Source organism: Acinetobacter sp. MB5, from assembly GCF_003261585.1.
In the GTDB taxonomy this organism is placed as follows: domain Bacteria; phylum Pseudomonadota; class Gammaproteobacteria; order Pseudomonadales; family Moraxellaceae; genus Acinetobacter.
In genome coordinates, this window is record NZ_POVU01000015.1 from 1 (window position 1) to 57671 (window position 57671).

58 protein-coding genes and 2 tRNA genes (1 of these 60 running past the window's edge) are annotated in these 57671 nt (G+C 41.2%); 23 read left to right on the forward strand and 37 right to left on the reverse strand.

What is annotated here, in order from left to right:
• Positions 1–80 precede the first annotated feature (80 nt).
• The 4 genes from C1A47_RS13895 to C1A47_RS13910 form a co-directional block, all read right to left on the reverse strand.
• Positions 81–157, reverse strand: a tRNA-Asp gene (locus C1A47_RS13895).
• 23 nt (positions 158–180) lie between these two features.
• Positions 181–256, reverse strand: a tRNA-Val gene (locus C1A47_RS13900).
• Positions 257–415: 159 nt separating this feature from the next.
• Positions 416–949: a cell wall-recycling L,D-carboxypeptidase ElsL gene (gene elsL, locus C1A47_RS13905; RefSeq protein ID WP_111895623.1), complete on the reverse strand. Its 534-nt coding sequence runs from the start codon at positions 947–949 to the stop codon at positions 416–418.
• Positions 949–1326 carry a YbaN family protein gene (locus tag C1A47_RS13910; protein WP_111895624.1) on the reverse strand — a complete coding sequence of 126 codons (378 nt, stop codon included), beginning with the start codon at positions 1324–1326 and terminating at the stop codon, positions 949–951. The genes elsL and C1A47_RS13910 overlap by 1 nt, the downstream gene beginning before the upstream one ends.
• Positions 1327–1391: 65 nt before the next feature.
• Here C1A47_RS13910 and C1A47_RS13915 point away from each other — a divergent pair, with 65 nt between their 5' ends.
• The 3 genes from C1A47_RS13915 to dapE all read left to right on the forward strand — a co-directional run bounded on the left by C1A47_RS13915 (position 1392) and on the right by dapE (position 3771).
• Positions 1392–2294: a DUF1853 family protein gene (locus tag C1A47_RS13915; protein WP_111895625.1), complete on the forward strand. Its 903-nt coding sequence runs from the start codon at positions 1392–1394 to the stop codon at positions 2292–2294.
• A gap of 85 nt (positions 2295–2379) precedes the next feature.
• On the forward strand, positions 2380–2520 hold the full coding sequence (locus tag C1A47_RS13920; protein ID WP_111895626.1) for an entericidin A/B family lipoprotein: 141 nt from the start codon (positions 2380–2382) through the stop codon (positions 2518–2520).
• Positions 2521–2637: 117 nt separating this feature from the next.
• Positions 2638–3771, forward strand: a complete 1134-nt coding sequence (dapE, locus tag C1A47_RS13925; protein WP_111895627.1) for a succinyl-diaminopimelate desuccinylase — start codon at positions 2638–2640, stop codon at positions 3769–3771.
• A gap of 60 nt (positions 3772–3831) precedes the next feature.
• Here the strand turns inward: dapE and C1A47_RS13930 are convergent, their stop codons facing one another.
• The 6 genes from C1A47_RS13930 to pilG form a co-directional block, all read right to left on the reverse strand.
• Positions 3832–4281, reverse strand: coding sequence for a hypothetical protein (locus tag C1A47_RS13930; protein WP_111895628.1), 450 nt, complete (start codon positions 4279–4281; stop codon positions 3832–3834).
• Between the two features lie 12 nt (positions 4282–4293).
• A complete protein-coding gene (locus C1A47_RS13935; protein WP_111895629.1) occupies positions 4294–9198 on the reverse strand; it encodes an Hpt domain-containing protein in 4905 nt (1634 codons plus the stop codon).
• 124 nt (positions 9199–9322) lie between these two features.
• Entirely contained in the window at positions 9323–11392 is a 2070-nt protein-coding gene (locus C1A47_RS13940) for a methyl-accepting chemotaxis protein (RefSeq protein WP_111895630.1), read from the reverse strand.
• Positions 11393–11438: 46 nt separating this feature from the next.
• Positions 11439–11963 carry a chemotaxis protein CheW gene (locus C1A47_RS13945; protein ID WP_111895631.1) on the reverse strand — a complete coding sequence of 175 codons (525 nt, stop codon included), beginning with the start codon at positions 11961–11963 and terminating at the stop codon, positions 11439–11441.
• A gap of 13 nt (positions 11964–11976) precedes the next feature.
• Positions 11977–12339 carry a response regulator gene (locus C1A47_RS13950; protein WP_111895632.1) on the reverse strand — a complete coding sequence of 121 codons (363 nt, stop codon included), beginning with the start codon at positions 12337–12339 and terminating at the stop codon, positions 11977–11979.
• Between the two features lie 21 nt (positions 12340–12360).
• On the reverse strand, positions 12361–12744 hold the full coding sequence (gene pilG / locus C1A47_RS13955) for a twitching motility response regulator PilG (protein ID WP_004901860.1): 384 nt from the start codon (positions 12742–12744) through the stop codon (positions 12361–12363).
• Positions 12745–13031: 287 nt separating this feature from the next.
• On the opposite strand from pilG, the gene C1A47_RS13960 reads away from it, so the two are divergent.
• Together C1A47_RS13960 and C1A47_RS13965 are read left to right on the forward strand one after the other, a co-directional pair.
• On the forward strand, positions 13032–13643 hold the full coding sequence (locus tag C1A47_RS13960; protein ID WP_111895633.1) for a hypothetical protein: 612 nt from the start codon (positions 13032–13034) through the stop codon (positions 13641–13643).
• A 105-nt stretch (positions 13644–13748) separates the two neighbouring features.
• A complete protein-coding gene (locus tag C1A47_RS13965; protein ID WP_111895634.1) occupies positions 13749–15464 on the forward strand; it encodes a proline--tRNA ligase in 1716 nt (571 codons plus the stop codon).
• A gap of 65 nt (positions 15465–15529) precedes the next feature.
• Here the strand turns inward: C1A47_RS13965 and dcd are convergent, their stop codons facing one another.
• On the reverse strand, positions 15530–16099 hold the full coding sequence (gene dcd / locus C1A47_RS13970) for a dCTP deaminase (protein WP_111895635.1): 570 nt from the start codon (positions 16097–16099) through the stop codon (positions 15530–15532).
• A 79-nt stretch (positions 16100–16178) separates the two neighbouring features.
• Positions 16179–16775, reverse strand: a complete 597-nt coding sequence (locus tag C1A47_RS13975; protein WP_111895636.1) for a LysE family translocator — start codon at positions 16773–16775, stop codon at positions 16179–16181.
• A gap of 343 nt (positions 16776–17118) precedes the next feature.
• Here C1A47_RS13975 and C1A47_RS13980 point away from each other — a divergent pair, with 343 nt between their 5' ends.
• Complete coding sequence (locus C1A47_RS13980; protein WP_111895637.1) at positions 17119–17667, forward strand: DUF2062 domain-containing protein; 549 nt, start codon at positions 17119–17121, stop codon at positions 17665–17667.
• A 6-nt stretch (positions 17668–17673) separates the two neighbouring features.
• Here the strand turns inward: C1A47_RS13980 and C1A47_RS13985 are convergent, their stop codons facing one another.
• Together C1A47_RS13985 and apbC are read right to left on the reverse strand one after the other, a co-directional pair.
• A complete protein-coding gene (locus C1A47_RS13985; protein WP_111895638.1) occupies positions 17674–18426 on the reverse strand; it encodes a 5'-methylthioadenosine/S-adenosylhomocysteine nucleosidase in 753 nt (250 codons plus the stop codon).
• Between the two features lie 49 nt (positions 18427–18475).
• Positions 18476–19744, reverse strand: coding sequence for an iron-sulfur cluster carrier protein ApbC (apbC, locus tag C1A47_RS13990; protein WP_111895639.1), 1269 nt, complete (start codon positions 19742–19744; stop codon positions 18476–18478).
• 292 nt (positions 19745–20036) lie between these two features.
• On the opposite strand from apbC, the gene metG reads away from it, so the two are divergent.
• Positions 20037–22097, forward strand: coding sequence for a methionine--tRNA ligase (gene metG, locus C1A47_RS13995; RefSeq protein WP_111895640.1), 2061 nt, complete (start codon positions 20037–20039; stop codon positions 22095–22097).
• A gap of 62 nt (positions 22098–22159) precedes the next feature.
• Here metG and C1A47_RS14000 read toward each other — a convergent pair whose 3' ends face one another.
• The gene (locus tag C1A47_RS14000) at positions 22160–22957 is read right to left on the reverse strand and encodes a hypothetical protein (RefSeq protein ID WP_111895682.1); all 798 of its coding nucleotides are present in this window, start codon (positions 22955–22957) and stop codon (positions 22160–22162) included.
• Positions 22958–23362: 405 nt separating this feature from the next.
• Here C1A47_RS14000 and C1A47_RS14005 point away from each other — a divergent pair, with 405 nt between their 5' ends.
• Positions 23363–24331 carry an MBL fold metallo-hydrolase gene (locus tag C1A47_RS14005; protein WP_111895641.1) on the forward strand — a complete coding sequence of 323 codons (969 nt, stop codon included), beginning with the start codon at positions 23363–23365 and terminating at the stop codon, positions 24329–24331.
• A 173-nt stretch (positions 24332–24504) separates the two neighbouring features.
• Here C1A47_RS14005 and C1A47_RS17750 read toward each other — a convergent pair whose 3' ends face one another.
• The 3 genes from C1A47_RS17750 to C1A47_RS14015 all read right to left on the reverse strand — a co-directional run bounded on the left by C1A47_RS17750 (position 24505) and on the right by C1A47_RS14015 (position 26282).
• Positions 24505–24669: an NF038215 family lipoprotein gene (locus C1A47_RS17750; RefSeq protein WP_171294394.1), complete on the reverse strand. Its 165-nt coding sequence runs from the start codon at positions 24667–24669 to the stop codon at positions 24505–24507.
• 176 nt (positions 24670–24845) lie between these two features.
• The gene (locus C1A47_RS14010; RefSeq protein ID WP_171294395.1) at positions 24846–25427 is read right to left on the reverse strand and encodes a LysE family translocator; all 582 of its coding nucleotides are present in this window, start codon (positions 25425–25427) and stop codon (positions 24846–24848) included.
• A gap of 90 nt (positions 25428–25517) precedes the next feature.
• A complete protein-coding gene (locus C1A47_RS14015; protein ID WP_111895643.1) occupies positions 25518–26282 on the reverse strand; it encodes a class I SAM-dependent methyltransferase in 765 nt (254 codons plus the stop codon).
• Between the two features lie 193 nt (positions 26283–26475).
• Here C1A47_RS14015 and C1A47_RS14020 point away from each other — a divergent pair, with 193 nt between their 5' ends.
• From C1A47_RS14020 to C1A47_RS14040, 5 genes are read left to right on the forward strand one after another with little or no spacing between them, the layout of a single operon-like run.
• Entirely contained in the window at positions 26476–27045 is a 570-nt protein-coding gene (locus C1A47_RS14020; RefSeq protein WP_111895644.1) for a TetR/AcrR family transcriptional regulator, read from the forward strand.
• Positions 27038–28681: an MFS transporter gene (locus tag C1A47_RS14025; protein ID WP_111895645.1), complete on the forward strand. Its 1644-nt coding sequence runs from the start codon at positions 27038–27040 to the stop codon at positions 28679–28681. Before C1A47_RS14020 ends, C1A47_RS14025 begins: the two co-directional genes overlap by 8 nt.
• 15 nt (positions 28682–28696) lie before the next feature.
• Positions 28697–29848, forward strand: coding sequence for an HlyD family secretion protein (locus tag C1A47_RS14030; RefSeq protein WP_111895646.1), 1152 nt, complete (start codon positions 28697–28699; stop codon positions 29846–29848).
• A complete protein-coding gene (locus C1A47_RS14035) occupies positions 29848–30747 on the forward strand; it encodes a 1-aminocyclopropane-1-carboxylate deaminase/D-cysteine desulfhydrase (protein WP_111895647.1) in 900 nt (299 codons plus the stop codon). The genes C1A47_RS14030 and C1A47_RS14035 overlap by 1 nt, the downstream gene beginning before the upstream one ends.
• A gap of 30 nt (positions 30748–30777) precedes the next feature.
• Positions 30778–31977 carry an NAD(P)/FAD-dependent oxidoreductase gene (locus tag C1A47_RS14040; RefSeq protein ID WP_111895648.1) on the forward strand — a complete coding sequence of 400 codons (1200 nt, stop codon included), beginning with the start codon at positions 30778–30780 and terminating at the stop codon, positions 31975–31977.
• A gap of 35 nt (positions 31978–32012) precedes the next feature.
• Here the strand turns inward: C1A47_RS14040 and C1A47_RS14045 are convergent, their stop codons facing one another.
• Positions 32013–32204, reverse strand: coding sequence for a hypothetical protein (locus C1A47_RS14045; RefSeq protein ID WP_111895649.1), 192 nt, complete (start codon positions 32202–32204; stop codon positions 32013–32015).
• 163 nt (positions 32205–32367) lie between these two features.
• Between C1A47_RS14045 and C1A47_RS14050 the strand changes: the two genes are divergently transcribed.
• Complete coding sequence (locus C1A47_RS14050) at positions 32368–32790, forward strand: hypothetical protein (RefSeq protein WP_111895650.1); 423 nt, start codon at positions 32368–32370, stop codon at positions 32788–32790.
• 27 nt (positions 32791–32817) lie between these two features.
• On the opposite strand, the gene C1A47_RS14055 is transcribed toward C1A47_RS14050, so the two are convergent.
• The gene (locus C1A47_RS14055; protein WP_111895651.1) at positions 32818–33579 is read right to left on the reverse strand and encodes a ferredoxin--NADP reductase; all 762 of its coding nucleotides are present in this window, start codon (positions 33577–33579) and stop codon (positions 32818–32820) included.
• An 82-nt stretch (positions 33580–33661) separates the two neighbouring features.
• Between C1A47_RS14055 and gigC the strand changes: the two genes are divergently transcribed.
• The gene (gene gigC, locus C1A47_RS14060; protein WP_111895652.1) at positions 33662–34546 is read left to right on the forward strand and encodes a LysR family transcriptional regulator GigC; all 885 of its coding nucleotides are present in this window, start codon (positions 33662–33664) and stop codon (positions 34544–34546) included.
• Between the two features lie 5 nt (positions 34547–34551).
• Here the strand turns inward: gigC and C1A47_RS14065 are convergent, their stop codons facing one another.
• The 15 genes from C1A47_RS14065 to ndhC form a co-directional block, all read right to left on the reverse strand.
• The gene (locus C1A47_RS14065) at positions 34552–34986 is read right to left on the reverse strand and encodes an excalibur calcium-binding domain-containing protein (RefSeq protein ID WP_111895683.1); all 435 of its coding nucleotides are present in this window, start codon (positions 34984–34986) and stop codon (positions 34552–34554) included.
• A gap of 57 nt (positions 34987–35043) precedes the next feature.
• On the reverse strand, positions 35044–35679 hold the full coding sequence (gene upp, locus C1A47_RS14070) for a uracil phosphoribosyltransferase (protein ID WP_111895653.1): 636 nt from the start codon (positions 35677–35679) through the stop codon (positions 35044–35046).
• 105 nt (positions 35680–35784) lie between these two features.
• Complete coding sequence (gene nuoN, locus C1A47_RS14075) at positions 35785–37281, reverse strand: NADH-quinone oxidoreductase subunit NuoN (RefSeq protein ID WP_111895654.1); 1497 nt, start codon at positions 37279–37281, stop codon at positions 35785–35787.
• Between the two features lie 3 nt (positions 37282–37284).
• Positions 37285–38886 carry an NADH-quinone oxidoreductase subunit M gene (nuoM, locus tag C1A47_RS14080; RefSeq protein WP_111895655.1) on the reverse strand — a complete coding sequence of 534 codons (1602 nt, stop codon included), beginning with the start codon at positions 38884–38886 and terminating at the stop codon, positions 37285–37287.
• A 1-nt stretch (position 38887) separates the two neighbouring features.
• A complete protein-coding gene (gene nuoL, locus C1A47_RS14085; RefSeq protein ID WP_111895656.1) occupies positions 38888–40783 on the reverse strand; it encodes an NADH-quinone oxidoreductase subunit L in 1896 nt (631 codons plus the stop codon).
• On the reverse strand, positions 40780–41088 hold the full coding sequence (nuoK, locus tag C1A47_RS14090; protein WP_004750668.1) for an NADH-quinone oxidoreductase subunit NuoK: 309 nt from the start codon (positions 41086–41088) through the stop codon (positions 40780–40782). Before nuoK ends, nuoL begins: the two co-directional genes overlap by 4 nt.
• 5 nt (positions 41089–41093) lie before the next feature.
• Positions 41094–41603, reverse strand: a complete 510-nt coding sequence (gene nuoJ, locus C1A47_RS14095) for an NADH-quinone oxidoreductase subunit J (protein WP_171294396.1) — start codon at positions 41601–41603, stop codon at positions 41094–41096.
• On the reverse strand, positions 41603–42145 hold the full coding sequence (gene nuoI, locus C1A47_RS14100) for an NADH-quinone oxidoreductase subunit NuoI (protein ID WP_111895658.1): 543 nt from the start codon (positions 42143–42145) through the stop codon (positions 41603–41605). Before nuoI ends, nuoJ begins: the two co-directional genes overlap by 1 nt.
• Before the next feature lie 18 nt (positions 42146–42163).
• Positions 42164–43180 (reverse strand): NADH-quinone oxidoreductase subunit NuoH, encoded by a 1017-nt coding sequence (gene nuoH / locus C1A47_RS14105; protein WP_111895659.1) that lies wholly within the window; start codon positions 43178–43180, stop codon positions 42164–42166.
• 2 nt (positions 43181–43182) lie between these two features.
• Entirely contained in the window at positions 43183–45867 is a 2685-nt protein-coding gene (gene nuoG / locus C1A47_RS14110; protein WP_111895660.1) for an NADH-quinone oxidoreductase subunit NuoG, read from the reverse strand.
• 12 nt (positions 45868–45879) lie between these two features.
• Positions 45880–47208 carry an NADH-quinone oxidoreductase subunit NuoF gene (gene nuoF / locus C1A47_RS14115; protein WP_111895661.1) on the reverse strand — a complete coding sequence of 443 codons (1329 nt, stop codon included), beginning with the start codon at positions 47206–47208 and terminating at the stop codon, positions 45880–45882.
• A complete protein-coding gene (gene nuoE, locus C1A47_RS14120) occupies positions 47205–47714 on the reverse strand; it encodes an NADH-quinone oxidoreductase subunit NuoE (RefSeq protein ID WP_111895662.1) in 510 nt (169 codons plus the stop codon). The genes nuoF and nuoE overlap by 4 nt, the downstream gene beginning before the upstream one ends.
• A gap of 13 nt (positions 47715–47727) precedes the next feature.
• Positions 47728–49518, reverse strand: a complete 1791-nt coding sequence (gene nuoC / locus C1A47_RS14125; RefSeq protein ID WP_111895663.1) for an NADH-quinone oxidoreductase subunit C/D — start codon at positions 49516–49518, stop codon at positions 47728–47730.
• A gap of 88 nt (positions 49519–49606) precedes the next feature.
• Positions 49607–50284 (reverse strand): NuoB/complex I 20 kDa subunit family protein, encoded by a 678-nt coding sequence (locus C1A47_RS14130; RefSeq protein WP_111895664.1) that lies wholly within the window; start codon positions 50282–50284, stop codon positions 49607–49609.
• Positions 50285–50290: 6 nt separating this feature from the next.
• Entirely contained in the window at positions 50291–50827 is a 537-nt protein-coding gene (ndhC, locus tag C1A47_RS14135) for an NADH-quinone oxidoreductase subunit A (RefSeq protein WP_111895665.1), read from the reverse strand.
• A 635-nt stretch (positions 50828–51462) separates the two neighbouring features.
• Here ndhC and C1A47_RS14140 point away from each other — a divergent pair.
• Positions 51463–51816 (forward strand): hypothetical protein, encoded by a 354-nt coding sequence (locus C1A47_RS14140; RefSeq protein WP_111895666.1) that lies wholly within the window; start codon positions 51463–51465, stop codon positions 51814–51816.
• A gap of 64 nt (positions 51817–51880) precedes the next feature.
• Here C1A47_RS14140 and C1A47_RS14145 read toward each other — a convergent pair whose 3' ends face one another.
• Entirely contained in the window at positions 51881–52546 is a 666-nt protein-coding gene (locus C1A47_RS14145) for an OmpA family protein (protein ID WP_111895667.1), read from the reverse strand.
• Between the two features lie 239 nt (positions 52547–52785).
• Between C1A47_RS14145 and C1A47_RS14150 the strand changes: the two genes are divergently transcribed.
• The 6 genes from C1A47_RS14150 to C1A47_RS14175 all read left to right on the forward strand — a co-directional run bounded on the left by C1A47_RS14150 (position 52786) and on the right by C1A47_RS14175 (position 57165).
• Positions 52786–53703 carry an acyltransferase gene (locus C1A47_RS14150; RefSeq protein WP_111895668.1) on the forward strand — a complete coding sequence of 306 codons (918 nt, stop codon included), beginning with the start codon at positions 52786–52788 and terminating at the stop codon, positions 53701–53703.
• Between the two features lie 16 nt (positions 53704–53719).
• Entirely contained in the window at positions 53720–54781 is a 1062-nt protein-coding gene (locus tag C1A47_RS14155) for a preprotein translocase subunit SecA (RefSeq protein WP_413772968.1), read from the forward strand.
• Between the two features lie 135 nt (positions 54782–54916).
• Positions 54917–55630 carry a septum site-determining protein MinC gene (minC, locus tag C1A47_RS14160; protein WP_111895670.1) on the forward strand — a complete coding sequence of 238 codons (714 nt, stop codon included), beginning with the start codon at positions 54917–54919 and terminating at the stop codon, positions 55628–55630.
• 72 nt (positions 55631–55702) lie between these two features.
• On the forward strand, positions 55703–56515 hold the full coding sequence (gene minD / locus C1A47_RS14165; RefSeq protein ID WP_111895671.1) for a septum site-determining protein MinD: 813 nt from the start codon (positions 55703–55705) through the stop codon (positions 56513–56515).
• A 2-nt stretch (positions 56516–56517) separates the two neighbouring features.
• Entirely contained in the window at positions 56518–56790 is a 273-nt protein-coding gene (minE, locus tag C1A47_RS14170; RefSeq protein ID WP_111895672.1) for a cell division topological specificity factor MinE, read from the forward strand.
• A gap of 87 nt (positions 56791–56877) precedes the next feature.
• Positions 56878–57165 carry a PA4642 family protein gene (locus C1A47_RS14175; protein WP_111895673.1) on the forward strand — a complete coding sequence of 96 codons (288 nt, stop codon included), beginning with the start codon at positions 56878–56880 and terminating at the stop codon, positions 57163–57165.
• Positions 57166–57199: 34 nt separating this feature from the next.
• Here the strand turns inward: C1A47_RS14175 and C1A47_RS14180 are convergent, their stop codons facing one another.
• Positions 57200–57517, reverse strand: coding sequence for a hypothetical protein (locus C1A47_RS14180; protein ID WP_111895674.1), 318 nt, complete (start codon positions 57515–57517; stop codon positions 57200–57202).
• Positions 57518–57613: 96 nt separating this feature from the next.
• Here C1A47_RS14180 and C1A47_RS14185 point away from each other — a divergent pair, with 96 nt between their 5' ends.
• A protein-coding gene (locus C1A47_RS14185) for a PLP-dependent aminotransferase family protein (protein WP_111895675.1) crosses the window boundary here: on the forward strand, positions 57614–57671 show its start. It continues 1373 nt past the right edge of the window; the window shows 58 of its 1431 coding nt (coding positions 1–58); its start codon is at positions 57614–57616; its stop codon lies off the right edge, out of view.

A 57671-nucleotide genomic window follows, 5' to 3' on the forward strand; every position in this document is an offset into this window, starting at 1 on the left:
GGCCGGTATTCTAACCAACTGAACTACCGCTGCACTTACGCATATCGCATTTGGGTACAAACAATAATTAAGATCTGAAGTGGCGCAGCGGACGGGGCTCGAACCCGCGACCCCCGGCGTGACAGGCCGGTATTCTAACCAACTGAACTACCGCTGCACTGAGATCTTAACGTAAAGGCTTGGTGGGCGCTGACGGGATCGAACCGCCGACATTCTGCTTGTAAGGCAGACGCTCTACCAACTGAGCTAAGCGCCCTTAACGTCTTTATCGTTTGTGAGGTGCATTATAGAGAATCTTCATCTAGTGTCAAACGCTTTTCGATGCATTTCGCACTTTTTGTATCTGAATGATTAAAAAATAAGTTATTTTTCGTAAAATCAGGCAAATTCGAATAAATTCTATGCATCTATATTGTTAAATTTTAAGGGAATCATAAATTTGTTGATCAAGTTGATGTTCTGATAAATACACCAGAGCTCCCTCATCCAGCAGATCAAACACCTCCACGACATCCTGATTTCGCATCCGAATACAGCCATGTGATACCGCAACACCCATAGGCTGATCATCAGGAGTTCCATGAATATAGATATAACGGCGATACGTATCACAGCCCTCACCCAGATTAAATCCAGCTTCTAAACCTTTAAGCCATAAAATTCGAGATAAAATCCAGTCACGCTGAGGAAACTGCTGTGCATATTCGGTTGAAAAAATCTCGCCCGTTGCTTGACGTGCAATAAAAACGCTATTAATCGGTAAATTATGTCCAATTTTTTCAGCAATTTGATGCCAACCACGAGGGGTTTTACCACTGTTTTCGGCTTCGCCAATACCATTTAAACCAGATGAAATTTGGTATTTCTTTTTATGTTTAGGCAAAACCAAAATTTGTGCTGCGAGATCAATTAAAATATCGGCATCGTGTAATGCAGTAGGCAGTATCATTATTTTCTCAGAGAATTTTCGGTGGGTTCGGGTCTTTGCCACAACCAAATCGCCACGATCAGCATAGTGACATCCGTAAATACTTTAACCAACAGCGGTGCTCTGGTAAATAACATGATAATACCACTCAGTAACATCATCCCCGATGCCCAATATTTCGCCTTACGTGGCACAGTCCCAAATTCACGCCAGTTTCGTAGAGTTGGGCCATATTTGGGGTGATTAAGTAGCCATGCATCCATTTGCGGCCAGCCTTTTGATGCAGCCCACGCAGCTAGAATCAAAAAAATCGTTGTGGGCATTCCTGGTAAAATGGCACCGATCATTGCCAATATGACAAAAATAATCACCAAAAAGCGCCAAAACAATGTTTTCATTCAACTACCCGCCTCCATGAACAATGGTAGTATAAAGTTTTCATTTGCCACTGGTGTAATTTTTAATGCTTGAATACACAGCATCTTTACAACAAGCACATTACTTTGAACCATGGCTCAATTTTGTTCACCCCTGCGTCAGGCAACTGGCTTTTGCTATTGCCAGTCCAAACCTGATTCAGCATTTACCTTCAGAGCTGCAAATTCAACATACATTTGAGTTCCATTCATCAGCACTCTGGCAAAAATATTACACACAATACCAAACTCGCTTAGAAGAATTAGACCAAAATCCTGATCCATTATTACAATTCCTCGCACAACTTAAAAGTACACGGCTCGGTTTACGTTTTGAAATGCTGCTCTGGTTCTGGTTACAAGATAATCCCCAGCAGCGCTATCATCCTTATGAGCTCTTAGGTCATAGCCTGCAACAAATTGATGGCGCAAGAACTTTGGGTGAGTTAGATTTTGTAGTGTTTAACCATCAGACTCAGCAAGTTGAACACTGGGAAGTTGCATTAAAGTACTATTTAGCTGAGTGTGATTATCGCTTGCCACACTGGTATGGCTTAAACCGTGATGATACTTTTCTAAAGAAATTAAATCACTTTACTCAACGTCAGTTCCAATTTGAACACGTCCTTGAAACAAACATTCAAAAAAAATTTGCCGTTCTAAAAGGTCAATTATTTCTTCCTGTAAAAACAATTCAGTCTGTAACAGCACCCACATGGATCAATCCTGCCCGACGCTTAGGATTATGGGGAAGTTTTATTCCTCAACAGCAGATCTATCGCCTTTCGCGGCATGAATGGATTTGCCCTGACCGACAACCTACATCATCTCCTGCACAGTGGTGGTGTAATGGCCTATATTATGATACTCGCCAAAATCTATCCTATATGTACCGCCAACCAGCACTAATTGATTCAGTATACAAATGCTACAATTTGGTTACATTTTAAACAATAAACATCAATACTTTTTTTTATGAAGCTTGGTTATTCTTAATTGCACAGTAACAAAAAAATGACGTACTGGAGATTCTTAATGAAAAAAATTCTATTTGTTTCTATTGCATTAGCTGTTGTTCTTACTGGTTGTAATACCATACGCGGCATGGGTCAGGATGTATCAACAGCAGGTCACGCTGTATCAGATACCGCAACAAAAACCCAAGATAAAATGTAATCAATTTAGTCTTCAAATCATTTCAACAAAACCTTATCTTTGCGATAAGGTTTTTTTATTTACGCGTTTCCCCTATCATAATCAACAAATTTTTAGCCTGTTACTTTCGTGCTGCTTATGTCTACCTCCGAAACTCTCGATCTTAGTTTACAACTCTTACGTCAACCCTCTGTTACCCCTGTTGATCATAATTGCCAAACCATTATGGCTGAACGGCTTGAAAAGGTTGGTTTCAATATTGAGCCAATGCGTTTTGGAGATGTTGACAATCTTTGGGCACGTCGTGGCACAACAGAACCAGTATTCTGTTTTGCAGGACATACTGATGTTGTACCTACAGGAAATTTGGATGACTGGAAAACCCAGCCATTTCAACCTGAAATTAAAGATGGAAAACTTTACGGACGCGGTAGTGCAGACATGAAAACAGCTTTGGCTGCGATGGTGGTCGCAACTGAACGCTTTGTCAGCAAACATCCTGACCATAAAGGTTCAATTGCCTATTTGATTACCTCTGATGAAGAAGGCCCTGCAATTAATGGTACGGTGAAAGTCATTGAAACTTTAGAAGCACGCCAAGAAAAACTCAAATGGTGTCTGGTGGGTGAGCCATCAAGTACGCATCGCCTTGGAGACATCGTTAAAAATGGTCGTCGTGGCTCACTGAATGCCGTGCTCACCATTCAAGGTAAACAAGGTCATGTTGCCTACCCTCACCTTGCCAATAATCCAATTCACCAAGCTTCTGCTGCCATCAATGAGCTATGCACGACTGTTTGGGATAATGGTAATGAATACTTCCCTGCCACTTCATTCCAGATTTCTAATATTCATGCGGGTACTGGTGCAACCAATGTAATTCCTGGCACATTGACTGTGACCTTCAATTTCCGCTATTGCACTGAAGTCACTGCTGAACAGTTACAGGCGCGTGTAATTGAAATCCTCAATAAGCATGGTTTAACCTTTGATATTCAATGGACACTCTCAGGCCTACCATTCCTTACGCCTGTTGGCGAACTGGTTAAAGCCACTCAACATGCTATTCGGGACGTCTGTGGAATTGAAACAGAACTTTCAACCAGCGGCGGTACATCAGATGGTCGTTTCATTGCCCCTACAGGTGCACAGGTTCTTGAACTAGGTGTTTTGAATGCCACGATTCATCAGGTGAATGAGCATGTCAATGTCGATGAACTTGAACCTCTAGCACGCATCTATGAAGAAATTTTAGTGCAACTTCTTGCCTAAAAATCTGAACATAAAAAAAAGCCTTCTTAACGAAGGCTTTTTTGTTGAACTTAATGAAACTTAAACCGCGATACCAATTTGGCGCTGAATTTCTACCAAATTTGGAATCTGATACTGCTTCCCTTCTGTTACCACATATTGAAACACTTTGGCATCATCAACAGGGCGTTCATCGTCAATAACCTCAGAGATACGTAAGCGTACGCCCTGTGGCATTTCACTACATAACAGTACAAACCGTTGAGTGATTTCATCACCCTCGATCACCAATGCAATACCCTCTTTGGTATTTGGATTATTAATTGCATAAACCGGCAAATTAACATCATGCCAAGAAAGTGTCTTGACTTGTGTATCACTGTTTTGGGCAGACAAAACAATATTCTGAGGAATCAGCATCGGCACTTGGTTGTAACACTCAATAATGTACGCATCGATGAAACCTGTAGATACCGAAATTAAGTGTTGCAGCTCTTGCTGATCAATTGCATGTACGCGTTCAGTATTCATTTGCTATCCCTCTTAAGCTTCTGCCAAAACTTGCTCAATATGTTGTAGCAAATCTGCTTCTTGGAACGGTTTACCCATATAGTGTGTTACGCCCAAGCTAAATGCACGTTCACGGTGTTTCTCACCTGTACGTGATGTAATCATGATAATTGGCAAATCACGGTATACGGCATGGTGACGCAATGTATTGGTCACTTCAAAACCATCCATACGAGGCATTTCAATATCGAGCAACATCACATCTGGTTTAATATGTTCGATTTGTTCAATCGCATCCACACCATCTTTCGCAGTAACAACATCATAACCATGACGTTCCAGCAAGCGAGAAGTTACTTTACGTACTGTCACCGAGTCATCGACAATCATGACTAATTGGCGAGCACGTACAGGTTTCACTGCTTCGCGGCGTTGTTCAGTCAATGCTTCTGTACGTTGTGTACTTTGAATACGTCGAGCAATATTATGACCATCAAGAATCAAACAAACCTGACCATCACCAAGAATAGTTGCTCCGCCAATTGCATCAATTTTTGATAATTGCTGCCCAATTGGTTTTACAACAATCTGTGCACGAGAACCAATTAACTGATCGACCAACAAGGCAATTGTTTGGTTATTATGACCTTTGATCATTAATACAGGTAACGAATGTCCCACATTGCTTAGACGTGGTTGAGGTTGATGACCGACAAACTCGGAAACATAACGTAGTTTGTATTTTTGACCATCAATACCAAAAACTTCTTCATCACTTGCAAAGTAATCAATCAAAGCTTGTGGTGAAATTCGGACAATACGCTCAATTTGTGTTAACGGAATTGCAAACTGTTGATCTGCAACTTTCACCATCAAGGCATCACTAACTGCTACTGTCGTTGGAACACGAATAACGAATGTTGTTCCTCGGCCTTGCTCCGATTGAATCGAAACGTGTCCACCCAGTGTTTTAATTTCACTTTGCACGACATCCAGACCAACACCACGACCAGAAATCTGAGTCACCGCTTTAGCAGTAGTAAACCCTGAATGGAAAATATATTGCAGAATTTCTTGCTGACTTAAGTTGTGATCTGGGCTAATCAAGCCTAACTGACGAGCTTTATGTTCGATCTTGCTCGGATCAATTCCTCGACCATCGTCTCGCACTTCTACAACAATGTCTGAACCTTGACGTGTCACTTCAATTTCAATATTACCCGCTTCTGGCTTACGCGCAGCGCGACGCTCTTCAGCAGACTCAATACCATGGTCAATTGCATTACGCATCATATGCTCTAATGGCGTAACCAATCGCTCCAAAATACTGCGGTCAAGCTCAACATCTTGATTGGTAAGATTCAAATTCACCGCACGATTCAAGGTCGATGATGTCTGACGAACCAAACGTTGCAAACGGCTAACAATACGTGAGAATGGAACAAGACGTACACGCATTAAACCATCTTGCATTTCCGCTTGAATACGAGATTGTTGTAATAACAGTGCTTCAGCATCACGAACTTTATCTGCCAAGGTGACTTTAAAGTCAATTAAATCCGATGCAGATTCGGCTAACGATTTTGACAACTGGTTTAAAGATGAATATTGGTCCATCTCTAATGGGTCAAAATCGGTATAGCGCGAATTTTCAATTCCGTGTTTAGCGATAATCTGACTTTCTAGCTCGCCTTCCATTCGACGCAACTGATCCGAAAGACGGAGAATTGCCAACTCCATTTCATTCAGGGTGGTATTGAACTGGCTAATGCCCATTTCAATACGCGAACGGTTAATCGCATTCTCACCTGTCAAGTTGATCATTTGCTCAACCAGACCCGCGGAAATACGAATCATCTCATTGCTTTGATCAGCTGTATTTTCTGTATCCCACTCACCCAACATTGACGGTGGTTCTGTACCATCCCCTTCAACAAATGCAGAGAACTTGGCTTTCACAAAATCAAAATCATTTGCTACTTGCTGTGGCAACTGTGCAGACAAATCAATAAATTCAATCGCTGACAATTGTTGTTGCCATTTTACGAAATCATCATATTGTCCACTTTGAATCGCTTGCTCTAACCATGACATGACATTGAGAAGCAAACTATCATAAACATTTGAACTGAACTGGCGTAATGCAAATTGTTCAAATGTGTTCTCAAGTGATGTTGCTATTTCAATCACAGGCCCAACGTTTGCCATACGCGCAGCACCTTTAATGGTGTGCGTATCACGTTGTAATTGAAGTAACAAACTACGGTTAGTACGTTCATCAAACCAAGCTTGTAAAAGCTGGCGGATTCGCGGAATAAGCTCTTGAGTTTCTTCAACAAAACTTTGTTGAATCATTTCACTCACTTCAGCAGAATCTGAACTTACAACCTCAGTTTCAATAACGGCTTGAACTGGTTCTATCTCTTGTTCAATTTGGGTTGGTTCAATGTTCTGCTCAATTTGAACAGATTGAGATTCACCTAGGACAAGCTCATGTAACACTTGTAAAGTTGTTATTGCAGGGTAGTCGATACCTTTCTGTTGAATAATTTCAACGCGTTCTGCAATTTGGTCTTGTGCTAAGCGTAATACGGCAAGTAAATACTCAGTTGGTTGCAATTGTTTATGAATAAGTTTTTCATAAACAGTCTCCAACTCATGGGCAATTAAACCAATCTGAGTTGCCTGAATCATATTTGCACCACCTTTTAAGGTATGCAAATGACGCATCAAGACATTCAAATATTCAGGCTTATGATTTTCATGCAAATACGCATTGAAATCATGATCCAACTGAACTAGAAGGTCTTCCGCCTCTTCCAAGAAGATTCCATTAAGATCAGCATCAGGCAATATAGTTGCTTCATCACTGTCTACTGCAAGATGATCACTGAATATACGCTGAGCGACGCGACTAATTGGATCACTCATACTCGTCATTGGTGCTGTGACTGCTGGTTCAACCATTTCAGCAGTGACGAGATCAACAGGGACATTGACTTCAGTATTTGTTTCAGGAACTGTTACATCGCTACGTAATAGTTCATCTAAAGTTTGTAATGTTGCTGTCGCAGCAAAATCGCTTTGAGACTCTCGTATAATATCAATACGATCAGCCATAGTATCAAGCACCAAACGCAATACAGTCACCAGTTTCGGTGATGTCCGTAATTGCTGATTAATCAAGCGCTCAAAAATCGTTTCTAATTCATGTGCAATCAAGCCAATATTTTTGGCCTGAATCATATTTGCACCACCTTTTAGGGTATGCAAATATCGCATTAAATGATTCAATGCCTTAATGTGTTCAGGTTCCTGTTGATACACATTAAATGCATGGTCAATTTGTCCTAACAGGTCATCAGCTTCATCAAGAAAGACATCAACCAATTCCTGATCATCAAGTACGACGAGTTCACCTTGAGCCAAGGCTTGTTGATCGAGTGCCAGATGTTGTACATAACGAGTAACATCAAAACCTGTTTCAGCAACAGCTGGTTGTTCTGACTCTTGTGATTGTTGCAACCAGTCAAGTAGATCATTGAGTACATGCTCAGTTTGACTAGATAAATAAACTGTTTGCCCTGTCGCTAATAAGTCAAAATAATGGATGAGTTCTTGATGAGCATAATCAAACAGCTCAAATGTATAGTCAGAATCTAACAACCATGCTTTACCCAGAACAGTTTCATAACAAGCTTTTAATTTATCAGCGAGCTGATGAAGCCCTAGAGTCGAGAATTTTTCAGTATGCTCACTTAAAACAGTAGACTCTTGAATTAAAGCTGCTAAATACGTTGTAGCATCATTTTGTATAGCTTTTTCAAAGTCATGCTCAGCATCCAATAAATGATCAATATTCAATGCCATAATGTCATTGATTAGACCACTAATCGTTAATGCCTCTTTGCTATGTTGCTGAGTTTCTTCGTAGTCATACCAGATTTGGTCAAAGACTTCTACAGCATGTAAACCCTGCTCTGTTGTATCTTGCTTAAGGTCTTCTAAATAAGAAGTAATAAACTGAGAGAAGCTTAAAAGTAGATCTGTTTCAGCATCCGACAAAGATTTTTCTTTTTGCAAATGCGCTTTTAAGGCATGTTCAACATTGGCACTAGCATGGAAAATCGGTTCAATATGCGCCATACCTGAACTACCTTTTAAGGTATGTAACGCACGAATTAATCCTTCTGTCTGTTTTGCTGTTGGTTCAAGAAATTTTAGATACTGATTGATTGTATCTAGATGCTCCAAAGCCTCTTCTAAATAAATCGATAACGTTTCAGATAAGACAACAGTATCTTTCGCTGTTGTCATTTCTGATTGTTCAACTACTTCTTCAACAATTGGCTCTATAGCAGGTTCTGCTAATTCAATTGCAGCATCTAGGAATGCTGGTTGTTCAATATCAATAAACTCAAGTCCAGTAACATCTGACTCGCTATTTAAATTCGCTGTCGCAGTTAAAAGATCTTGCAAAGCAGCATCAAGCGGTTGCTGCTGTTGCAACAACTGACCCAATAAGACTAACGGACGCAAGTCCAACGTAAGTGCTTGCTGAGCTTGCAATAATGGATAAAGTTTATATTGGAAAACTCGAAAACACGCCAAAGTAAATTGCTGCATTTGAGCCGTGAGTTCAACTGTATTTGCCATAACCCTATTTAGCAAATCTTCAGCTGTCCAAGCCAATTCACCCGACTGATACGCCCCAACCATTCGTCCAGATCCTTTTAAAGTATGGAAATGACGACGAATGTCTTTTAAATATTGTTCATTATTCGCATCTGTTAGCCATAAAGGAAATAGATGCTCAAATTCAGCCAAAATATCCTGAAGCTCTTCAACAAAGATATCTAAAATCTCAGCATCTTGTTCTAAATAGCCATCCTCAGGCAACGAGACCGTTGTTACCAAATTTTTTAGTATTTCTTTCATCGCTCAAACTTCTTCTGTTTAGCTTGATATTGTTGAGCGCAAGCTAGGCTAACAAAACCTAACCACTGCGATTTCCTAAAGAGCTTCTCATCCTTAAATAAGAAGCCCTTTCAACAGACAAAAGTTATTCTGGCAACTTAAAGTCTGTTACAGATTCACGTAGTGACTCCGCCATATTCGCCAACTCAGAAACTGATCGCGCTGTATCGAAGGTTGATGTCGTTGTTTGTGATGTAATGTCTTGTACAACGTTCATCGTATTCGCAATATGACTCGCAGATGCAGACTGTAACTGAGCAGCATTGGAAATGTTATCAATCAACTGTGCCAATGCTTTAGATACGTTTTGAATCTCATCCAACGCAACACCCGCATCCTTCGCCAAGTTTGCACCACGTACAACTTCGGCAGTAGTATGTTCCATCGAAATAACAGCTTCGTTGGTATCGGCCTGAATCGTTTTTACCAGGTTTTCAATCTGTTTTGTTGCTGAAGCAGAACGTTCCGCAAGACGCTGGACTTCATCGGCAACCACGGCAAAACCACGACCTGCTTCCCCTGCCATAGATGCCTGAATTGCTGCATTCAATGCCAAGATGTTCGTTTGGTCAGCAATATCCGTAATCAGAGAGACGATGTTACCAATCTCTTGTGAAGACTCACCCAACCGTTTAATACGTTTTGAAGTTTCTTGAATCTGTTCACGAATGTTATCCATACCTTCGATTGAACGGTTTACAACATCCGCACCATTTCCAGCGATAACAACCGAACGTTGCGCAACCTCTGCTGATTCTGTTGCGTTGGCAGATACCTGGTCAATTGACAGTGCCATTTCGTTCATTGCAGCAGATGCACCAGCAATTTCTTGTGCCTGATGTTCAGCAGCTTCCGCTAACTGGTTAGTAATATGCTGCGTACCTTGTGAATAACGTGCTACCTCTTGAGAAGTATCATTGATTCGAGATACCAAGTCACGTAATTGGTCAATCGCAAAGTTAATGGAGTCGGCAATCGCACCCGTGAAGTCTTCAGATACCGTTGCGTAACTACGTAAGTCACCATCTGCCAAATCGGCAATTTCATCCAGTAAACGTAGAATCGCGTTCTGGTTACGGTCATATTCTTCTTGCAAGCTTTCCATACGTACTTTATCGGCCTGACCACGAAGGCTTAACAGACGATATGCACAGTACAAGAAGCCCACAAAACTGATAATTAACAGGAATGCAAAATAAATTGTTGCTGAAGCTGAGCTTGATAATTTATTTAAAGCTGCAAGCAAGTCACCAGACTGGTTAAAGATTTGTGCTGTTGATTTTTGTACAGCCGCAACCTTAGCAGAGTTATTAAATAATGTTGCTGCGCCCGTTTTAATAACTTGATTATATTCAGTTTGAATTTCAGTGAGCTGATCTCTTAAATCTTCATCATTAACACGTGCAACACCGAGTACTGGATTACCATCTAGTTGAGCATTCAAGTACTTACCGAAGGTATCAGAATCAGTTTTAAAGTCATCTGCTGATTCTTTCGCAGTATCAGAAACCGATAGAATGGCATCAATCGAACGTAAAATACGTTCTGCGATCAACACTTGGTTTTTAGCAATAATTACCTGACTACTTGGCATATTGCTATGTACCATCTGATCAACTACAGCATTGTACTCTGCCTGCATACCAGGAACGACCTGACTGATTGCAACATTTGTATCGTATAGTTGGTTCAGAATTTTTTCATTTTGAACAATCGTATCAATGTTCTTTGAAGTTTCTTTCCACTGTGCATCAACTTTCTTTAAGTTATCTACACTACTATGTACAGTTTTTAAACTTGCTAAATTTGCATCAAATTCTTGTTGTAAACTTTTTAATTTCTTAATTGATTCATCTGAACCCGATGCTGTGGCTTCTGTTGCTTGACGGGAAATCATCTGTGATAACAGACGTAAGTTACCTAAACTTTCAGTCAAGGTTTTATTACGCGGTACACTATATGCCAAAACTAATAAAAGCACGAATGAAACAGCCGCACATACCAAGCCCATTTGAATAAATGGTTTTGCACGCTCACGGTCACCAAAGGTTTCCGAAGTTGCATCAAGTGTATTTCTTAATTTACCAACAAACCCTTCTGCGTTTGAATCTATTTGGTCTGTTGTTGCACCTTTAAACTTATCAAAAAAGCCCATCCAGCTTCTCCCCAGAATCGCAATAATTAGGCGATGTAATCATTCATTACTTTATCGCGGCATTCATATATTCATTATCTTTCAGCATTCGGCTGAATAAGAAAATATTCCAATCTTGTTGGTGTTGACTAAAATAGCCTTGGCAGTATTTTTGTAGTCGTTGGTCTAAAGATCGGTTACTTGAAAAAAAACTTCTTTTATTGAAATGTTGAATACCAAGCACCCGATCTACAGCCAAGCCTAGATATTGATCTTGATGACTAATACATAATACTTTTTGTTGGCTTGGATTGTGACTTGGCTCACCCGATAGATACTCAGGCAAATCAGTAATCGAAAGCAGTCGACCACGAATATTCGCCAATCCCTTTAGCCATAACTGGCTATTTGGGATGGCTGTATAATGTGGATAATAAATGACTTCAGATACTTCACCTAATGGGGCAACAAAAAACTGCCCCAACATTTCAAACGCAATTCCTGACCATCGATTTACTTCATTATCATTCGAGGCATTTTTATTTCCCCTTTTCGCTAAACGAAGTAATTCGATAAAACCATTTGCTGCCATAGTTTATCTCGCATTAAGAAAGATATTGTTTTATCACATCAATTAATGCTTCTTCTTCAACAGGTTTTGTTAAATAATCGCGTGCACCTTGACGTTTACCCCAAACGCGGTCAGTTGCCTGATCTTTGGTACTCACAATAATAATTGGAATGTGTTTCGTTTTTTCTGCACGAGTAATTTGTCGTGTTGCCTGAAAACCATTTACGCCTGGCATCACCACATCCATAAGAATAAGGTCTGGTAGTTCTGCTTCGGCCAAGGTAACACCATCTGCACCATTGCTTGCATCTAATACTTCATAACCATGCTTGGTCAGAATTTCTTTGAAGCGAAATGTTTCTGTAGGAGAGTCATCTACAATTAAAATACGTGCCATTCTTTAAATTTCCCAAAACACTTATGCAACATGTGTACGAATTGCGTCAATCAATTCATCTTTACTAAAAGGTTTGGTCAGATACTGATCTGAACCAACAATACGACCTTTTGCCTGATCGAACAGGCTATCTTTACTGGACAACATGATAATTGGAATATTTTGATATTGTTGTGAATTTTTGATTAAAGCACAGGTCTGATAACCATCTAGACGAGGCATCATAATATCAACGAATACAATATCTGGATTTGTTTCAGCAATTTTTGAAAGCGCTTCAAATCCATCTACTGCAGTCACAACTTCATATCCTTCACGTTGTAAAAGTGTTTCAGCAGTACGGCGAATGGTTTTTGAATCATCAATTACCATAACTTTTAAATTTTTTGGGTTATCTTCTTGCATTTAATGATTCCTTCCCCTTGAAACAATGAAATTCAGCGTTATGTAGATGGATTTTGACAGTTATTTACAGATATTAAACATCTATTTAAGTGCTTTTTCAACGAAGCATTTCTGCCACTTTGCTCATTTTTAGTGACACAGACAACAAAGTATTAACTTTTAATCGATTAGTCCACTTTTTTCTCATGAAAAACTTAAATTAGTCTTGAGTCGAGCAAAACGCTTAGCAGATAATATAAGCTGAATTCATAAAAATCAGATTATTTTTTTCATTTTTTGGGGATCACATGAATTTTAAGCAACAAAAATTGATAAAAATAATCGCTTGTATATTAATATCCTATATCCCACCTTCATTATTGTATGCAGAAAGCCCTTCCCCCGTCTGGTACCGCTATTATGATACCAATGGTGTTGCAACAATTAGTTCTTCTATTTCCCAAAACCATATTCGTCGCGGATATGATGTCTTGGATCGTCGAATGCAAATCCTTCGACACGTTCCAGCATTTAATGCTAAAAAATCTCAATACAATGCCCAATACAACATCGTTCAATCAAAACAAAAAGAAGCGGATCAAAGACTGAAACAAGCATATACATCAAGCAAAACCGCTGAACTAAAAAAGCAAGAAGCCCTACAAACTATCAAAGCTCAAATCAACTATCAGCAATATCAAGCCAAAGACATCTATCAAGATCAACTCAGCTTAGGACGGGAGGAACAAGAATATATCCGACAAGGCAAATCCGTCCCAGCAACATTAAAAGTACGACTTAAAGAAAATCAGAATAGTATCGACCGCAGTAAAGCATCTATCTTAAATCTCCAAAATGATTATCGAGAAACACAGTTAAAATATGATCGAATCATTTCCCGTCTCAAATTAATGGAATAATTCAGCACAATCCATGTCATAATTTTGCAGCTAAAATGCTTCAATTTTTTGAACTGTTTTTATCGTATAATTTTTTTCAACTTTTAAAGTACTAGGACAACCTCCATGCGCGCGAGTCGCTTTTTATTTGCAACGTTAAGAGAAACCCCAAACGATGCGGAAGTTATTTCGCACCAGCTTATGCTTCGAGCAGGCATGATTCGTAAATTGGCATCAGGTTTATACACTTGGTTGCCCATGGGTAAACGTGTGCTAAATAAGGTTGAAGCGATTGTTCGTGAAGAAATGAATCGCTCTGGTTCTTTAGAAGTGTTTATGCCTGTGACTCAACCCGCAAGCCTATGGGAAGAATCTGGTCGTTATGTGCAATATGGCCCAGAGCTTTTACGTTTTAAAGATCGTCATGACAATCCATTTGTACTAGGCCCAACGCATGAAGAAGTGATTACTGATCTAGCGCGTAATGAACTCAAAAGTTATAAGCAACTACCAATCAACTTCTATCAAATTCAAACCAAATTCCGTGATGAAATTCGCCCACGTTTCGGAGTCATGCGTTCACGTGAATTTATTATGAAAGATGCGTATTCATTCCATGTGGATCAAGCCTCTCTTCAAGAAACTTATGATGTGATGTACGACACTTATTGCCGTATCTTCACACGCCTAGGTTTGAATTTCCGCCCAGTACAAGCCGACACAGGTTCAATCGGTGGTTCAGGTTCACATGAATTCCATGTACTTGCAGACAGCGGTGAAGACGATATCGTATTCTCTACTGAATCAGATTACGCAGCCAATGTCGAAAAAGCGGAAGCCGTATTGGTTGGCGAACGTCAAGCACCCGCTCAAGAACTTCAAGTTGTCGAAACACCAAATACAAAAACCATTGCTGATGTTTGCGCATTCTTAAAATCTGATCCTAAAGACTCTGTGAAAGCACTTTTGGTTCAAGGTATTGCACGAGAAGATGGTAATGTTCCTGTCGTTGCTTTATTCCTTCGTGGCGATCATGAACTCAATGAAATTAAAGCTGAAAAGCATCCACAAATTGCAGCTCCACTGACTTTTGCCACTGAAGCTCAATTACAGCAATATGGTTTAACTGCTGGTTTCACAGGCCCACAAGGCTTAGTTGAAAAAGGATTAACGGTTATTGTTGACCGTGCTGCATCTGTCTTATCTGACTTTGTTGCAGGCGCAAACCAAGTTGATCACCATGCAACTGGCGTAAACTGGGAACGTGATGCTCAAATCAGTGAAGTCTATGACCTTCGTAATGTCGTTGACGGCGATCCATCTCCAGATGGTAAAGGTGTTCTACAAATCAAACGTGGTATTGAAGTGGGTCACATCTTCCAGTTAGGTCAAAAATACTCTGAAGCCTTAGGCTGTAAAGTTCTGGGTGAAGATGGTAAACCATTAACCGTCACCATGGGTTGTTATGGTATTGGTGTAACGCGTGTTGTCGCATCTGCCATTGAACAGAACTACGATGAAAAAGGCATCCTTTGGCCGTCTGCGATTGCACCATTTGAAGTTGCGATTGTGCCAATGAATGCACATAAATCTCCACGCACTTTAGAAGCTGCTGAAGCACTCTATGCTGAATTACAAGCACAAGGTTTTGATGTGTTACTGGATGATCGTAATGAACGCCCAGGTGTAAAATTCTCTGACCTTGAGTTAATGGGTATTCCACATCGTATTGTGATTGGTGAAAAAGGTCTTGAAGCAGGCACTTTTGAATATAAAGGTCGTCGCGATGCTGAATCAGTCAATATCAGCAAAGATGAACTTCTTGCAAAACTAAAAGGCTAATTTGGCCGCATAAAAAATCCCGCAAATTTGCGGGATTTTTTATATTCGACTGTTCGTGCGCGTGATTAAGCCTTCGGCAATGTTACGCCTTGCTGACCTTGGTATTTACCACCACGATCTTTATAAGAGGTTTCACATACTTCATCTGATTCAAAGAACAGCATTTGCGCAACACCTTCACCTGCATAAATACGTGCTGGTAAATTAGTGGTGTTTGAGAATTCCAGAGTCACGTGCCCTTCCCATTCAGGTTCAAGCGGTGTCACATTCACAATAATACCGCAGCGTGCATAGGTTGATTTACCTAGACAGACGGTCAATACATTACGTGGAATACGGAAGTACTCAACAGTACGTGCCAATGCAAAAGAATTTGGCGGAATGATACAAACATCAGATTCAATATCGATAAAACTTTTTTCATCAAAGTTCTTAGGATCAACAATGGCTGAATGGACATTGGTAAAGACTTTAAATTCAGGTGCACAGCGAACGTCATAACCGTAACTAGAGACACCGTAAGAAATTAATTTCTCACCTTGTTCATTAAAGCGAACCTGATTAGGGGCAAACGGTTCAATCATACCGTGTTGCTCACTCATTTCGCGAATCCAACGATCAGACTTAATGGCCATGTAGCTATTCCAAAATCATAAATCAATCTTTAATTGGGCTGTACTTTAACTGAAATTCAGCTTTTTGACCATGATCAATTCAATATAAGCGAATCAGTGCCGAATAACTCAGTGGTACAGAAAAAGAGACCAAAACCACCGAAGCTGTACGCTGCAAGTTGCATGGATTGAGCCATGCTATTTTATTTTGAGCTAAATAGCGTCCCAATAAAATCCAGCACAATGCAATCGGCACGATCAACAATATAAATATGCCAATATAAAACAGATAAAGTGACAGACTATGCCAAACCATTTTCGGAAAAATTACGGAAGAAAAAACCAGACCTTTAGGGTTAAACAATGTTGCAATAAACAGTTCTCTTGGCAAAACCAATGGTTGCTGAATATCTAATTCTTGCTTGGCTGCTTTCCACAGCTTGATCGCCAAAAAAAACATATAACTTGCACTAAACAGTTGTAATACTTTAGGAAGTACAGGTAAATGCTGTTCTACATAACCGATCATGATTCCCCAAGCAGTAATCGCAATGAGGTAACCCAAAGTTTCAGCAGGGATGAGTTGTAATGAAGTTTTTAAACCCGAGCGAACGCCAGAAGAAGCCAAAAGCATGTTGGTTGGACCAGGTGTAAATAGAATAGTCACGACTAAACCAATAAATAACCAAGACATCATCCACTGACTTCCAATATTGATCGCTGCAAAATTATGGTATTTTGCCAATCAAGGCAAAAAAGCAATTGTAACCATTAAAAAACGTAAAATTTATATTTATATTTATTAATAACTTAAAAAAATAAAATTAGACTATTGGCGACTATATACATAAATCAAAGCGATCAGAATAGCCAATATCAGCCGATTTTATGCTATTTTATAATGTATAGTGCATATCGTTTTGGCAGCGAAATGTAAAAAATGTAGGCAATTAAGCTTTTGCTAAGTTTGTTTGCATAACGTGATATTGACCCAATATCTATATATTGAGTTATGTTGAATCAATTAAATTTGAGAATTTATGGTTAAACAACTGTTGCAGTCTTGGTTGCCATCGCCTGAGCGAGTTTCGTCTATGAAAATGATGAAACTGTTTGGCACGCATACGGCCAACCCGTTGCTGTGGTATGTCAATCGTAAATCGATTTGTAAAGCGATTTTTATCGGTACATTTTTCGGTTTGTTGCCTATCCCTTTCCATAGCATTTTTATTATTCTTGCGGTATTAATGCTTGAAATTAATCTGCCTGTTAGTCTTGCTCTCGCTTGGCTAAGCAACCCTTTTACACTCGTCCCGATTTTATATATTGGTTTTTGGTTTGGAACCAAAATTTACCATGTTCATATGATCGACCAAGCTATGCTGATGGGTGTCATGCACCAGATCGTGAATTGGATCGAACATTTTGGTCATGGACATATTGATTTTAGTCTTGCCAAAATTTTACTGACAGGGCTCATTGTTGAAGCGTTAATCGTTGCCGTGGTTTTATACATTACTACGCGACTTGTTTGGCGCTGGAGCGTTATTCGCAGCTGGCATAAACGTCATCAAAAGTGCCCGCTTTAATATGATCTAAAGTTGCATAAGATATTGATATGCAACTTTAAACACAAAATCCTGACAGGCTTGTCCTGTTGCAGCATCATAACCTTGTTGATTTGTCAGATTATTCGAAACCACCCTTAAGGCAAGAAAAGGGACATTAAACTGCGTTGCGACCTGTGCAACCGAAGCCCCTTCCATTTCTTCTGTGACTGTTCCATAAGTCTCTCGAAAAAAAGCGATCCGATCCAGTTCATTGTTCCAGACATCGGCTGAACCAATAATGCCTTCAACCACCTTACCTTGCGTATAGCTCGCTTTAATGTACTGTGCGGCACTGAGTAGCCCTTCATCTGCCAGAAAATGACGAATTGCAATCGGTTCGGGGTCTGTTTCATCCTCGGGTAAGACATCGAAGGCTTCCACCCAAGTCAAACTGTCTGAACCTTCCCCTTGTTGGCGTTTTGGTGTTTTAAATGCACCAATATTACAAACTGCCTGCCCCAAGACGATATCAAACACATTCAGTGCTGGGTCGTGTCCACCTGAAGTTCCCTGATTGATAATCGCACATGGCTGATATTTTAAAATCGCAATCGCTGTGGCTGCGGCAGAATTGGTCATACCCATGCGTGTTTTAGAAATAATGATCGGGAAACCCTGATAAAGCCCTTTCCAGAACACCCAACCACCCACTGTTTCCTTTTCGACATCGGTCAATTGACTGGCAAGATGTTCACATTCAACAGGCAGCGCACCTTGAATAATTAACGGTTGTCGCATATCAGAATCCCCCATAAAAAAGCCCGATGTGACACATCGGGCTCAAGCATTAAAAAATACGGTTTTGATCTTTATCTGCTTTTGGCAGCTTTTGAATATATTGTAAAAGCTGATTGGCAATTTGCAAATAGCTATCGGCAGCTTCATCGTTTGCCACGACACTCGGTTCACCTTTATCGGCATTTTCCCGAATTTTGGCATTCAACGGTAAACGGCCTAACAATGGAATATTGTATTGTTCCGCGAGTTGGTCACCACCACCCTGTCCAAAAATCTGTTCTTCAAAGCCACAGTTTGAGCAGATATGGGTTGACATATTTTCCACCACGCCTAGCACTGGAATCTGAACACGGTTAAACAGTTCAATCCCTTTAGTAGCATCAAGTAACGCTACATTTTGCGGCGTCGTCACAATCACCGCGCCCGATACTGGTATACGCTGTGCCAAGGTCAACTGAATATCACCTGTACCTGGTGGCATGTCGATCATGAGTACATCGAGATCTGGCCACAAAGTTTGGTTGAACAATTGCATTAACGCACCTGTTGCTTTTGGCCCACGCCAAGCGACAGGCGTATTGTTATCGCCCGTTAGATGTCCAATCGACAACACAGGCATTCCATACGCTTCTAAAGGGACAAAGTGTTCATTTTCAATCAGTGGGGTTTGTCCTGCATTGCCTAGCATGGTTGGAATACTTGGGCCGTAAATGTCAGCATCAAGCACACCGACTTTTAAGCCCAGTTTTTGCAAGCCCAAAGCCAAATTCACAGTCGTGGTTGATTTTCCAACGCCACCTTTGCCCGAAGACACCAAGATCACATGCTGAATCCGTGGATGTTTAGGTACATCGCGTTGTTGTGGGGCTGCTTTTTGAATCGGTGGATTATTGGGGTCTGTTTCTGCTTGAGCTGCTTTACCTGAAGCATCGACCACAGGGGGTAAATTGCTCGCTTCCGCTTTTGGTTTCGATGAACAGCTATGCCCTGCTTCTCCATGTTGCTGACTGCCACAACCACCCGATGTTGCTTGTCCTGTTTTTTGCTGAATCACATGTAAATTGAGTTCCTGAATGCCACATTTTTCAAGGGCATCGGCAAGCTCATCATGAATTTGCTGTAATTGTTCAGCTTCGCTCGGATGGGTATTGATCGTGAGTTGTAAAATCTGACCCTGTAAATTGAGCTGACTAATGCGGTCTTTGAGTAAATTTTCAGAATTTGGCAAACAGTAACTTTGGAGCACTTTCTGGATTTCTTCTTCTTTGACCTCTTGCGATGGGGCAAATTTTGCTTTTAATGAAGAAAACCAAGACATATGTGACTCCAACAGGAAAGATAATAGGGCTAGTGTAACTGTAATTGCCAATAAGTTTAAGTCAGCTTTTTTGATAGCCATGATCAATATGACTGGTAATCTGAAAAATTAGAGCGATCTTCATGCAAAAGTTTCCTATGCTATTTTTTTTGAAAAGAATTCACCTATCCATCAGCCAAAGTTCGATATACTCAGCGCTGCCCTCGCCAAATGCGCAGACAAAGCGTTGCTTTGTTTTCCTGCGCTCAGGTACAATCTTTTGCTTGTAAATACGAATGAGAGAACAACTTCCGTGCGTAAAATTTTAGTCACCAATGCCCTTCCTTATGCCAATGGTCCAATTCATATGGGTCACTTACTCGGTTATATCCAAGCGGATATTTGGGTTCGTGCCATGCGTGCATTAGGTCATGATGTGACTTATGTCTGTGCGGATGATGCTCACGGTACTGCCATCATGCTACGTGCCGAAGCCAATGGCATTTCCCCAGAACAGCAAATCGCCAATGTACAAAAAGAACATGAACGTGATTTTGCAGGTTTTGGCATTAGCTTTGACCACTATGATTCAACACATAGCGACACCAACAAAGCCCGTTCTCAAGAAATTTATGTCAAAAACCGTGAAGCAGGCAACATCGCAATTCGCCCTGTGACACAATTGTTTGACCCAGAAAAACAAATGTTCTTGTCTGACCGTTTCATTAAAGGCACATGCCCGAAATGTAAAGCCGAAGACCAATACGGCGACTCATGTGAAGTTTGCGGTACAACCTACAACGCCACTGAACTGTTGAATCCGCGTTCCACACTGAGCGGTGCAACGCCTGTTGAGAAATCATCAGACCATTACTTTTTCAAGTTGCCGAACTTCTCAGAATACCTACAAAAGTGGACACGTGACCAAGGTCGTTTACCTGTTTCGATTGCCAACAAACTGGATGAATGGTTCGATGCAGGCTTGGCAGACTGGGATATTTCACGTGATGCACCGTATTTCGGTTTTGAAATTCCGGATGCACCAAACAAATATTTCTATGTGTGGGTCGATGCGCCAATTGGTTATATGTCAAGTTTTGAAAACTTCATTAAAACCAAGCGCCCAGATTTGAACTTTGATGACTACTGGAAAAAAGACAGTGAAAATGAAGTCTATCACTTCATTGGTAAAGACATTGTTTACTTCCACGCACTGTTCTGGCCTGCAATGCTTGAAGGTGCAAACTACCGCACGCCAACAGGTTTATTCGTAAATGGTTTCTTGACTGTTAATGGTCAGAAAATGTCGAAATCACGCGGTACATTCATTAAAGCTGAAACTTATTTACAGCATTTGAACCCTGAATATTTGCGTTATTACTTCGCGTCTAAACTTTCCGACAAAGTTGAAGACTCAGACTTGAACTTGGATGATTTCATTCAAAAAGTAAACTCTGACCTTGTGGGTAAAGTGGTGAACATCGCGAGCCGTTGTGCCAAGTTCATTAACACCAAATTTAACGATACCTTATCGAGCGAATGTGCTGAAGCAGAATTGGTTCAAAGCTTTATTGATGCGGGTGATTCGATTGCTCAAGCCTATGAAGATCGTGAATTTTCTGCGGCAATTCGTGAAATCATGGCGTTGGCTGACCGTGCCAACCAATACATTGACGAGAAAAAACCGTGGGCGCTTGCAAAGCAAGAAGGTCAAGAACAGCAAGTGCATGATGTCTGCTCTGTCGGGATTAACCTGTTCCGTCAGTTGGCTGTTTACCTTGCGCCAGTCTTGCCTGAATTGGCAAACCAAGTTCAAGCATTCTTGAAACTTGAGAGCTTCAACTTTGAATCACGTAAAACGATTTTGACGGGTCATGAAATTGCAGCGTTCCAAGCGTTAATGCAACGTGTTGACCCTAAAGCAGTTGCAGCAATGGTGGACGAATCGAAAGAGTCTTTAGGTGCACCTGCAGCTGAACCTGTAAAAGCAGAAAAGAAAAAAGAAAAAGCCAAAGAGAAAAAAGCTGAACCGAAAATTGGTGAAGCTGAAATCATCGGTATTGAAGATTTTATCAAGATCGACCTGCGTGTTGCGAAAGTATTGGAAGCTGCAACCGTTGAAGGTTCGGATAAACTTCTTCAACTGACTTTAGATGCGGGCGAAGCTGAACCACGTAATGTGTTTAGTGGTATTCGTGAGTTTTATGCACCTGAAGACCTGAAAGGTAAGCTTGTTGTGTTGGTGGCTAACCTTGCACCACGCAAAATGCGTTTTGGTATTTCAAACGGGATGGTGCTTGCCGCAGGTAATGGCGAAGGTGTTTGGGTGATTTCACCTGAATCTGGTGCTAAACCAGGTGATAAAGTGTCTTAACTAAATCATTTATTAAAAGCCGAATTAATTTTAATTCGGCTTTTAATTTGAATTATTAATATCTAAAAATAAACTTTATGCTTCTTCTTTGGCAACTCATGAAATTTAATAAGCTCAGCTATAAAAATTTCTTTCTTCCTCTTACTTACTCTATTCATATTAGTTGTAGTATCGAATAAAAAATCAAATAAATTTATAATCATTAGAAGAATATAGCGAACCATATAACCAAATAGAAAGATTATTAATGATATAACAAAAATAGATATAAATGTTTTTAATATATTCAAGGAGTGAAATATTATATATAAATCTTCTATTTTTGCTCCATTTGCAATACTTAATCCTGTAAATAAAGCAATTACCCCCATAAACATTGCTAATACTCTATTTTTTGAATCAGTAGCAAAAATATAATTCATAAACTTTTCTCTAGTTAATAATGGCTTGGAGTATTTTTCTTCTAGAAAATAATATTTATCAAGCTTCTCAGCAAGGCTTGCATATTCAGAAAATGGAATGTTAATCGTATTTTCAAACCATTTTCGCTTAATTTCACGTAAAGTTAATACTTTCTTATACTTATGTTTGTATTTTTCTATCAAATAAATATCCCTTTGCTCCTCCAAAGCTCTAAAGAATATTAAGAAACAAACTTCTGACAACAAAACAATATATGGACTAATATCCTTTAGAAAACTATACTTCTTATATAAATTAAATAAATCAAAAAGATTTAAAATTGCCAAAATAAAGATAACTAAAAAAATTATAGAAAATATTAATATTGGATTATTTAATTTCCAGAACACCCCATATGATTCAAATTCTTTATAATACATATTTATTATTTTATTCAAAACTAGCCTCTCAACCTTATATACAATTACCAAAATTCATCATAATTTTCTTTCTGTTTCAACATATTAAATAAACAGTTACAATATTTTTGTTAGTTAAAACATTGATTAATCAAATAATCTAAGACATGGATACCTGCCGTTCGTTAGGGGCACATGGACGTGCCCTCCAACGAACAACTGGGTTTTGTTACTTTTGCCCAGTCAAAAGTAAGGCGAATCTTCCATTAAAAATTTTACGCCAAACATATTCCCCATCCAAAAAGTAGAAAGAAATCCTCTAATATCTTTTTGAGATAAAAAATACTTGCTTGTCGATTCATTTACACAATCTAAAAAAGATGAAAAATCTTGCCCTACATGCTAAAAAATAAACACCATAAATAAATCAAAAAATACTCTCAAATGAAAAAACTACTCGCTTCCGCCCTACTATGCTCTAGCTTCGTCAGTCTACCCACTTTCGCCACTTCCCCCACTTCCCCAATCGAGCAACAAAAACAAGTGGCGGGTTACTACCAATACCAATCAGGGCAAACCCAAATTACCGCCCTGCTCGACGGCACAAACTTTATCTCACCGAGCTTATTTAAAGGACTTTCAGAACAACAAATCCATGAAAGCCTCAAGAAATACTATGCCGACCAAGCCAAAGGCGTACAAACCTCCATCAATGCCTTTCTGGTCAATACAGGACATTCACTAGTCTTAGTCGACAGTGGTGCTGCAAGTTGCTTGGGTTCACACTTAGGCTCAGTTTTAAGCAACTTAAAAGCATCGGGTTACAAACCTGAACAGGTCGATACCATTTTGCTGACGCATCTGCACCCCGATCATGTCTGCGGTATTAGCAAAAACGGCGTTGCAAACTTCCCCAATGCCACGGTGTATGTGTCCGCTACAGAAGCCAATTACTGGCTAAACCCAGAACAGGTCAACAAAATCCCGAAAGAAAAACAGGCAGGTTTTTTAGCGACAGTGGAGAAAATCAAACAGGCGATAGCCCCTTATCAAGCCAAACAGCACTTTAAAACCTACAAACTTGGAGATCAGATTCAAGGATTTAACGTAATCAACAGCACTGGACATACACTTGGGCATACCAGTTATGAACTCAAAACCACAAATGAAACCATTGTGTTTGTAGGTGATATTGTCCATTCACACAGCATACAGTTCGATCATCCTGAAACTTCAATTGCGTATGATGCTGACCCAAAACAAGCCGTTGCAACGCGTTTAAAACTGTTTGCTGAATTTGCAAAACATGGCGAAACCATCGCCGCGCCACATTTACCCTTCCCAGGCATTGGGCATATTTATTCAGCCGATGGCAAAACTTATCAGTGGATTCCAATTCATTTTAAGGATTAGATTAAGGCATTAAATTTATTTTAATTTTAGGTTTTTTTTCACAACTATTTTTTTTAATAAATCACACTATAAACACACTCATCCAAACCTTCTCCCAAAGGGAGAAGGAAGTTGTAATATCAATTTTATTAAGCATTCATGATTATTTTTCATCTATAAAATAGATCAAATCACTAAGGGTTACGTGCTGTATTTAACTGATAATCTTGTTCATACACGGGCACACCCGCAACGCTTTTGACATAGTAATTGTGTTTGCCTTCCGTTGGTTGCTTTAACTCTATTCCTGTAAAAAAACAGGCATTTAACATGACATAGAGTATGGATATTGTCTTCATGGTCATATCCTCATTGTTATTTTGTTTTAACTTAGCATGTTATTAAAATGATTGTTTAAAAAATATCTCCATTTTTATGATGTTCACTCAGCTTCAGTTTATTGCCTCAGATTTACAGACATAAAAAAAGCTTATTGATCAACAATAAGCTTTTTTCAATTTTGGAACAGAACGAATTATTTCAGTCCAAAAATCAACTTTAAACCCAGCACTGTCATTACGCCACCTGCGGCACGGTCAAAGATCGCTTTAAATCGCAAATAGACTTTACGTGGCTTTTCAGCAGAAAGAGCCAGCGCAACTAGGGAATACCAACCTGCATCAATAAAGAAACACAGGATTGGTAAAACCACGTAGTAATACGTTGGAATTTCTTTAGGTAGCAATGCCGTAAAAATACTCGCCAAGATCACCGCAATTTTAGGATTACTCAACTGAGTAATAATTCCTAAGCGATAAGCTTGTGGATAGCTAATCTGCTTGGCAACGTCTTGCTGGGTATGCATCGGTTCTTTAGCATGACGAATAATTTTAATGGCAATCCAAAGTAAATACAGTCCACCACATATTTTTAAAATTAAATACGCAGATGGCACAGCCAATAAAATTGCTTGCAAGCCCATCACAGCCAATAAACCAAAGAATGCTGCACCTGTGCCAGTACCCAGTGCGGTAAACAAACCGTGCTTACGCGACATCGAGATTGAATTTTTCGCCACATAAATAAACGCTGGCCCAGGGCTAATCGCTCCCAGCATCAATGCAATGGTGATGGAAAATAACGGTAATAAACCTTCCACGCTCAGACCTATTTAGTGACTCATTAAGGTGCGCTATTTTAGCAGAACTTAGCCTGTTTTTCCCAATACTAAATACATCACCTCGGTTTTAAAGGATCCATCGGCCTGAATCTCAAAATACTGACGCACCACATCAGACACTTTATCTTGTAAATAGCGAATGGTTGCTGCACCATTTTCTGGCGTTTTCATACGAGCAACCCAGCTATTGAAATCTAAATGCAAAGCTTGCTTTTCAACCTCCTCGACTTTAAAACCAGCATATTCAGCAAATTTCATCCATTCTTGCAAACTGTAATCCCGCACATGACTCGGATCACGAATCATTTCAATGGTCTGTAAAAAGGTGTCTAAAATCGGCTGACCGCTGCCTAAAATATCTACAAAAATCACTTTACCATGCGGTTTTAACACCCGATGTATCTCTTGCATGGCTTGCCCAACATGCTGCCAGTGATGGGCTGAATAACGACTGATCACGCAATCAAAGGACTGGTCGGCAAAAGGTAACGCTTCGGCTGCCCCTTGTTGTCCTTGAATCTGGGTTAAACCTTTTTCTTTGGCTTGCTGACAAACCAATGCCACCATGTCTGGTGTAACATCATAAGCAATGGTGTGCTCTGTCAATGGTGCAACGTGGTAACTGACATGTCCTGCCCCACAACCCAAGTCTAAAACACGCTTGAATTGGTTCTGCTGAATACACTGCTGCATTTTTGCGAACTCCACGCCTTGAGCATGCACCGAACTACTTAAATAAGCATTTGATTTACCTTGGTATTGATCTTGATTTAATTGCTGTTGTGTATTCATTTTTATCTCGCTTGATCTGAATAAGACTCAGCATAGTCAAAGGTAATCTAAAAAAATAATGATGAATTTTACGATTATTAATAAAATAAAGTTATAAATTAATTCCATTTACAAAACTATAAACATCTAGATCGATACAAACGGACACTTTTGTCCGTAAAATATCGCCTAGAGATTGAAAGACTTGATAGCCATGAGTAAACATGTACAACGTGCGGCGCAAAACCGCGAAGAGCTTTTAAATGCCGCTGCCGAGATGATTAAAACCCATGGTATTCACGTCCCTTTACAACTGATTATTGATTATGCAGGTGTTGGACGGGCAACCTTTTATCGGAACTTTGCAGATCGTAAGCATCTGATTTATGCCTTACTACAGCAGTCGATTGAGAATCTGGAAACACGTGCCAAATATTATGGACAATTTGATGATGGCCTGTTTCTACTGATTTACAGTCATATTGAAACTTTGCCTCAGTTGTCTGCACTCAAAGAATATTGGCGTATTTTAGATGCAGACGATCCTCAATTACAAAAACTGGTTCAACAGCATGAACAGATCATCACACCGCTCATTCAGCGTGCAATTGATGCAGGAATCTGTCGTTCAGATCTGAATTTTGAAGATTACCGAACCATTATTTCTATCTTAACAGCATCGTTTCGTGGACATACTGAACAAGAACAAATGCGCTTAGCCAAACGCGCCATTGAACTTTTATTAACAGGGATTCAAGTATCCAACGAGGCCATTTATGGATAAACAGCCACGTTATTTGGAGACTCCACCTGACTGGACGGCGGATGAGCGCCCCATTCTGCCTGGCTCTCCTCCCTCAATTGCCCACTCACGTGGAAAGCGCTATTTGTATTTTTTTATTGGCATATTTATCGCGCTCTCAGCGGGACTGAGTAATGGTTTTATTACTGCCAATTTGCCTCAACTTCAAGGTGAATATGGTTTAACTCCCCTTGAAAGTGCTTGGCTACCCGCAGCTTATGTGATGGCTAATGTCAGCGCCAATCTGATTTTGTTCAAAGCTCGCCAACAATACGGATTACGATTATTTAGTGAAATTGGGCTTTTGGCATTTATTGCTGTCATGATTATGCATATTTTTGTGCATAGCTATCATTCAGCTTTAGTTGCCCGTTTTATTAGCGGTTTGGCAGCGGCACCACTCAGTTCACTGGGTATGTATTACATCATGCAAGGCTTTACCAAAGAGCACCGCATTAAAGGCCTGTATTTGGGAATTGGCTTTGGACAGCTCGGTGTCCCATTAGCTTGGATCATTTCGCCACTGTTAGTTAACGTCAATAACTGGTCTGTTCTGTATACCTTTGAGCTTGGTTTAAGCCTGTGCTGTTTTGCGATGGTGGTATCACTCAAACTGCCGCGTAGTTTACGTATTGCCGTGTTTGAAAAAGGTGATTTTCTTACCTTTGCCTTACTGGCTCCTGGGTTCGCCTGTCTATGTGCCGTATTAGTTCAAGGGCCATTGCGCTGGTGGTTTGATTCACCATGGGTCGCTTATGTACTCATCTGTGGTTTTAGCCTGTTGGTCTTGGGATTCTTTTACGAACATCAACGCACCAATCCTCTCATAATGACTCGCTGGATTGGGACTTGGCCCACACTCCGATTTATTATTGCTGCGTTTATGTTACGCCTGCTCATGTCAGAGCAAACTTATGCAGCGGTTAACTTCCTTAAAACAGTTGGTATGGGCCCTGACCAGTTTGTTAGTCTCTATACCGTGATCTTCTTTGGCATGCTTGCTGGTGCGATTTTCAGTGCTTTAACCTTTGCCCGAGAACGGATTGTTTTACAACTGGTATTCGCTGAATTTCTGGTACTGGTGGCTTGTAGTCTGGATTTCCACCTGACCAGTGATGTGCGTCCTGCCAACTTTTACCATAGCCAGTTTTTAGTGGCATTTGCAGGTGGGCTATTTATTGGGCCTTTACTACTGGTCGGTTTTGGTCGAGCTTTACAGCAAGGTGCAGGACATATCGTCACCTATCTGGTGCTGTTTTCTGCAACGCAAAGTTTTGGTGGTTTGGTGGGTTCATCCTTTTTTTCAACCTACCAAAAAGAACGGACTCAAGTTTATCAGGTGACCATCAATAATGCGCTGCAAAGCACTGACCCAAATGTCAGCCAGCGTCTCAGCCAGTATCAAAGTAAATATTCTGCCTATATTACCGACAGTGCCAAGGATCAGGTACAAGCCAAATCCAGTCTGTCCCAAATTACAACACGTGAAGCACAGGTACGTGCCTATAACGACGTGATCTATCTCAACGGCATTTTTGCTGTAATTTTGCTGATTTGGGGACTGAGCAATATTGCATGGACCACCTACACAGCTCGCCGTCATCCCCAATCTTCCTAATTTTCGAGTAGCGCTATGAGTGACCAACAACAACCTGATGAGACTTCACCTGAAAAACAGGAAGTATCTTCACCCCAACAACCACATTTAAAGAATGTGCCTCGTGTCAGTAAGTTGATTGAAACTAAAAAATCAACGCTGATTCTGATGTTTTTTATTTTACTCGTCGGGATTAGCGTCATTATGTGGGCATGGCAAATCGGGCCATTTAATACGCCTATTCAACGCACAGATAACAGCTACATTAAGGGAAAAACTACGGTTTTATCTTCTCAAATCAATGGCTATATTCAGGATGTTTTAGTCAGCGACTTTGACCATGTCAAAAAAGGACAGATCCTGATTAAGATTGACCCAACGACGTATAATCAAAAAGTTTCTCAAGCACAGTCTGGTGTTGAACAGGCGGCCAATAATTTTAATAATCAAAAACAAACCATTGCGCAACGTGAAGCCGATGTCAGTGCGGCACAGGCAAAAGTGGCTCAGGTTGAGTCACAATATCAACTCTCCTTGCAACAATTGCAGCGTTATCAAGCTCTAGGCAATAGTGGTGCGATTTCAAAATCAGATCTCGATCAGAGCCGTGCCAGTGTTGCCAATAATTTGGCGTTAGTAAATGAAGCCAAAGCTAATGTCAAAGTGGCGATAGAGTCGTTAAAAACCGCGCAGATCGCGACACGTGGTTTACAGGCACAAGTCAAAAATGCGGCTGCACAGCTCGATCAGGCCAATACCACAAAAGACTACAGCATTATCACAGCACCAATGGATGGACAGCTTGGTGAAGTTTCACCGCGTGTCGGTCAATACGTGGGGGCTGGTTCTCAACTGCTCTATTTGATTCCGCAAACCACATGGGTGATCGCCAACTTTAAGGAAACCCAAATTGCCAATATGCAAATTGGGCAAAAAGCCTCTTTTACGGTCGATGCCTTAAATCACAAGAAATTTACGGGCCATGTTGAGGAAATCTCTCCTGCTGCGGGTTCTGAGTTTAGTGTACTTAAAACCGACAATGCCACAGGCAACTTTACTAAAGTGGTTCAACGTATTTCTGTGAAGATTGCAATTGACCCCAATCAGCCTGAACTCAGTCGCTTAAGACCAGGCATGTCGGTGATTACTTCGGTTGATACTTCAAGTGCAGGAACAGGCACACGCTAATGCAGATTCAAGCACAGTTACCTGAGATTCCAATCCAGTCGCTACGAGTACGAGATGATATTCAGCTCGATATCAAACGACTGGATCTGGTTCATCCACACATTTCAGGCAACAAGTTTTACAAACTCAAATACAATCTGCTAGAGGCACAACAACAGGATAAAACTGCGGTACTGACTTTTGGGGGCGCATATTCCAATCATATTGCAGCGACAGCATATGCGGCTCAAATGTTGGGACTTCGTAGCATCGGCATGATTCGTGGAGAGGAACTGGCTCAGCGCCCGTTAAATCCAACTTTAGAAACAGCCCGTAACATGGGGATGCAGCTTGAATTTATTTCCAGACAGGCCTATCAACAGCGTCATGAACCCGTCTTTTTAGCACAGTTACAACAGCAATTCCCCAATAGTTATCTGATTCCTGAAGGTGGTACCAATGCACTTGCCATACAAGGTTGTCAGGAAATTCTGACGAAAGCAGACTTAAAAAACTACGATGTATTTTGCTGTGCAGTCGGTACAGGTGGCACACTCTCAGGTCTGATTGAAGCCAGTCATACTCATCATCAAGTATTGGGTTTTTCAGCACTCAAAGGTGAATTTCTGACTCAAGAAGTTGAGAAACTGGCCCATAAAAACAACTGGAAAATTCTCGATGCTTATTGTTGCGGTGGCTATGCCAAAACTTCCCCTGAGCTGCTGAAATTTATTCGAAAGTTTGAACAGACTTATCAGATTCCACTCGAACAGGTTTATACAGGCAAAATGCTGATGGGGATTTTTGATTTAATTGAACACGGTTATTTCCAGTCTGGCACTCGAATTCTCGCGATTCACACAGGTGGTTTGCAAGGGCGTACACAACAGTTAGGCGACATGCCAAAAATTTCAGTATAATGCGCGGTTTTTAGCATTCGGAGAACTCACATGGCTGCTCAACAGTATGATGTCATCGTATTAGGTGCAGGTGCATCAGGCTTGATGCTGGCAGCGTGTGCAGCCAAACGCGGCCGCTCGGTTTTGGTTCTCGAAAAAGCCAATAAAGTCGGTAAAAAAATTCTGATGTCAGGCGGTGGTAAATGTAATTTCACCAACCTTGATGTCGAGCCTGAAAATTATATTTGCCACAATCCTCATTTCGTTAAATCAGCACTGTCTCGCTATAACCAGTGGGATTTCATTGGCTTGGTTTGTGAATATGGCATCGCGTATGAAGAGCGTAAACACGGACAACTGTTTACCCTCAACGGCGCAAAAGACATTTTGAATATGCTCTTGTCCGAATGTAGCAAAACAAATTTGGTTGAGATCCAGACTTCTTCTGAAGTTGAAGCTGTTCAGGTTCTTGAAGATGGTCTGTTTAGCGTAAAGACTCAAAATCAAAACTTTAAAGCTGAATCAGTTGCGGTCACAACAGGTGGCTTATCTATTCCGACACTTGGTGGCTCCGATTTTGGTTATAAACTGGCGAAGCAATTTGGTCATAAGATTTATCCTACGCGTGCGGGTCTTGTGCCTTTCACATTCTCCGACCAGTTTAAAGAAGTCACAACACGTTTAAGTGGCAATGCCTTAGATGCAACCTTAAGCAATGCTCAAGCTGCATTTACGGAAGCCCTGCTCTTTACCCACCGTGGTTTGAGCGGCCCAAGCTCCTTGCAACTTTCTAACTATTGGCAAGTGGGTGAAAGTTTTCAGATCAACTTTTTTCCAACACATGATCTCTTCACATGGCTTAAGCAGAAAAAGCAAAGTCATCCCAAAAGCCTGCTACGCACACTACTCACTGAATTAGCTGCAAAATCTGTGATTATTGAACTGCAACACTTGATTTGGCAGGCGGACAGTGAAACAGCGATTGGACAATTGAGTGATCAAAAACTTGAACAGATAGCAACGCAGCTACAAAACTTTCAGGTTAAGCCTTCGGGCACTGAAGGTTATCGAACTGCTGAGGTGACTTTGGGCGGAGTCGATACAGACGAAGTCTCATCTAAAACCATGGAAAGTAAAAAGCAGAAAGGTTTGTTCTTCTTGGGTGAAGTTCTGGATGTGACAGGACACTTAGGTGGTTACAATTTCCAATGGGCTTGGTCATGTTCGTTTGCTGCTGCTGAATATGTTTAGCTGCCGAAAGATTTGCTCTTTCAGCAGCTAGAAAATTAGTTTTTTACGACTTTTGTCACTTGAGGATGCCCAACATAGGCATCTTTGGCACTTGGGTTGCTGTAACTGAACATGTAAGCGACGACAGCTATATAAAATAAGACAATCATGGCGAACATGAAACGCATCAAGCGTTTATCTTCTTTTACATGCATCTCATGAAGTGACCGACTTAGATGGCGTAACATAGTCATCTCCTCCCTTCTATCACGTCAATTCGACTATTTTTTATACTAAACTAAATTTTGATCCAGTTGTGTAAAAATGCATTGCTATCGCGTATACATTGTTTGTCAGCTATAGCGTAAAAATACGTTATACTATGTGCCACTTTTTCAATATGCCACGATGATGTCGTATAGACTAGAATCTACTTCCCTTGAACTCGACACCGATGTCACTCATCAGTGTTATTTACATTACACGCGAGATCAGCACCTGATTGGCGTGATTGAATTCAGCAAGCCGAGTTATGCCTTGAAGTGGGGTGATTTAGAGTATCTACGCCGCCGTACTGAAGAATTTTCAGTGATGCCTTTCCCTGATTGTATCAGTGCAATGGTCATTGACCTGCGTAATGTTGCTGTGTTCCTCGATCAGGAAACACCGATTATTCCATGGCGAATGGTTGAGGAAGAATGTTTAATTCGCCTTGTCGTTCCACAAGAACGTCTTGAATATTATACGGGCTTATTTGAACCGACTTGGCTCACTTCCGATGTCGATACGGCAATCAATGAAATCCGTACATTTATGGATATGTTTGTGCATTAATTCACACAAACATATCTCATCATTCAATTACCAGTAATTTTCAACTGCAATATTCCCTTCACCACGACGGTTCATGGTTAAACCGCGTTGTTTAAGTGCCTCTTTGGTATCTTCCACCATTTCTGGATTACCACACAGCATAATATGGCTGGTTGCTGGGTTAAATTGTTGGCCAGCAAATGCTTCAAGCTGCCCATTTTCAATTAAAACGGGTAAACGCTGATGTAATGCTGCTTGCGGATCACGGGTAATAATCGGTACAAACTGAAAACCTGTATGCCCTTCACCAAAAGTTGTGGCAATCTCCTGAATACGCTCAACATATGCCAATTCTGCTTGTGTGCGTACACTATAGACCAGATTGATTTTTTGGTAATTCTGCCATGTTTCAAAATCTTGGAGCATCGACAAAAATGGTGCGAGTCCTGTTCCTGTCGCCAGCAACCACAAATCTTGTGGCAATGGCTGTTGATAACGCGCCAAAGTTAAAAAGCCATACGGAATTTTTTCCAGATACAACTCATTGCCAATTTGCAAATCTTTTAAGCGTGATGTAAATGCACCATCAGGTACAACGATTGAAAAAAACTCTAGTGTCTCATCATAAGGTGATGAAACTACAGAATATGCCCGTACAATCAGCTCATCATCCACTTTGATTCCGATTCGTGCAAACTGCCCCGCAGTAAATTTAAAGTGAGCTGGTCGTGTCATGGTAAAGCTGAATAAATTATCCGCCCAACGTTGAATAGATAAGACTTTTTCTACAGTAAATTTCTCAGATGTCATGATTTCAAGGTGCAAGAATTCGTCGGCTCATGTTAGCATGGCGGGGCAAATATTGATATTTTTACTCTTTAAGGCTTCAACTATGCGCATGACCTTACGCCAATTGGCTGTTTTTGTAGCCGTCGCTCAGGAAGGAACTGTTACCAAGGCCAGCGATGCAGTCAAATTGACGCAAAGCGCAGCCAGTATGGCACTTGCTGATTTAGAAGATGGATTAGGTGCACCGCTATTTGACCGTTTAGGTAAACGCCTTCAACTCAATGATCTTGGGCGCTTTTTACTTCCTCAGGCATTGGAAATTTTAGGTCGCTGTGAAGCATTTGAACAAGTGGCTAAGGGTGAATTACAAAGTATTGATTTACGCCTTGGCGCAACGCTGACAATTAGTGATTATTTAATGCCAGATCTAATGGCAGGTTTTCTACAATTACAGCCTCAAGCACATCTACAATTGCAAGTGGGTAACACTCGCCAAATGATTGAAGCAGTCAATCAATTCCAGCTAGATTTGGCTTTAATTGAAGGTTCTTGTCATATTCCACAGTTACAGAGCATCCACTGGCGTGATGATGAATTAGCCGTATGCTGTGCGCCAAGTCACCCGCTTGCTCAACTTGACCGTCCACTGACTCCACAAGACTTTGCCGATGTTGAATGGATCTTGCGTGAAGAAGGTTCAGGTACACGTGAAGTATTTGATACCGCGATTTTAAATCATCTAGAAGATGCCCATATCCGCCTGACACTTGGACACAACGAAGCGATTTTAAAAATCATTTCAGGCGGCTTAGGCATTTCCTGTATTTCCAAACTTGCATTGTTACCCATGCTAAATTCAGGTCAACTGGTGATTCTTGAAACGCCATTTTGGGAATTAAAGCGTCCTTTATTTATGCTGGTACATCGTCATAAATATCAAGGTCCTGGTCTAAAAGCCTTTATGAACTTTTGCAACGACCAGACCTAATCGTTTTATTGCCAATTTGGATCAGTTGTTCTGCGAGAGTCTTTTTCACACGGCTCTCCATCAGCATTAACATCCATTTTGGTATTTGGACAATTGTGCACAAACCAGCGCGCTTCAGCCAAAGAATGCATTTGTGAACAATATTGCCGCCCATCGCATTTAAAGTATCCTAGCGGACTTGGCATTGGTTTAGGTGCGGGTGCTGGGCGATTTGGAATCAAAGGTATTTTGGGCTCTTCTATCTTTGGTTTCGGTAATTCATCTGAAACATTGCTGAGTTGGCGGCGTTGCTCATCAATTCTTTGTTTTTGTTCTTGAATCAATTGCTGTGTATGTTGTGCTCGTAGCTCTTGATGTTCTTGTAGTTTTAAATACGCGATATAAATACCGATCCCAGCCAATACTACAACGATAAACAAAAACAGAGTTGCTTTTTTCATCATTTTGGCCTCATAAGAAAATACCCGTTATTAAACAGGTATTTTCACTAACCTACATTAGTCTTTTTGTACACTACCAAAAATTTTATCGCCAGCATCGCCAAGTCCTGGAACGATGTAACCATTTTCATTTAAACCATCATCAATTGATGCTGTAAATATACGGACATCTGGATGCAATTCTTCGACTTTTGCAATTCCTTCTGGTGCAGCAACCAGAACCATCACACGAATATCTTTACAGCCGCTAGCTTTTAATACATCAATCGCGGCAACTAAAGAACTTCCTGTTGCCAACATCGGATCGATAATCATGGCAATACGGTTCGCCACATCTGGAACTAATTTTTTGTAATAGGTGCGTGCCTGAAGCGTTTCTTCATCGCGCTCAAGACCTAGAACACTCACCTTAGCACTTGGAATCAGATTGAGTACGCCATCCAGCATACCAATCCCTGCACGTAGAATTGGTACGATTGTGATTTTCTTACCCGCAATACGCTGAGTAGTGACATCACCTGCCCAACCTTGAATTTCATGATCAACCACTGGCAAATCTTTCGTTGCTTCGTAAGTCAATAACATTGTGACTTCTTGCGCAAGTTCACGGAAATTTTTGGTACTGATCTCGGCACGGCGTAATAAACCAAGTTTATGGCGAATTAGTGGGTGACGAATTTCTTGGATAGGCACGGAAAGAACACCTGACAAATTTAATTGTGCCTAGTATATCCCTTTTCGGTCAGAAATAAAAAAGCCCTCATGAATGAGAGCTTTTTTAAACCGCTAAATTAAAACTTAGTGGTTAAACAATACTTGCTGGATTGGCGCAAGAACTTGAGACATTGCAGAAATTTTAAGTACAGGATCTGGGTAAACACCGATCAACAATACTAATGCTGCTGCACCAAGCACCATGATACCACCCACTTTTTGACCCCAATGCTTTTCAGCGTCAATACGTGGAGTTTCTGGTGGTGTAAGGTACATCACAACCATAACGCGTAAATAGTAGTACAAACCGATACCACTACCCACAATGATCATAGCAGCCAAGAACCAGTGACCTGCATCTACAGCAGCTTTGATCACCATGAACTTACCGATAAAGCCTGCAGTCAATGGAATACCTGCCAAAGACAGTAACATCACAGTTAATGTTGCAGTCAATACAGGACGACGCCAGAACAAACCACGGTAATCAGCAACGCTTTCAGCTTCATCTAGGTTGTTGTATGGGCTAGACATAAGAGTCACAACACCAAACGCACCAATCGTCGTCAATACATACGCAATCACATACATATTCACGCTGTCGAGGCTGAAATAGTTTTTGCTAACGAATGCAACCAATAAGTAACCAAAGTGTGCAATTGATGAATATGCAAGTACACGTTTAAGGTTAACCTGACGCACTGCAAGCAAGTTACCAACAATGATTGAAAGCACCGCAATAATGCTGATGATCAAGCTAATTGATGGAATCAACGCGCCTGCTGCAAGCAAATAACGGACAAACAAACCAATGGTTGCAACTTTAGCCGCTGTTGCCAAGAACGTTGCCATTGGTGCTGGAGCACCTTGGTAAACGTCTGGTGTCCATTTGTGGAATGGCGCCAAAGACAGTTTGAACGAAATTGCGAAAATAATGAGACCAATACCCAAAATAACCATTGGGTTGCCCATTTTCACCATTTGCAACAAAGAGCCAAAGCCAGCATAGAATGACAATGTGCCTGTATAAGCATAAATATATGCCATACCCATCAACAACATTGCAGATGCTGTTGCTGACAACACAAGGTATTTCATCCCTGCTTCCAATGATTTCTCACGCTCGTGGGTATAAGCCAAAAGACCATACACAGGAACCGACATCAACTCCAAGCTAATGAAGAATGATGCATAGTGAGAACTTGCAACCATCAACATTGCGCCAGCAACAGAAGATAGTAAGAGCAAGTACAATTCTTCACGGTTGTCTTTGTACGTTTCAATATACGCATGAGACAACGTGCAGCATGCCAAAGCCGAAACTAGAATCAGCAATTGATAAAGCATGGTAAATGGATCAACCATAAACATGTTCATCACATTCGCTGGTCGGAAGTGACCATTCATCATTTGTAAAATGATATTGAATGCTGCTAGGTTCAAGCCAATCACTGATGTCGTTGCAATCAGATTATGATTACGCTTGATTGCCGTAAAAATCATGACCAGCACGATTGTCAAACCGACAATCATGACTGGTGCAAGTGGCATAATATCTGAAAATTGGGTTGTGAAGTTCATGACTTATTGGATCTCCACATTATCAAGTTGGCTGATTGCTTGTTGCATCACATCTACGCCATTATGAACAGGAATATAGCTATTCGCTAACCACTGCATACTTGAGTTAGACACATCAAGGAAGGTTTGTGGGAACACACCAAGCCACACTAGACCAATCACACAGATCATTAGAATCACAAGCTCACGTGCAGATAAATCTTTCAGTGGGTTTGCATAATGCTGTTTGTGTTCTTCGTTTGGAGTACCAAACAATGCACGATGAATCAAAATCAAGCCGTAAAGACCAGCAAATACCAAGCTGATCGCAGCAATGATCGTAAATGTTGGATACTTACCAAATGCACCCATCATGATCAGGAATTCACCGATAAAGTTACCTAAACCAGGAATACCAACCAATGCAGAAATAAAGAACATCAAGAAGAATGGTAAATAGCGGAATTGACCACGCATACCACCCATCAAGCGCATGTCACGTGTATGCAAACGTTCATAAATCTGACCGCACATGATGAACAATGCAGCAGAACATAAACCGTGTGCCAACATCATAATCATCAAACCTTGATAAGTGATGATGTTGCCTGCATAGATTGCAAGGAGTACAACGCCCATGTGTGAAATAGAACTATAAGCCAACAAACGTTTCATATCGGTTTGTTGGTAAGCACACCATGCACCGTAGAAAACACCAATCAAACCAAAGATGATTGCAATATCAGCGAACTGCGCTGAAGCTGCAGGGAAGAATGGAATGACAAAACGAAGCAAACCGTATGCTGCTGTTTTAATCAAGATACCTGCCAAGTCCACAGAACCTGCTGTAGGCGCTTGAGCATGCGCATCTGGTAACCAGCCATGTAATGGAAATACAGGAAGTTTCACTGCAAAACCAATGAACATACACAACATAAAGCCGTATGCATAGCTTGGTGGTAAGTGATTTGCAACAGCCAACAGGAAGTTATAGTCAAAGTTAATCACGCCATTGGTCATGATGTAGCCCCAGACTACGAGTCCGAGAATACCAATCAACATGATCAAGCCTGAAACTTGAGTATAGATAAAGAATTTGGTTGCCGCGTAAACACGTGATTTACCATCCGCACCGCTATGTCCCCAAAGTGCAATCAAGAAATAGATTGGCACCAGCATCATCTCCCAGAAGAAGAAGAACAGGAACATGTCGATCGCAAGGAACACACCGATAACACCACCTAAACTCCAAAGTAAGTTAAGGTGGAAGAAACCAACATTCTTTTGGATTTCACCCCAAGAACAACCAACTGCCAAAATACCCAAAAGTGCGGTTAAACCGACCATGAGCAATGACAAGCCATCTAGAGCAAGATGGATACTAATCCCTAAAGATGTAATCCAAGGCACATAAAACTGTGCTGCAAAGGTTGGTGCCTGAGCACCAAGTTCATAATGGTAGTTACCACTACTCCACAAACTGATGGTTAAACCGAGAGTAATGATCATCCCGATTAAAGCAATCCAACGTGGAAGGTGTTGATCGACTTTATCAACCAACCAACACATAAAACCTGCAATGAATGGAACGAGAATCAGCGCGGGTAAAATTAAATTGTTTTCCATTTTATTTCCCCACTACCTGAACAACGATCAGGATCATCAGTAACACCACAATACCGAGTGACATACTTGATGCATATTCACGCAATGAACCCGTTTGACGTGAACTTGTAAATTTGTTGCCGCCTTTTACAAGTGCTGGCAATACAAGCCACAAACGATCAATTGGATCACGACCTAAAATCTTAGCGATCAGTAAATAAGGTTGTACAAAAATGAGGTTATATAAAGCATCGAAACCGAATGCATTACGCCAAATGTGAGCAATGCCTGCACCCAATGAGGTTTGAGCAAATGCTTTAACAGCACCATAAGCAAACGCAAATAGCACCACACCTACAACCAAACCGCCGATCGCGATTCCTGCTGCTGTATGTTCTGCACCGTGAATCAATCCTTCAATATTTTCAGGAATTTCAAATGCTGGAATGTTTGCAGACGTCAATAATTTTTCAACTGGCGCTTTAAGCAATGCACCTACTGCTGTAGACAATACCAACAGAATTGATAATGGTCCCCAGTAGGTAACACCTTTGATTTCGTGTGCATGTGTTTTTTCTTCACCAAAGAATACAACCCAGATTAAACGGAATGTATAAATTGAAGTTAAGAAGGCACCCGCAACACCTGCCCAGTACAAGCAGTTATAAAGTGGAAGATTTGCCAACATGCCATGTGCATAAACTTCACCCAAGATCGCATCTTTAGAGAAGAAGCCCACGGTCACGAATGGAATCGCTGCTAATGCACCACCACCCACAACGAAACATGCAAATACGAATGGAATCTTTTTCCAGAGACCACCCATCTTGAAGATGTTTTGTTCGTGATGACAAGCCAAGATCACTGCACCAGAAGACAAGAATAATAATGCCTTGAAGAATGCGTGAGCCAACATGTGGAATAGACCCGCTTGGTAAGCTTCAGCACCGACTGCCATAAACATATAACCGAGCTGACTCATGGTTGAGTAAGCCAAGATACGTTTGATATCGGTTTGAACCAATGCAGCAAAACCAGCAACCAATAGTGTAATCGCACCTGTTACAGAGATGAACTGCATGATTTCAGGTGCCATTTCAAATACAGTATGCACACGGCAAGTTAAGTACACACCTGCTGTTACCATGGTTGCAGCATGGATCAATGCAGAAACAGGTGTCGGACCTGCCATCGCATCGGCTAACCAAGTTTGCAATGGAATCTGTGCAGATTTACCCGCAGCACCCAAGAACAACATTAATGCTGTCCAGATCGCAAGTGAGTGATTACCTGCAAGAACAAGGTGTGCATTTGCCACAATCGTTGCAATATGCAAAGTGCCAAATTCTTGATAAAGCAAGAATAACGCGATCAATAAGAAAACGTCACCCACACGTGTAACGGTAAATGCTTTGATTGCAGCCCAACCATTGTCTGGATTTGAATAATAAAAACCAATCAATAAGTATGAGCACAGACCAACACCTTCCCAGCCCAAGAACAATAACGCAAGGTTATCGCCAAGCACCAACACCAACATGCTCGCAACGAACAGGTTGAAGTAAGAGAAGAAGCGTGCATAGCCGTCTTCGCCACGCATATACCAAGATGCAAAGATATGGATCAGGAAACCAACACCTGTGATCATGCCCATCATGAGCAATGACAAACCATCAAGATGTAAGCTTACTTCTGGTGCTAACGTACCAACGCTAAACCATATCCATAAATGTTGTACTACAGCAGTTGAACCGCTGTTCACAAACTCTAAGCCAGCAATTAAGGCAAATAAAGCAGACAGACCCACTGAGCCTACGCCAATCAGCGCAGCAATATTTTCAGAAAGTTTATCGCGACCCGCCGCTAATAAAATAAAGCCGATTAGCGGAAATAAGATTGTTAAGTATAAATAACTCATCCGCGCATCTCACTCGCAGCATCCACATCCAAATGATGGAAGCGATGATAAAACTGAAGGACGATCGCTAGACCAATACAAGCCTCGGCAGCTGCCAAAGTCAAAATTAAGATAAACATAATCTGACCATCAGCTTGACCCCAAACGCTACCAGCAAGCACGAATGCTAATGCAGCGGCGTTCATCATGATCTCAAGACTCATCAAAATAAATAGAAAGTTGCGACGCACCATTACACCGTAAAACCCAAGTGCAAAAAGAACGGTTGCCACAATCAAACCGTGTTCCAAAGGGATGTTACCCATTAGTCTTATTCCTCTTCACTTGGTTCACGTTTACCTAAATGGAATGCTGCAACAAGTGCTGCGAGCAATAGCATTGCGGCAATTTCAACCAACAATAAATATTGGGTAAATAACGCTTGACCCACTGCTTTAGGTCCAACCATTGTTTTGCCCAGTAAGGCACCTGCTGGTGTGTAATCGCTACCGATCATCCACACAAGAGTTAAGCCCAATAAAAAGCTTAACAATGCAGGTACTGCCCAAGCATCTGAGGTCAACCATTTACGTTCTTGTTCAACCGTGTGCTGACCCAAGTTCAGCATCATCACCACGAATACGAACAAAACCATAATTGCACCGGCATACACGATCACCTCAAGCGCACCTGCAAAAGGTGCGCCTACGATCATGAAAATACCCGCAACAGCAAGTAATGAAATAATAAGGTTCAATAACGCATGTACAGGGTTCGCGTTAGTGACTACACGAACCGTAGAAACGATGGCCACAAGAGCCATTAAATAAAATGGCCACATCATGGTAATAAGCTCCGTACATCGACAGGTGCGCTTTCTCTTTGCGCTTGTCCTTTTTCTTTACCGTTAATTGCCATACCTGTTACACGATAGAAGTTGTAATCAGGGTATTTGCCTGGACCAGAAATCAGTAAGTTTTCTTTTTCGTAAACCAAATCCTGACGCACATATTCACCTAACTCGAAGTCTGGAGTTAACTGAATTGCAGTCGTAGGACATGCTTCTTCACACATACCGCAGAAGATACAACGTGAGAAGTTAATACGGAAAAACTCCGGATACCAACGACCATCTTCTTTTTCTGCTTTTTGTAATGAAATACAACCTACAGGGCAAGCAACCGCACACAAGTTACATGCAACACAGCGCTCTTCGCCATCTGGGTCGCGTGTCAGAACAATACGACCACGGTAACGTGGTGGTACGATCTGCTCAGCAGGTACTTCTGGATATAAAATGGTGTCACGTTTGCGCGTTGCGTGGCTAAACACCATCCACAACGAGCGAACGACAGACCCGACACCAGCTAGAATTTTAAACATGATGTTCTCCCTGCTGTCTTAGGCCGCATGCTTCAATAGAATGACAGCACCAGTTACCACTAAGTTAACCAATGCCAATGGCAAGCAGATTTTCCATCCGAAGTTCATCACTTGGTCATAACGAGGACGAATTAACGCACCACGTGCCAAGATGAACATCATGACAAAGAAAGCAGTTTTGATAATGAACCAGAAACCTGCTGGAATAAATGGAATATCCAAGTTAAATGGTGCAAGCCATCCACCGAAGAATAACGTGACGATCAATGCTGAAATTAAGATAATGTTCACGTATTCAGCAACGAAGAACATCCCCCATTTCATACCGCCGTATTCAACATGGTAACCTTCTGACAATTCTTGCTCTGCTTCAGGTTGGTCGAATGGGTGACGGTGAGTCACCGCAACACCAGCAACCACAAATACCAAAAAGCCGATAAACTGAGGAATGATATTCCACATATCGCGTTGTGATTCAACAATCTCACGCATGTTGAATGAGCCCGCAATTGCAACCACACCCATCAAGGAAATACCCAAGAACACTTCATAAGAAATGGTTTGTGCAGAAGAACGTAAAGCACCGAGTAAGGCATATTTGTTGTTTGAAGACCAACCACCAAATAACACGGCATAAACCGCAATACCCGCCATTGCCATAAAGAACAATAAGCCGATGCTCATGTCTGCGACACCCATAAATGGGCTAACAGGAATCACCATGAAAGACAGCACAGCTGTCGCCATTGCGACAGCAGGTGCTAAACGGAAAGTCAATTTATCTGCAAACTTTGGTGTCCAGTCTTCTTTGAACATGATTTTAAGCATGTCGGCAACGATTTGGAGTGAACCAAAAGGACCTACACGGTTTGGACCGTAACGGTCTTGCCACAAACCTAAAAGACGACGTTCAACAAATGACATCAGCGCTGCAAAAATGACAACGACTAACAAAATCAGAATTGCTTGCACAACCGTATAGGCGATTGGCCAATCTGTTGCCCATACAGGTAGAGCGCGTAAATTTTCGTGCATGATTACACTCCTACCGACACAGCAACAGGTTCAGCCAAAGATACTGTTGGCGCTAAACCAATTGGATAACCAATGTAGCCTGTTGGCAAGTATTCAATCACTTGCACTGGTAAGCTAATGCTGGTTTCCCCTGCTTTTACGGTAATTTTTTGACCATCTTGAACATTTAAACGAGATGCATCTTGTTCACCCACTGCAAACACAGCATCAGGAATACGCGATTCCATTGCAGGTGTTTTAATGGTGAATTCACCTGAAGCAAAAATATGATGCATTGGAACCAAACGGAAGCTATCTGGATTCGCCAGAACTACCGATGGAGCAACATAGCTACGTGCTGGACGTTTTGGTAAACGATCAAATAAACGAATACCTGCGTCACCGCCTTTCAAGTGACCACCCACTTCATCTTGGTATTTGTTCCAAGACTGTGGTGAGTTCCAACCTGGTGCCCATGCAAATGGAACCAATGATGCTGCTTTTTGCGGACCAACATAACCTTCCATTGAGAATGTTAATGCTGAGTCAACGTCAACAGGCTGTTTTGGTTCATGCACAGAAATCGGTGCACGCAATGCTGTACGACCAGAGTAACGACGTGGTTCACGCGCAATTTTCAAGCCATGAACACGGTAACCTGCATCTGGTGCAACATCTTGAATTGCTTCAAGAACAGGAACATTTTTCACGACAGATTCAATCACGTCATCCAGCAATGTCCAGTCAATCGCTTTACCGCGCAGACCCGTTTCAATTGCATGTAACCAGCGCCATGATTCTTTAATCGCGTATTCTGGTTTGTAGTAGCTTGGATCGTAAACTTGATAGAAACGTTGTGCACGACCTTCTTGGCTCACCACCGTACCATCACCTTCAGCAAAGCTTGCTGCTGACAATACAATGTTCGCTGCTTTCACGGTTTCAGTTTCGCTATGATCAAGCACAATCACATCTTGCGCTTTCGCCAAAGCTGCCTGAACTTGAGTTGCAGGTAGACGACGGAACAGATCATTTTCAACGATCACTACAGTGTCATAGTCTTGTGCAAATGCTTGCTCTAGGCTTAAACCACCAAACAGTGCAAGACCCATTGAGTTCACTTCAGGAACAACTAAAGTTAAACCTGCTGTTGCACCCAAGTTTTGAGTCAACTGTGCTGCAGCTTCCATAACCGCTGGATCTTGTAGGCTTGTACCTGCAATCACCAATGGTTTTTTCGCTGCTTTTAGTGTATCTGCAATGGTTTGCGCAAATGCTTTAGCATCGTCATCTAGACCAAGAACAGTTTCACCATTCACTGCTGCCGCAACGGCAAAGCCAAGACGTGCGATATCATTCGGAGAAGCAACCACTTCACCCGTCGCAACATCAGCTAAACGCGTTTGTGTTGCTGCCAAGATATAAATCGGAGATTTTTCATCTTGACCAATACGTGCAACAGGTTCAGCTAACCAGTCTGGCGTACGGCGATCTGCTGCCATTTGTTTGGCTTTGTTTTTCGCAGCTTGGCGAACAGACAATGCCATACGTGGCGCAGTTTGCGTTAAGTCTTCACCTAAAATCAGCACCGCATCATAACTTTCAACCTCACGTAAAGTTGGGTTATAAATGCCTTCGGTTTGCATGATCGATGCAGCAAGTTCAACCAATGACTGCTCTTTTTGCGTCATCCCTGTTGAATAGCTGTCTTGACCAACCAACTCGCGAAGTGCGTAGTTAGATTCAAGGCTGGCACGTGGAGAACCGATACCCAAGACTTTTTTGCCTTGCACTTTCGCAATGACAGTATCAAGTGCTTGATCCACTGAAATAGTGGTTACTTCAGCTTGATTGCGTAATTGTGGCTGACGAGGACGATCTTCACGGTTGACATAACCTGTACCGAAACGACCTTTGTCACACAAGAAGTATTGGTTCACATCACCGTTGAAACGGTTTTCTACACGACGTAATTCACCATAACGCTCACCTGGAGAGATGTTACAGCCAGAAGAACAGCCTTGGCATACGCTAGGCGCATACTGCATGTCCCACTTACGGTTATAACGTGCTGAGTGAGTTTTATCGGTAAATACACCTGTCGGACAGACTTCAGTCAAGTTACCAGAGAATTCAGATTCCAAAGTCCCTGATTCTGGACGACCGAAATACACACGTGATGCATTGGCATAAACACCAAAGTCCGTACCACCCGCATAGTCTTTATAGTAACGAACACAGCGGTAGCACGCGATACAACGGTTCATTTCATGTGCAATAAACGAACCCAATTCTTGGTTGTAGTGCGTACGCTTGGTGAAACGGTAGCGACGACGGTCGTGACCAGTCATCACAGTCATATCTTGTAAATGACAGTGACCACCTTCTTCACAGACTGGGCAGTCGTGTGGGTGGTTCGTCATTAAGAATTCAACCACAGACTCACGGAAATTCACCGCTTCTTTGTCTTCGATTGAAATGTAGGTATTGTCGGAAGCAGGCGTCATACAAGACATCACAAGACGTCCGCGTGTATCCTCAGGATTTGCATACTGAGTTACCGCACATTGACGGCAAGAACCAACAGAACCTAAGGATGGATGCCAGCAAAAATATGGAATATCAATACCGAGAGACAAACATGCTTGCAGCAAGTTCTCTGAGCCATTGACTTCATACTGTTTTCCATCGACATGAATAGTAGCCATAGTCGAATTCCCTTAAGCTTGTGCAACGTCACGATTTTGAGCGGCAGCATTTACGACTTTCGCTTCAAATTCGCCACGGAAATGTTTGAGTGCGCCCATCAATGGTTCCATCGCACCTGGTGCGTGAGCACAGAATGTTTTACCAATCCAAAGCTTACGAGTCAGTTCTTGTAAGTGATCGATATCTTCTTTCTTGCCTTCACCATTCTCAAGTGCTTTAAGCGCTTTCACTGCCCAAGGTAAACCATCACGGCAAGGTGTACACCAGCCACATGATTCACGCGCAAAGAATTCTTCTAGGTTACGTGTTGCTGAAACCATACATTGAGTTTCATCGACCACCATCAGCAAACATGTTCCTAAACGTGAACCTGCTTTCATGATGCTTTCAGCATCCATTGGAAGATCGATATGCTCTGCCGCCAAGAAGTCAGTCGATGCACCACCTGGTAACCATGCTTTCAGTTTAAGACCATCACGCATACCACCTGCGTAATCTTCAATCACTTCACGTGCAGTTGTACCAAATGGCAATTCCCAAAGACCTGGGAAAGTCACCTTACCAGATGCACCATAGATTTTCGTACCAGGATCTTTCGACTTGCCTGCTGATAAACCGATGTACCATTCTGGGCCGCGCAATAAAATTGCTGGCAAGTTGTTGTAAGTCTCAACGTTGTTGACAATCGTTGGACGACCCCAAGCACCTGCAACTTGCGGGAATGGTGGTTTAGTACGAGGATTCGCACGGCGACCTTCTAGAGAGTTAATCAATGCAGTTTCTTCACCGCAGATATAACGTCCTGCACCAGTGTGCACATACAGCTCGAAATTCCAGCCTGTATCTAGAATGTTGTCACCCAAATAACCTTTGGCACGAACTTGTTCTAAGGCTTCGTTCAGGTATTGTGCAGCTTCGATGTATTCGCCACGAATAAAGATATAACCTTGAGTCGCTTCCAAGGTATATGCTGCAATCAGCATACCTTCGATCAACTGATGAGGCAGTTTTTCCATCAACAGACGGTCTTTAAACGTACCTGGTTCCATCTCATCGGCATTACAGATCAGGTAACGAGGGCCACCATCATTGGGTGCCATCAATGACCATTTAATCCCTGCTGGGAAACCTGCACCACCACGCCCTTTGACAGTCGCTGCTTTAATGACTTCCAGCACATCTTTCGGTGGCATGGTAATCGCTTTTTTAAAGCCTGCATAACCTTCAAGCGCTTCGTAGTCATCCGCATTACGCACATGTTCTTGTTTGCTTAAGCGCCAAGTCAATGGATGCGTTTCTGGGTTACCGTCGCCATAAATTGGTTTTGGTTCAGTATTCATACATACTTCTCCAATAACTGTTTGATTGAAGTCACTTCAACCAATCCATGAGTATCTTCATCAATCATCAAGGTTGGGCCTTTATCGCAGTTACCTAAGCAACAAATCGGCAATAAAGTAAAACGGTCATCTGCCGTGGTTTGTCCAAACTGAATGCCGAGTTCACGCTGGAATGCTTCAGCAAGCGTTTCAGCACCCATCAAGAAACATGCAATCGAGTCACAAAGTAAAATGACGTGGCGACCTACAGGTTGACGATAGATACGGTTATAGAATGTCGCTACTCCCTCTAAATCAGCAACGCTGATTGTGAGTAGCTGAGCAATTGCATTTAATTGCGCATCATCCACCCAACCATTACGGCGTTGTACGCACTTTAAAGCATCTAGTGATGCCGCGCGTGGGTATGGATAATGACCAATGTGATGTTCAATTTCGTGAATTTCGTCCGCAGTCAAAATTCCTTCAACATTCACACGTGGCTTTTTGTCAGTCAAAATCATCATAATGCGTTGCCTCTTAGCGATCCACGTCAGCCATAACCACATCAATGGTTGCCAAGTAAATGATTAAGTCAGACACCAAGCTGCCGTTAATCACCGCAGGAATTTGCTGCAAGTGAGTAAAGGTTGGTGTACGAATACGCGTACGATAACTCATGGTAGCTTTGTCAGAGGTTAAGTAGTAGTTACTTGCACCTTTCACCACTTCAGCCATGACAGATGCTTCACCTGCAGGCATCACAGGACCCCAAGAAACGCTCAAGAAGTGCGTAATCAAGGTTTCAATATCTTGTAGCGTCTTGTCTTTTGGTGGTGGAACAGCCAATGGATGATCCGCTTTGTATGGACCAGATGGCATGTTGTCTAGACATTGCTTCACGATTTTCAATGATTCACGAATTTCATGGAAGTGAACCATTACACGTGCGTAAGCATCACCTTCGTATTCAACAGGCACTTCAAAGTCGTAATTTTCATAACCGCTATATGGGCGGTATTTACGAACGTCAAAGTCAATTCCTGTTGCACGCAGACCTGTACCTGTTACACCCCAAGCCAATGCAGATTTTGCATCGTATTGAGCAACATTACGGGTACGACCAATAAATACAGAGTTTTTCAATGCTGCTTTATGGTATTCGTCCAAACGCTTCGGCATCCAGTCCAGGATTTCACGAATCAGATGTTGCCAGTTATTTGGAAGGTCGTGCGCAGTACCACCGATACGGAACCAAGCTGGGTGCATACGGAAACCAGTAATGGCTTCAATCGCATCATAAATTTTTTGACGGTCAGCAAACATATAGAATACTGGAGTCATACCACCGGTATCCTGAATTGCTGTACCGATGTAAAGCAAGTGGTTGTTGATACGGAATAATTCCGACATCATGACACGGATACACTGTGCACGATCAGGAACTTTAATTCCTGCAAGTTGTTCCACACCCATCACATAAGGCATGTTTTGTGCACAACCACCCAAGTAATCTACACGGTCAGTGTACGGAATAAATGAGTGCCATGTTTGACGCTCAGCCATCTTTTCCACACCACGGTGGTGATAACCGATATCAGGTACACAGTCTTTTACTTCTTCGCCATCAAGCTGCAAGATCACACGGAAAGCACCATGCGCAGATGGATGGTTAGGACCCAAGTTCAAGAACATGAAGTCCTCGTCCTTGTTACCACGTTTTAGACCCCAATCTTCAGGTACAAAACGTAAGTGTTCTTGTTCGAAATCCTGTTTTGCCTTGTTTTGCATATAAGGCGTATATTCGGTTGCACGTGCAGAATATTCTTTACGTAACGGATGCCCTTCCCAGTAGGTCGGCAACAAGATACGGCGCAACATTGGGTGACCATCAAACTTGATGCCGAACATGTCATAAGCTTCACGTTCGTACCAGTTCGCATTTGGCCAAATATTGGTTGCGGTTGGAATATTCAGATCACTCTCGTTTAAAGCGACTTTGACACGAATATCGGCATTACGCTCTAGCGATAGCAAATGATAAAAAACAGTGAAATCTGATGCAGGTAATCCTTCACGGTGTTGACGTAAACGTTCATCAACAGCAGAAAGGTCAAACAGCATCACGTATGGGCGTGATACGGTACGCAAGAACATTAAGACTTCTTGCACGCGCGCACGCTCAACCCAGACCGTTGGAAAATCTTCACAAGTCGGTTGCACGTAGAAGTTTTCACCGAATTTGGTTTTCAGCTCTTCTACAATTGCAAATGCTGGGCGCGAATCAACTTGAGTTGACTCTTCTGGCATAGCAATTTCAGTTTCAGCCATTGGCTTGGCTTCCTTTTTAATACAAATTCTTTTTTAATCCTAACGACAAATCACCCATAGGCGGGTGACAATCAATCCATCGTTAAAATTATTTAATCTCATCCATAGAGCGTAAGTTTTTCACTGCAATACGTTCTGCATTTTTACGATCACGTTCTGGCATCATCTTTGGCTTATATACAGGCTTAAGATCATCACCAATTACTGCAGATAACGGACGGCGCTCTAACTGAATTTGGTCTTGCAATAACATCAATGCTTGGATTAATGCTTCTGGGCGTGGTGGGCAACCTGGAACATAAACATCTACAGGGATAATTTTATCGACACCTTGCACAACTGAGTAGATATCGTACATACCACCTGAGTTAGCACAAGCACCCATAGAAATGACCCATTTTGGTTCAAGCATTTGTTCATACAAACGTTGAATAACAGGCGCCATCTTCACGAAGCAAGTCCCAGCCACAATCATTAAGTCGGCTTGACGAGGTGAAGCACGAATAACTTCGGCACCGAAACGTGACAAGTCATGCACACCAGTTAAGGTTGTTGCATACTCAACGTAGCAGCAAGAAGTACCAAAGTTAAAAGGCCAAACTGAGTTCTTACGACCCCAGTTGACCACATTGTGCATCACATCTTCCAGACGCGTCATAAATACGTTTTTATTGACTTCTTCCTGAAGAGGATCGGTAACAATTTGACGTTCTTGAAGCGGGTATTGGTCAGCCTGTGGATTGGCACGGGTTAATGTATATTTCATCCCGTATTACTCCTTGTCAGAAGTTACTGTGGTCTTTTTGACTCGAGATTGAGCTGGAACTTGACCTGTTGGGTCGATTACAAGCTCATCAATTGAATTGAAGCGTGTGATCTCTGCGATATCCATATTTGGAGAGCCAATTTTTGGTAATATGCCTGCCGCTTTGCGACGGTCAAATGGCGACCAGTTCAATGCACCTACAGAAAGCGCATAAACCAAACCAATTAACAAATCGACAATAAAGACTGTTGCGGTTGAAAAACCGACCCAGCCTGCTTCACGCACAGCATCAGACCATGCATAAAGGTAAAGCGCTTCAATATCAAAAATGACAAAGAAGATAGCGACAAGATAAAATTTTGCAGATAAGCGAATGCGGGCACCGCCAGCACCAACAATACCTGACTCAAACTGCTCTTGTTTTGCACGACCCCATGACTTACCTCCTAGGAGCAACGGAACTGTAAGCATAAAGACGCAAAGGAATGTAACGCCGATCACGAAGGCAATAGTTGCCCAATCGTATGGAGTAATGGCACTCATGCGGGGATAACTCCTGGCAGGCCTAATTTTAACAAAAAGGAGTGTGTATTGGCCTAAAAATACACCAAACACAAAATTAAACACTCTAATTGTACCTGATTTATGATTTCGGTTGCTAGGCTAATCTCGCTAGTCTTTGGCATAACACTCTGTATGGTTTTCACACATAAAAACTGCTAAAACTGTGGTAATCCATACTTATTGATTAATACTATTACCAATATAAAAAATCACTTTTTTTTCAATTATTGTACTTTTCATACCATTTTTTATAAAAAATTAGTATTTTTCTTTAGCAAAATGCTCCAAAAAACCTATTCAAATTTTTAGAAAATAAGAATTATTCGCTATTACAGGTCAATTATGTGTCATTAAATTTATGACATGTTGCACTCAATAATCTGAGTGTTTTTTATGCTTTTGTGCCTATAGTTGTAGCGATTTCATATCATAACCTACTCCAGAACATGAGCCAGAGAAATTGCATGACGCATTGTCTCAAAAAAAGACTCTAGACATTTTTAAAAAAGTTGTATGGATATTTTTTTAATTACAACATGTACGCACTGTAGTATGATATATGCACAACAAAATATAGATAAATATCAATTAAATCAAATACAAGGAGCCAACCTATGAGCCTAGATATATCTCATAAACCTAATTATTTTCTATTCGCACAGTTATTGGTACGTTTTATCGAAACCCACCCACCAACTCACCCAACAACTCAACTTCAAATCCCTTTGTCTCAATTACAAGAAATTTTTCAGGGCGATGCTGCAGCGACTAGCATTAATCTAGAAGGTATTTTAAATATTGCAAATGAATACAAGGTTGAAACTTTATCTGGTGATAAAAAACTCATTCAGTCTTATGAAATTGATAATGAGCAGCTCAATTTAGTTTTAGATCTGAATGCTCAAGCAATTTCAGAAATGATTCAGGGTAAAGCACTAATAGCACCAGATGCATCATTACAAGAGTAATAATAAAATCGCCCATAAAAAAACCACCATAAATGGTGGTTTTTTTATTTAAGCAACAATTCGCTTATTTTGCTTCATAAATACTAATTTCAACACGGCGGTTTTGTTCACGACCTGCTGCTGTACTATTCGATGCAATCGGGTTCGATGCACCATGCCCTTCCACATTTACACGGCTTGAAGGCACACCTTGACTAATCAAGTATTGAGCAACAGCATTTGCACGGTTTTTAGATAATGGAATGTTGATTGAATCATTACCTGTATTGTCTGTATAACCTGTAACTAAAATTGCACTCTTGTTGTCTTCAGTCAAAGTTTGTCCAACTTTATTCAAAGTCGAATAGAAGTTTGGTTTGATGTTGTAGGAGTTCGTATCAAAGGTAATGTTACCTGGCATAACCAGACCCACTGAACCATCTGCGTTACGATTGACTTCTACACCGGTCCCTGCCATTTGTTGGCGAAGTTTTTGTTCTTTCTTATCAAGATACAAACCACCTGCAGCACCGATAATGGCACCAATTGCAGCAGCACGGTTATTTTGTGCACTTGAATTTGCACCTGCGCGAGATAGACCATAACCTGCAAGAGCACCCAAGCCTGCACCAATCGCAGTTTTGTCATAATCTCGGATGCCACCAGTACCTGTTCCACTACCAGTATTCATACTTTGGCAACCAGACAATGCCATAGCCCCAATCACTGTAGAAATAACCAATGCACGCATTGTATGTCTCCTTGTTGTGTTTATTTACCATTTAAAAAATTATGAAATAATAAAGTTTGGTAAAACATTAATTTTTTGTTAAAAAACGCGGATTTTTTAACAAATTAGTACTATTCAAGCCCGTTTACACATAAGTCTATTCTCTTTTCTACAGAGTAAATACAATTTCGTAGATTTATTTTGACTCTCTTAAAGTCGATCGTTATCTTTAGTACGCTAGATTCAGGCTAGGAATTTTTATGACATCTCATCGAGCCAAACCAAGTTTATTCAAAAAAATTACGCGAGGACTGACCGTAGGTTCTGTGATTACAGGCAGCACCTTTTTACATGGGCCTCCTGTTTTGGCTTTGGGATTAACTAAACTTTTTAAACAATCACGCAAAGTAGATGAAACCAATATTCAAATCACCAATAGCTGGTTAAGTGTCAACAACTGGCTAATTGACCATGTCTTACCAAATACGCACTGGGACATTCATATTGATGACGATCTTGATCTGAGTCTGCAAGGCCGATATCTGATGATATGTAATCACCAGAGTTGGGTGGACACAACAGTCAACCAGTACTTTGGCGTTACACGCATGCCTTTGACGCGCTTCTTCACCAAGTGGGAGCTGATCTTTATTCCTTTTGTTGGGCAAGCTTTTAAAATTTTAGGCTTCCCAATGATGAAGCGTCACAGCAAGTCAGAGATTGCAAAAAATCCCGAGTTAAAACGTCGTGACATTTTAGAAGCGCGTAAATCTTGTGAACAATTGCTCAGCCAACCTTTTACCCTGCTCAATTATGTTGAAGGCACGCGCTTCACACCCGAAAAACAAGCTCAGCAAAAATCTCCATATCAACACCTCCTTAAACCTAAAGCTGGCGGTTTAGCTTTAGCTTTAAATATTTTAGGCAATCAGGTCGATGCTTTAGTAGATATGACCATTGTTTATCCTGATGGTATTCCTGGCTATGGTGAGTTCTGGTTAGGAGAAGTTCCTCGAATTGCAGTGCATTTGCGTAAAATTGATATTCCTGCATGGATTTTAGAAGGTAGTTATGAAGATGATCGCGAATACCGTTCCAAATTCCACCAATGGCTTACTCAGATCTGGAAAGAAAAAGATCAACTGATCAATGACATTAAAGCCAAGTATTCTGCTTAAACTATTTAGACGGCACATAATGCAAAAAACAAAACAGGTTCCAAATTTCCAAGCAATTAACCACAACTCATTGCAATGGAAAATCTATTTGGGCTATGACATCTTTATGATGTTTATCATTGTGTTTAATCTATTTTGCATTAGTGCCAATGCAATTTTAATGAGTCACTTTGCCATTTGGCTGAGTGAACATTTGCATGCGATTCACCTGTTAAATTTTTATAAAACTGAATTAAACCCTTGGGTCAACAAAACCGAAGGCTGGTTTATTTGTTTTTTAATCGTTGAGTTATTACTCCGCTGGCTACTTGCAATTACCCAGCGTCATCATCAGCGCTGGTTTTTCTTTCCATTTATTCACTGGTATGAAATTCTCGCCATCATTCCACAACTACGCTTTTTGCGGTTGTTTCGAGCAGGTATTATCGCTTACCGTTTACATGAATTGGGTTATGAAATTATTCCTGAAACATGGCAAAAAGCAGCAAAATTTTATTATCAAGTGTTGATGGAAGAACTTTCTGATCGCGTTGTAATTACGGTCATTGATGGTATTCGCTATGAACTCGATACCAGTTCAACGCATAAAAAAATGATTCATGATCTTGTCGACCATCATCGTGAAATATTTGCAAAAACCTTAGCCGAATTATTACAAGAAAATCTGGCAAATGAATTAAAACGTCAGCAACAACACTTAGCCCAACATGTCGGATTAGTGGTCGAAAAAGCAATTATCGAGACGCCTGAGTTACACCAGCTCCTTAGATTGTTTCCGATTATTGGCAGTCGTTTAGAAGAACAGATTCAAAGTATAGGTAAACGTTTAGGTGAAAATATCACACAAGGGCTGTTAGAGCCTTGGGCAGAACCCCAAGGAACAGACCCGAACAAGACTTATCAGCATATTGCCAATAAAATCAGTCAAATAGATATCAATAATGCTGATTTAGAAAAACTGATTGAATCTGTGTTTTATGAAAGTCTGGCAGCGATTCGTAAGCAAGTTAAAATCAAGCAGTGGCAAAACATTTTGATTGCTGCGGATCAGAATAAAACAACTGACCAAGCGACTTAAATTTTCGTTATAAATATTCATGATTTTTTGTGTCTGACGCTAGAGAATTCAGAAAAATTAATCTAGGATTTGACCTATTTACAACAATACTTTGACTTATTACTTATTTGGTCAAAAGCCCTCTAAGGAAATATCATGGCTGATATACGCATTACCGGCAGAATGGTTAATTTTACCCGATTAACCTTCGATACAAATGATCACGATGCTATTCGCCAACAACTTACCCAAATGCTCGATGATACTGGCTATCATGGTGCAGCCGTCATTTTAGACAGCACTGTTGAACAAGAACTGATTGAATTGATCCAGCTATTGATTAGTCTTGATTTACAGCCGATGGCTGTCATTGAGGGCTTGCTGGCAGATGAAGCCCGCAGTATTCAGTTCCCTGTTCTCCCAGCAGATCGTCCGTTACAAAGAATCAAGCCAACTCATGAACAAGTGATTGAACAAACTGACGATAAAGATCAAAATAGCGACAACAGTAAACAAAAATCTAACGCTGTAAATCACGTGACTTCTTATCATAATGAAATGTTACGTACAGGTCAGTGCTTAATTCAAGAACATGGCGATGTGATTTTAAATGCCAGCATGAATAGCGGTTCAGAAGTGATTGCTTCTGGCAATATTTATATTTATGGTACAACACAAGGGCGCATGATTGCAGGTGCAAGCGGTGATTCAACAGCGCGAATTTTTTGTCAGTGCTTAAATGCCGAATTGGTCTCAATTGCGGGGACTTACTGTGTAGCAGACGACATTCCTGCTCATGTTGCGAAAAAAGCAGTACACATTTATTTAAATGATCATCACGAACTAGAGTTCGAAGCATTAGAAATCTAAGGTATGATGAACCTGACTTAACCATTGAACATTTTATTTTAATTGCAAATGACCATAACAGGAGTAGATTCGGTGGCCAAAATTGTTGTCGTAACATCAGGCAAAGGCGGCGTAGGTAAAACTACTACAAGCGCATCATTTGCAACAGGCTTAGCCTTACGTGGTCACAAAACTGTAGTCATCGATTTTGATGTCGGCTTACGTAATTTAGACCTCATCATGGGCTGTGAACGCCGTGTTGTTTATGACTTTGTTAATGTCATCAATCATGAAGCTCGTCTACAGCAAGCATTAATTCGCGATAAAGACATTGAAAACCTTTATATTTTACCTGCCTCACAAACACGTGATAAAGATGCCCTGACCGATGATGGTGTTGAACGTGTCATGAATGAACTTGCTCAGGAATTTGACTATATTGTCTGCGATTCTCCAGCAGGTATTGAGCGTGGTGCGATTTTGGCAATGTATCATGCTGACGAAGCGATTATTGTCACCAACCCAGAAATTTCTTCAGTACGTGACTCTGACCGTATTATTGGTATGCTCGATAGTAAAACTAAAAAAGTTGAGCATAATGAAGGCCGTATCCGTAAGCATTTGTGTATCACACGCTTCAACCCTGAACGTGCTGACCGTCAGGAAATGCTAACGATTGACGATATCTCAAAAGATATTTTACGTATTCCAACTTTGGGTGTCATTCCAGAATGCCCTAGTGTTTTACAAGCTTCCAATGAAGGTAAACCTGTAATTTTATATACAGAATCTAATGCTGGACAGGCTTACGATGATTTAGTTGCTCGCTTCCTTGGAGAAGATCGCCCTTATCGCCATATTACAGTGAAACCTAAAGGCTGGTTGGCACGTTTGTTTGGAGCATAAAGATGGCAGGATTTTGGAGTAAACTATTTGGTGCTGAAGACAAAACCACAAGTGCACAGGTAGCAAAAGATCGTCTCAAGGTCATCGTTGCCTCTGAACAGGGTTTAGGCCGTCGTTTGAGTCAGGATAAAATCGACCAAATGAAAAAAGAAATTATGCAGGTTGTCAGTCGCTATGTTCGTGGTGTTGATGAACAACATATTCAAATGCAGGTGCGCTCAGAAGCCAACATTGAAATGCTTGAGATGAATATCAATTTACCTGAAGATCATTAATTTCAATTCTGATTAGCTAAATATAATAATTCAAGGCAAAATAATCACATTATTTTGCCTTTTATTTTGAATGTCGAGGAGTGAGCTATGGCATTTTCACAGCCAGCAACTTTCAATGAAGAATGGTCAGATGAGCGTGTGTTTGCCTACTTGAATCATTTACCTCCTGAAACTACAAGCGCAGACTTTCATGTGCTTTACAATGCGTACAAGCATATGCGTCCAAACGATTTTGAGCGCTTATTGACTCAGTTTGTTGCAGATGGTCGCGATGTCAATGCAACCAACCCACAAGGACAGCGCATTCACGAGGTAATTGCACAATTCCCTCGCCATTCTGCTGAATTTCTTGCGGTATTGGCAAAATTTGCCTAATCAAGATTCATAAAAATAGCCTGCATCATGCAGGCTATTTTACAGATTTCGGCAGCATCATCAGGGTTCTTGCTATTCCACCCTGGATTGCATTCAAAAATGTTCCCTGCGGTTGCTCAATACACTGAAAAATTCGGGGTTCAGTTTGAGTAATTTTATAACTTTGCTGCAAGCGATAAAATAAACGCACACCTTGTTCTTCCTGCTGCGTTGTCACAAGGTAATATGTTCCTACCGCCTGACTATCTAAATACCCTTCTGCCATTTTTTGACATACTGCAACATTTCGCAGTTTAGATTGTGTACATCCCACCACACTTAAACAGATTAAAACCAATATCAATCTTTTCATTATCTCAATTCCCATCATCAGCAAACTCTTGATGCATCATAGGAATATTCTGTTAATGTATACAGATACACTTTTTTATAAAAAATCAGTACAGATATGCAATTTCGTTATCAAGAAATAGCTAGTCAGCTTAGACATAAGATTTTGACTGGCG

What these genes read in the sequence shown, in the direction of transcription:
- elsL (WP_111895623.1), bottom strand. Translation starts at nt 949, where the DNA reads ATGATACTGCCTACTGCATTACACGATGCCGATATTTTAATTGATCTC.
- C1A47_RS13910 (WP_111895624.1), bottom strand. Translation starts at nt 1,326, where the DNA reads ATGAAAACATTGTTTTGGCGCTTTTTGGTGATTATTTTTGTCATATTG.
- C1A47_RS13915 (WP_111895625.1), top strand. Translation starts at nt 1,392, where the DNA reads ATGCTTGAATACACAGCATCTTTACAACAAGCACATTACTTTGAACCA.
- C1A47_RS13920 (WP_111895626.1), top strand. Translation starts at nt 2,380, where the DNA reads ATGAAAAAAATTCTATTTGTTTCTATTGCATTAGCTGTTGTTCTTACT.
- dapE (WP_111895627.1), top strand. Translation starts at nt 2,638, where the DNA reads ATGTCTACCTCCGAAACTCTCGATCTTAGTTTACAACTCTTACGTCAA.
- C1A47_RS13930 (WP_111895628.1), bottom strand. Translation starts at nt 4,281, where the DNA reads ATGAATACTGAACGCGTACATGCAATTGATCAGCAAGAGCTGCAACAC.
- C1A47_RS13935 (WP_111895629.1), bottom strand. Translation starts at nt 9,198, where the DNA reads ATGAAAGAAATACTAAAAAATTTGGTAACAACGGTCTCGTTGCCTGAG.
- C1A47_RS13940 (WP_111895630.1), bottom strand. Translation starts at nt 11,392, where the DNA reads ATGGGCTTTTTTGATAAGTTTAAAGGTGCAACAACAGACCAAATAGAT.
- C1A47_RS13945 (WP_111895631.1), bottom strand. Translation starts at nt 11,963, where the DNA reads ATGGCAGCAAATGGTTTTATCGAATTACTTCGTTTAGCGAAAAGGGGA.
- C1A47_RS13950 (WP_111895632.1), bottom strand. Translation starts at nt 12,339, where the DNA reads ATGGCACGTATTTTAATTGTAGATGACTCTCCTACAGAAACATTTCGC.
- pilG (WP_004901860.1), bottom strand. Translation starts at nt 12,744, where the DNA reads ATGCAAGAAGATAACCCAAAAAATTTAAAAGTTATGGTAATTGATGAT.
- C1A47_RS13960 (WP_111895633.1), top strand. Translation starts at nt 13,032, where the DNA reads ATGAATTTTAAGCAACAAAAATTGATAAAAATAATCGCTTGTATATTA.
- C1A47_RS13965 (WP_111895634.1), top strand. Translation starts at nt 13,749, where the DNA reads ATGCGCGCGAGTCGCTTTTTATTTGCAACGTTAAGAGAAACCCCAAAC.
- dcd (WP_111895635.1), bottom strand. Translation starts at nt 16,099, where the DNA reads ATGGCCATTAAGTCTGATCGTTGGATTCGCGAAATGAGTGAGCAACAC.
- C1A47_RS13975 (WP_111895636.1), bottom strand. Translation starts at nt 16,775, where the DNA reads ATGATGTCTTGGTTATTTATTGGTTTAGTCGTGACTATTCTATTTACA.
- C1A47_RS13980 (WP_111895637.1), top strand. Translation starts at nt 17,119, where the DNA reads ATGGTTAAACAACTGTTGCAGTCTTGGTTGCCATCGCCTGAGCGAGTT.
- C1A47_RS13985 (WP_111895638.1), bottom strand. Translation starts at nt 18,426, where the DNA reads ATGCGACAACCGTTAATTATTCAAGGTGCGCTGCCTGTTGAATGTGAA.
- apbC (WP_111895639.1), bottom strand. Translation starts at nt 19,744, where the DNA reads ATGTCTTGGTTTTCTTCATTAAAAGCAAAATTTGCCCCATCGCAAGAG.
- C1A47_RS14005 (WP_111895641.1), top strand. Translation starts at nt 23,363, where the DNA reads ATGAAAAAACTACTCGCTTCCGCCCTACTATGCTCTAGCTTCGTCAGT.
- C1A47_RS17750 (WP_171294394.1), bottom strand. Translation starts at nt 24,669, where the DNA reads ATGAAGACAATATCCATACTCTATGTCATGTTAAATGCCTGTTTTTTT.
- C1A47_RS14010 (WP_171294395.1), bottom strand. Translation starts at nt 25,427, where the DNA reads ATGCTGGGAGCGATTAGCCCTGGGCCAGCGTTTATTTATGTGGCGAAA.
- C1A47_RS14015 (WP_111895643.1), bottom strand. Translation starts at nt 26,282, where the DNA reads ATGAATACACAACAGCAATTAAATCAAGATCAATACCAAGGTAAATCA.
- C1A47_RS14020 (WP_111895644.1), top strand. Translation starts at nt 26,476, where the DNA reads ATGAGTAAACATGTACAACGTGCGGCGCAAAACCGCGAAGAGCTTTTA.
- C1A47_RS14025 (WP_111895645.1), top strand. Translation starts at nt 27,038, where the DNA reads ATGGATAAACAGCCACGTTATTTGGAGACTCCACCTGACTGGACGGCG.
- C1A47_RS14030 (WP_111895646.1), top strand. Translation starts at nt 28,697, where the DNA reads ATGAGTGACCAACAACAACCTGATGAGACTTCACCTGAAAAACAGGAA.
- C1A47_RS14035 (WP_111895647.1), top strand. Translation starts at nt 29,848, where the DNA reads ATGCAGATTCAAGCACAGTTACCTGAGATTCCAATCCAGTCGCTACGA.
- C1A47_RS14040 (WP_111895648.1), top strand. Translation starts at nt 30,778, where the DNA reads ATGGCTGCTCAACAGTATGATGTCATCGTATTAGGTGCAGGTGCATCA.
- C1A47_RS14045 (WP_111895649.1), bottom strand. Translation starts at nt 32,204, where the DNA reads ATGTTACGCCATCTAAGTCGGTCACTTCATGAGATGCATGTAAAAGAA.
- C1A47_RS14050 (WP_111895650.1), top strand. Translation starts at nt 32,368, where the DNA reads ATGTCGTATAGACTAGAATCTACTTCCCTTGAACTCGACACCGATGTC.
- C1A47_RS14055 (WP_111895651.1), bottom strand. Translation starts at nt 33,579, where the DNA reads ATGACATCTGAGAAATTTACTGTAGAAAAAGTCTTATCTATTCAACGT.
- gigC (WP_111895652.1), top strand. Translation starts at nt 33,662, where the DNA reads ATGCGCATGACCTTACGCCAATTGGCTGTTTTTGTAGCCGTCGCTCAG.
- C1A47_RS14065 (WP_111895683.1), bottom strand. Translation starts at nt 34,986, where the DNA reads ATGAAAAAAGCAACTCTGTTTTTGTTTATCGTTGTAGTATTGGCTGGG.
- nuoN (WP_111895654.1), bottom strand. Translation starts at nt 37,281, where the DNA reads ATGAACTTCACAACCCAATTTTCAGATATTATGCCACTTGCACCAGTC.
- nuoM (WP_111895655.1), bottom strand. Translation starts at nt 38,886, where the DNA reads ATGGAAAACAATTTAATTTTACCCGCGCTGATTCTCGTTCCATTCATT.
- nuoL (WP_111895656.1), bottom strand. Translation starts at nt 40,783, where the DNA reads ATGAGTTATTTATACTTAACAATCTTATTTCCGCTAATCGGCTTTATT.
- nuoK (WP_004750668.1), bottom strand. Translation starts at nt 41,088, where the DNA reads ATGGGTAACATCCCTTTGGAACACGGTTTGATTGTGGCAACCGTTCTT.
- nuoJ (WP_171294396.1), bottom strand. Translation starts at nt 41,603, where the DNA reads ATGTGGCCATTTTATTTAATGGCTCTTGTGGCCATCGTTTCTACGGTT.
- nuoI (WP_111895658.1), bottom strand. Translation starts at nt 42,145, where the DNA reads ATGTTTAAAATTCTAGCTGGTGTCGGGTCTGTCGTTCGCTCGTTGTGG.
- nuoH (WP_111895659.1), bottom strand. Translation starts at nt 43,180, where the DNA reads ATGCACGAAAATTTACGCGCTCTACCTGTATGGGCAACAGATTGGCCA.
- nuoG (WP_111895660.1), bottom strand. Translation starts at nt 45,867, where the DNA reads ATGGCTACTATTCATGTCGATGGAAAACAGTATGAAGTCAATGGCTCA.
- nuoF (WP_111895661.1), bottom strand. Translation starts at nt 47,208, where the DNA reads ATGAATACTGAACCAAAACCAATTTATGGCGACGGTAACCCAGAAACG.
- nuoE (WP_111895662.1), bottom strand. Translation starts at nt 47,714, where the DNA reads ATGATGATTTTGACTGACAAAAAGCCACGTGTGAATGTTGAAGGAATT.
- nuoC (WP_111895663.1), bottom strand. Translation starts at nt 49,518, where the DNA reads ATGGCTGAAACTGAAATTGCTATGCCAGAAGAGTCAACTCAAGTTGAT.
- C1A47_RS14130 (WP_111895664.1), bottom strand. Translation starts at nt 50,284, where the DNA reads ATGAAATATACATTAACCCGTGCCAATCCACAGGCTGACCAATACCCG.
- ndhC (WP_111895665.1), bottom strand. Translation starts at nt 50,827, where the DNA reads ATGAGTGCCATTACTCCATACGATTGGGCAACTATTGCCTTCGTGATC.
- C1A47_RS14140 (WP_111895666.1), top strand. Translation starts at nt 51,463, where the DNA reads ATGAGCCTAGATATATCTCATAAACCTAATTATTTTCTATTCGCACAG.
- C1A47_RS14145 (WP_111895667.1), bottom strand. Translation starts at nt 52,546, where the DNA reads ATGCGTGCATTGGTTATTTCTACAGTGATTGGGGCTATGGCATTGTCT.
- C1A47_RS14150 (WP_111895668.1), top strand. Translation starts at nt 52,786, where the DNA reads ATGACATCTCATCGAGCCAAACCAAGTTTATTCAAAAAAATTACGCGA.
- minC (WP_111895670.1), top strand. Translation starts at nt 54,917, where the DNA reads ATGGCTGATATACGCATTACCGGCAGAATGGTTAATTTTACCCGATTA.
- minE (WP_111895672.1), top strand. Translation starts at nt 56,518, where the DNA reads ATGGCAGGATTTTGGAGTAAACTATTTGGTGCTGAAGACAAAACCACA.
- C1A47_RS14175 (WP_111895673.1), top strand. Translation starts at nt 56,878, where the DNA reads ATGGCATTTTCACAGCCAGCAACTTTCAATGAAGAATGGTCAGATGAG.
- C1A47_RS14180 (WP_111895674.1), bottom strand. Translation starts at nt 57,517, where the DNA reads ATGAAAAGATTGATATTGGTTTTAATCTGTTTAAGTGTGGTGGGATGT.